The sequence below is a fragment of the Streptomyces sp. NPDC096105 genome (assembly GCF_044763335.1).
Classification (GTDB): domain Bacteria; phylum Actinomycetota; class Actinomycetes; order Streptomycetales; family Streptomycetaceae; genus Streptomyces.
In genome coordinates this window covers 222,639-277,972 of record NZ_JBIWGC010000005.1, presented here as the reverse complement: position 1 = coordinate 277,972, position 55,334 = coordinate 222,639, and the positions used below count along the sequence as shown (strand labels likewise).

Below are 55,334 nucleotides of genomic sequence, written 5' to 3'. Positions count from 1 at the left end.
GTCGCGGGAGGGGCCGGCGCCGGCCGCCTTGGAGGTGAAGACCTCCACCAGGTCGCCGTTGTCGAGGGTCGACTCCAGCGGCACCAGGCGGCCGTTGACCCGGGCGCCTATGGTGCGGTGGCCGACCTCGGTGTGCACCGCGTAGGCGAAGTCCACGGGAGTGGCGCCGGCGGGCAGCGCTATGACGTCGCCCTTGGGCGTGAAGACGAAGACCTCGTTGCGCGAGAGGTCGAAGCGCAGCGACTCCAGGAACTCGCCCGGGTCCTCGGTCTCCTTCTGCCAGTCGAGGAGCTGGCGCAGCCACGCCATGTCGTTGAGGTGGTCGTCCTTGCTCCTGCCGGACGACCTGGGCGCGTCGGTGCGGATCTTGGAGGCGCCGGCGACGGCCTCCTGCTTGTACTTCCAGTGCGCGGCGATGCCGTACTCGGCGCGGCGGTGCATGTCGAACGTGCGGATCTGCAGTTCGACGGGCTTGCCGCCGGGGCCGATGACCGTCGTGTGCAGCGACTGGTACATGTTGAACTTGGGCATCGCGATGTAGTCCTTGAACCGGCCGGGGACCGGGTTCCAGCGCGCGTGCACCGTGCCGAGGGCCGCGTAGCAGTCGCGGACGGTGTCCACGAGGACGCGGATGCCCACCAGGTCGTAGATCTCCGCGAAGTCGCGGCCGCGGACGATCATCTTCTGGTAGACGCTGTAGTAGTGCTTGGGGCGGCCGGTGACGGTCGCCTTGATGCGGGCGGACCTGAGGTCCTGCTGCACCTCGTCGGTGACGATGGCGAGGTACTCGTCGCGCTTGGGGGCGCGCTCGGCGACCAGGCGGACGATCTCGTCGTACATCTTGGGGTAGAGGATCGCGAAGGCGAGGTCCTCCAGCTCCCACTTGATGGTGTTCATGCCCAGGCGGTGGGCGAGCGGCGCGTAGATCTCCAGGGTCTCGCGCGCCTTCTTCTCCTGTTTCTCCCGCTTGAGGTAGCGCATGGTGCGCATGTTGTGCAGGCGGTCGGCGAGCTTGATGACCAGGACGCGCGGGTCCTTGGCCATGGCGACGACCATCTTGCGCACGGTCTCGGCCTGGGCGGCCTCGCCGAACTTGACCTTGTCCAGCTTGGTGACGCCGTCGACGAGCAGCGCGACCACGTCGCCGAAGTCGCGGCGCAGGTCCTCCAGGCCGTACTCGGTGTCCTCGACGGTGTCGTGCAGCAGCCCGGCCATCAGCGTCGCCGGGTCCATGCCGAGCTCGGCGAGGATGGTGGTGACGGCGAGCGGGTGCGTGATGTACGGGTCGCCGCTCTTGCGCTTCTGGCCGCGGTGCCAGCGCTCGGCGACCTGGTAGGCACGCTCGATCTGGCGCAGCGTGGCGTTCTCGATCTTCGGGTCGTTGCTCCGCACGATCCGGAGCAGCGGCTCCAGCACCGGGTTGTACGGGTTGGCCCGCTGGACGCCGAGCCGGGCCAGGCGGGCGCGGACGCGGTTGGAGGAGCCGGAGCGCGGCTGGCCGGCGTTGGGACGGGCCGGGGACGCGGAGCGCTCGGGAGGGGACGGCTTGGGACGCGGCTGCTCGGGCTTGTCCACGGGAGCCGCCTGAGCGCGCTGCACCGGCCCGCGGGGGTCGTTCTTCGCCTGGGGCGTGTTCGGCGCGGGCTTCGCCGCCGGCGCCGAGGCGGGCTCGGGCTTGGCGGCGGTCAGGTGCTGGGCCTCGTCTGGCAAGAGGACTCCTCGTGCGCGATCCGGGTCCCTCGGTCAGGCTCCGGAGGTCCCATGGTAGCGAGCCCGTGCCCGCCGATCGCCTCCGGAACGGTGTGAGGGCCGTCGACAGGAGAAACGCACGAGGCGGACCCGTATTCCTCCGGGTCCGCCTGCGCGGTGTTTCCGGGGCCGCTTCCGGCGCCCCTGTGGGCTCAGACCGTGAGCAGCGCCTCCAGCGGTGCGCCCGCCAGGGCGGGCTCCAGCCGGGCCCGGCCGCCGAGGAAGCCGAGCTCCATCAGCACGGCGAGGCCCGCGACCTCGGCGCCCGCCCTGCGGATGAGCTGGAGGGACGCCTCGGCGGTGCCGCCGGTGGCCAGGACGTCGTCGACGACCAGGACGCGGTCGTCGGCGCCGAGGTCCTCCGCGTGGACCTCGATCTCGGCCGAGCCGTACTCCAGGTCGTACGCCTGGCTGAGGGTGGCCCCGGGGAGCTTGCCCGCCTTGCGGACGGGGACGAAGCCCAGGCCGGCGCGGAGCGCGACCGGGGCGCCGAGGATGAACCCGCGGGCCTCCAGGCCGACGACCTTGGTGGCGCCGGCCCGGCGGGCGACGTCCGCGAGGGCGGCGGTCAGCGCGTCGAACGCCTTGGGGTCGGCCAGGAGCGGCGTGATGTCCTTGAACATCACGCCCGGCTCCGGGTAGTCCGCCACGTCCCGGATGCGGCTCAGCAGCAGGGCGGAGAGGTCGGCGTGCTCGGTCATCTGCGCTTTCCTGAGGGTCGGCCGCGGCCGCGGACGCGGGACGCGGGCTGGGTGCGGGGCCCGACGACCGCCGCCGCGACGTCGGCGGGCTCGTCGTGGCCGTCGTGGGTCACGGGGGTGTCCCGGCCGTCGTCCGGGTCGCCGCCGTGGGCGCGCTTGGCCAGCACGCGCTTCTTCAGGCTCTTCATGGCCGGCTCGCGCTCCTTGAGGTCGGCGACGAGCGGGGTGGCGATGAAGATCGAGGAGTACGCGCCGGCGGCGAGGCCGACGAACAGCGACAGGGAGATGTCGTTCAGCATGCCGGCGCCGAGGACACCGCCGCCGATGAACAGCAGGCCCGCCACCGGCAGCAGCGCCACCACCGTGGTGTTGACCGACCGCACCAGGGTGCTGTTGATCGACCGGTTGGCGATCTCGCTGTACGTCCAGCGGGTCTGCTTGGTGATGTCCTTGGTCTGTTCCTTGAGGCTGTCGAAGACGACCACCGTGTCGTACAGCGAGTAGCCGAGGATGGTGAGCAGACCGATCACCGTGCCGGGGGTGACCTCGAAGCCGACGAGGGCGTAGATCCCCACCGTGATGGTGATGTCGTGGATCAGCGCGACGAACGCGGCGACGGCCATGCGCCACTCGAAGGCGATCGCCAGGTAGATCACGACCAGGATGAGGAAGATGCCCAGGCCCTGCCAGGCCTTGTTGGCGATCTGCTCGCCCCAGCTGGGACCGACCAGTTCGGCGTTGATCTTCTCGGCGTCGACCTCGAGGTCGCCGGCGAGCCGGTCCTTGATGGCGTCCGAGGTCTTGGTGTCGATGCCGGCGACCTGGATGCGCAGGCTGCCGTCACCGAGCTTCTGGACGATGGCGTCGTGGCCGGAGGCGTCCTCCGCGTAGTCCTCGGCGGTCGCCACCGAGACGCTCATGTTCTTCGGGGTGGTGAAGACCGCGCCGCCCTGGAACTCGATGCCCATGTGCAGGCCGCGCACGCCCAGGCCGAGGATGGCCGCGATGGTGATGAGGATCGAGACGCCGTACCAGAGCTTGCGGTTCTTGACGAAGTCGTAGCCGATCTCGCCGTGGTGCAGTCGGGCGCCGAGGGTGCCGAGCTTCGACATCTCTCACGCCTCCTTCGTCAGGGCAGGGGCGGAGGGACGGCGGGTGCGGCGCAGCGGCGGTTTCGCACCCAGCGCCTTCGGGTCGAGACCGGACCACTTGTGGCCGCTCGCGAAGAACGGGCGGCGGGCCATCAGCGTCAGCAGCGGCTTGGTGAAGAGGAACACCACCACGACGTCGAGGAGCGTGGTCAGCCCCAGGGTGAACGCGAAGCCCTGCACCTTGCCGACGGTGACCACGAAGAGCACGGCGGCGGCCAGGAAGGACACGAAGTCGGAGACCAGGATGGTGCGCCGGGCGCGCGGCCAGGCCCGCTCCACGGAGGGGCGCAGCGAGCGGCCCTCGCGGATCTCGTCCCGGACCCGTTCGAAGTAGACGATGAAGGAGTCCGCCGTGATGCCGATGGCCACGATGGCGCCGCAGACGGCCGGCAGGTTCAGCGCGAAGCCGATGGTCGGGCCGAGCAGCGACATGATCACGTAGGTGAGGGCCGCGGAGACCAGCAGGGACGCGACGGCGATGAAGGACAGGCCGCGGTAGTAGATCAGCAGGTACAGCACGACCAGCGCGACGCCGATGGCGCCGGCGATCAGGCCGGCCTCGAGCTGCTCGCCGCCGAGGGCGGCGGTGACGGTGGTGACGCTGTCCTCGCGGAAGGTCAGCGGCAGGGCGCCGTAGGACAGCATGTTGGCCAGTTCCTGCGCCGACTGCTGGGTGAAGTTGCCGGAGATCTCGGCGTTGCCGCCGGTCAGGGCCTGCCGGACGTACGGGTCGGAGACGACCTCGCCGTCCAGGACGATCGCGAACTGGTTCTGCGGGGACGGCTTCTGCGCGAGCTGGCCGGTGATGTCGGCGAACTTCTTGGAGCCCTCGCCCGTGAACTGCATGGTCACGGTCCAGCCGGCGCCGGACTGGGTGTTGAGGACGGCGTCGGCCTCGTCGACGTCGGTGCCGTCGACGGCGGCCGGGCCGAGGATGTACTTCTGCCACTGGCCCTCGGAGTTCTGGCCGCAGGCGACGGTGGAGTCGGTGGCCTTGGCGCCGTCACCGGCGGTGGCGCGGACGCTCTCCTTGGTGCAGTCGAGCTTGGCGTACTCGGCCTGGAGCTTGCTGTCGGCGTCCTCGGAGGCGCCGCCCGTCGCGGACGGGGAGGGACTCGCCTCGTCGGTGGCGGACGGGCTCTCGTCGGCCTTCAGGGCGTCGGTGACCGCGCGGCCCTGGGCGGTGGCGCTCGACGAGGGGGTGGCGGACGCGGCGGAGCCGTCGGTGGCCTCCTCGCTCGCGTCGTCCGTGGCCTTGCCGGAGGAGGGGTCGCCGGAGGGGGCGCCGGTGGCGCTCGGCTCGGGGGCGGCGCCGCCGCCGGCCAGCTCGGTGGCGATCACGGGGCGGAAGTACAGCTTGGCGGTGGTGCCGACCTGCTCCCGGGCCTGCTCGGAGTTGGTGCCCTTGGGGATGTTGACGATGATGTTGCGGTCGCCCTGCGTCTGAACCTCGGCCTCGGAGACGCCCAGACCGTTGACCCGCCGCTCCATGATGGAGACCGCGGTGTCCATGTTGGTCTTGTTGATCGCGGATTCCTGGCCCGCCTCGGGGACCGCCGCCAGCGTGATGCTCGTGCCGCCGGCCAGGTCGATGCCCAGACGCGGAGTGGTGTGACCGGAGGCGAACATCCCTCCGGTGAGCGCCACGATGGCGATCAGGATCAGAGCCAGCGAGCGCCACGGCTTGCTTGTGGCGCTCGCGTTCTGTCCCTTTTTGAGTGCTGCCACCTTTGTACTCCCTCTCGGGCCGCCCGGTCCCGGGAGGGAGGCCGGCGGCCATGACGTGGTGTCGGGATGATCCCGTGCGAGCCGGGCATGGTCCGGGGCGCGCGGGCGGTACCCGCGCGCCCCGGAGCACGGCTACTTCGCGTCGGTGCCGCCGTCGGACTTCTTCGCGCGCGCGTCCGCCGTGGCGTCGGCCGGCTCGTCCTCCGCGTCCTTCTTGCCGAGGTCGACGGGCGTGTCGTCGGAGTCGGCGGCAGCGTCGGAGGAGTCGTCGGTCTCGGTGAGGGAGGAGGCGTCGTCGGGGACGACGTCGGCGTCGGACTGCGGGTCGTGCTCGATGCCGTGGACGATGCGGTTGTACTCGTCGTCGCTCAGGACGGCGCCGATCGAGTTCTTCGCGAACAGCAGCTCCACGCCCGGCCCGGCGTCGAGGAGGACGGTGTCCTCGTTGACCTCCTTGACCGTGGCGTACATGCCCCCGATCGTGCGGACGCCGGAACCGGGCTGCATCTGGTTCCGCATCTCGATGACCTGCTGCTGCTTCTTCTTGGCCGACCGGGTCATCAGGAACATGGCCCCGATGAGCACAATGAACGGGAGGAGGGTCAGGAGACTCACGGGTCGGAACTTCCTTCACACGACCGCGATGGTGAACGGCCTGATGGTTGGGGGTGTGTGCTGCCGCCGACAAGGGCGGCACCGGCGGAGTCTAGGCGAGTCCGCGCCAAGGGAACAACGCTCAGCATGGCACCCGGGTTCCTGCCCGGGCCAACGCGCCCGCCGTCACGCCCCGAACAGGTCCCCTTGTCCGTTTCCGGCGGCCTGCGAGCGCGGCGGCGTGAGGCCGAGATGCGACCATGCCGCGGGCGTCGCCACCCGTCCCCGGGGGGTACGGGCGAGCAGTCCCTCCCGCACCAGGAAGGGCTCGGCCACCTCCTCCACGGTCTCACGCTCCTCCCCCACCGCGACGGCGAGCGTGGACAGGCCGACCGGACCGCCGCCGAACAGCTTGAGGAGCGCCTCCAGCACCGCCCGGTCCAGCCGGTCCAGGCCCCGGGCGTCCACCTCGTACACCGCGAGGGCCGCGGCGGCGACGTCCTGGGTGATCCGGCCGTCGCCCTTGACCTGCGCGTAGTCGCGGACCCGGCGCAGCAGGCGGTTGGCGATGCGGGGCGTGCCGCGGGAGCGTCCGGCGATCTCCGCGGCGCCCTCGGTGTCGATCTCCACGTCGAGCAGGCTCGCCGAGCGGTGGACGACCCGCTCCAGCTCGGCCGGCTCGTAGAACTCCATGTGGGCGGTGAAGCCGAAGCGGTCGCGCAGCGGAGGCGGCAGCAGACCGGCCCGGGTGGTGGCGCCGACCAGGGTGAAGGGCGGCAGCTCCAGCGGGATCGCCGTGGCGCCGGGGCCCTTGCCGACGATCACGTCGACGCGGAAGTCCTCCATCGCCATGTACAGCATCTCCTCGGCGGGCCGGGACATGCGGTGGATCTCGTCGAGGAAGAGGACCTCGCCCTCCTGGAGGGAGGAGAGGATCGCGGCGAGATCGCCGGCGTGCTGGATGGCGGGGCCGGAGGTGATGCGGATGGGGGCGTCCATCTCCGCCGCGATGATCATGGAGAGGGTGGTCTTGCCGAGGCCGGGGGCGCCGGAGAGCAGCACGTGGTCGGCGGTGGCGCCGCGGGCGCGGGCGGCCCGCAGCACCAGGTCGAGCTGCTCGCGGACCTTCTCCTGGCCGATGAACTCGCCCAGGTCCTTGGGGCGCAGCGCGGCCTCGACGGCCTGGTCCTCGCGGTCGGCGACCGATTCCACCAGCCGCTCGGAGGCGGCGGTGTCGTTCGTGTCGTCCCAGTTCATGTGCGTGTGCCTCAGCTCTCCGTACGGACTCGGGCGCGGTCGTGGGCCCTTGGGCGGCGGTCGCGGTCTATCGGGCGCGGTTCAGCGTCTGCAGGGCCGCCTTGAGCAGCTGCCCCACCGGTACGCCGCCCCCGGCGGCCTCCGCCTGGGGGGTCACCGCGGCCACGGCCTCGTCGGCCTCACGGGTCGCGTACCCCAGTCCGATGAGGGCGGCGTGCAGCTGGTCGCGCCAGCCGGCGGTGACGGGCGCGCCGACGGCGGGGGCGCCGGTGGGCTCGCCGAGCCGGTCCTTCAGTTCGAGGAGGAGCTTCTGGGCGCCCTTCTTGCCGATGCCGGGGACGGCGGTCAGCGCCTTCTCGTCGCCGGTGGCCACGGCGCGGCGCAGGGCGTCGGGGCTGTGCACGGCGAGCATGGCCTGGGCCAGCCGGGGGCCGACGCCGCTGGCGGTCTGGAGCAGCTCGAAGACCTGGCGTCCGTCCTCGTCGGCGAAGCCGTACAGGGTCAGGGAGTCCTCGCGGACGACGAGGGAGGTGGCGAGCTTCGCGTGCTGTCCGACGCGCAGCGTGGACAGCGTGTCCGGCGTGCACCGGACGGCCATGCCGACGCCGCCGACCTCGACCACCGCGGTGTCGGGGGTGAGGGCGGCGACCGTGCCGCTGACGAAGGCGATCATGCCGTACGGCCTTTCGATGCGTGGCGGGCCGCGGGGGCCCGGGGGGTGGTCTGCGGGGCGCGCGCCGCGTGGGCGGCGACGGCCTGCTGGAGCCGGTTCTGGGCGGGGGCGCGCCAGATGTGGCAGATGGCGAGCGCGAGGGCGTCGGCGGCGTCGGCCGGTCTGGGCGGCGCGTCGAGCCGCAGCAGGCGGGTCACCATGGCGCCCACCTGGGCCTTGTCGGCGCGGCCGGAGCCGGTGACGGCGGCCTTGACCTCGCTGGGCGTGTGCAGGGCGACGGGGATGCCGCGCCGGGAGGCGCAGAGGATGGCGACGGCGCTGGCCTGGGCGGTGCCCATCACCGTGCGCACGTTGTGCTGGCTGAAGACGCGCTCCACGGCGACGAACTCCGGGCGGTGCTCGTCGAGCCACTGCTCCAGGCCCTCTTCGACGGCGACCAGGCGGTGGCCGAGGTCGGCGTCCGTCGGCGTGCGGACGACTCCCACGCCGAGCATGGTGAGCGGGCGTCCCGCGAGCCCCTCGACGACGCCGACACCGCACCGGGTCAGTCCCGGGTCGACCCCCAGTACGCGCATGCGTCGCCCCCTTGCTCGATCACCTGTTTGTGCAGGCTATCGGGTGCCACCGACAGAGCGGCGGGCCGCCGGGGTGTGTCCCGTCGGCCCGCCGCCCCGCGGACGCGTCACGCGTCGACCTTCTCCATGATCTCGTCGCTGACGTCGAAGTTGGCGAAGACGTTCTGCACGTCGTCGCTGTCCTCCAGCGCGTCGATGAGCTTGAAGATTTTCTTCGCGCCCTCCTCGTCCAGCTGGACCTGCATGGTCGGGACGAAGTTGGCGTCGGCCGACTCGTAGTCGATGCCGGCGTCCTGGAGCGCGGTACGGACCGCGACCAGGTCGGTCGGCTCGCTGATCACCTCGAAGTTCTCACCGAGGTCGTTGACCTCCTCGGCGCCCGCGTCGAGCACGGCGGCGAGGACGTCGTCCTCGGTCAGCTCGCCCTTGGGGACGATCACCACGCCCTTGCGGTGGAACAGGTACGACACCGAGCCCGGGTCGGCCATGGAGCCGCCGTTGCGGGTCATCGCGACCCGGACGTCGGAGGCGGCGCGGTTGCGGTTGTCGGTGAGGCACTCGATGAGCACCGCGACGCCGTTGGGGCCGTAGCCCTCGTACATGATCGTCTCGTAGTCGGCGCCGCCAGCCTCCAGGCCCGCGCCGCGCTTGACCGCGGAGTCGATGTTCTTGTTGGGGACCGACTGCTTCTTCGCCTTCTGGATGGCGTCGTACAGCGTCGGGTTTCCGTCGGGGTCGGCGCCGCCCATCCGGGCCGCGACCTCGATGTTCTTGATGAGCTTCGCGAAGAGCTTGCCGCGCTTGGCGTCGATCACGGCCTTCTTGTGCTTCGTCGTGGCCCATTTAGAGTGGCCGGACATCTGCCTGTCTCCTTCGCGTAACCCATCGCTGCAACGAACGCAGGAATCCTACAAGGATTCGCCCCTCCGGTTCGCCCGCACCATGTCGGTGAAGAGGCGGTGCACCCGGTGGTCCCCGGTCAGTTCCGGGTGGAAAGCGGTCGCGAGCGCCCTGCCCTGGCGGACCGCGACGATGTGGCCGTCGTGCTCGGCGAGCACCTCGGCGGACGCGCCGACGGACTCCACCCAGGGCGCCCGGATGAAGACGCCCTGCACGGGTTCCCCGGCGATTCCCTCGACCTCGACGGCGGCCTCGAACGACTCGTTCTGCCGGCCGAAGGCGTTGCGGCGCACGATCATGTCGATGCCGCCGACGGTCTCCTGCCCGGAACGCGGGTCGAGGATCTTGTCGGCGAGCATGATCATGCCGGCGCAGGTGCCGTAGACGGGCATACCGGCGCGCACGCGGGCGCGCAGGGGCTCCATCAGACCGAAGAGCACGGCCAGTTTGGAGATCGTGGTGGACTCCCCGCCCGGGATCACCAGGCCGTCGACCCCGGCGAGCTCCTCCGGGCGCCGGACCGGCCCGGCCACGGCGTCGACCGCGGCCAGGGCCACCAGATGCTCCCGTACGTCGCCCTGGAGTGCGAGCACTCCGATCACGGGAGCGGTCATCACCAGCCCCGGTTGGCGTAGCGCTCGGTCTCGGGCAGGGTGTCGCAGTTGATGCCGACCATGGCCTCGCCGAGGTTGCGGGAGGCGTCCGCGATGATCTTCGGGTCGTCGTAGAAGGTGGTCGCCTTGACGATGGCCGCGGCGCGCTTGGCGGGGTCGCCGGACTTGAAGATGCCGGAGCCGACGAAGACGCCCTCGGCGCCGAGCTGGCGCATCAGCGCGGCGTCGGCCGGGGTGGCCACACCGCCGGCGGAGAACAGCACCACCGGCAGCTTGCCCAGCCCGGCGACCTCCTTGACCAGCTCGTAGGGGGCGCGCAGCTCCTTGGCGGCGGCGTACAGCTCGTGGTTGTCCAGGCCGCGCAGGCGGGCGATGTCGCCCTTGATCCGGCGCAGGTGGCGGACGGCCTCGACGACGTTGCCGGTGCCGGCCTCGCCCTTGGAGCGGATCATCGCGGCGCCCTCGGCGATGCGGCGCAGGGCCTCGCCCAGGTTGGTGGCGCCGCAGACGAAGGGGGTGGTGAAGGCCCACTTGTCGGAGTGGTTGACCTCGTCGGCCGGGGTGAGGACCTCGGACTCGTCGATGTAGTCGACGCCGAGCGACTGGAGCACCTGGGCCTCGACGAAGTGGCCGATGCGGGACTTGGCCATCACCGGGATGGACACGGCGTCGATGATGCCCTCGATCATGTCCGGGTCGGACATGCGGGCCACGCCGCCGTCCTTGCGGATGTCGGCGGGGACGCGCTCCAGCGCCATGACGGCGACGGCGCCCGCGTCCTCGGCGATCTTCGCCTGCTCCGGCGTGACGACGTCCATGATCACGCCGCCCTTGAGCTGCTCGGCCATGCCGCGCTTCACGCGCGCGGTGCCGGTCTCGGGACCCTGGTTTTCGGAGAGCGTGCTGGACACGAATGACCTCGCTGAGGTGAGGGGGATTCTGCAGCACCGAGGAAACGTGACCGGAGCAGGCCACATCAAGGGCCAATGAGGAGCCGGTGGCTCGTTCTCGGCCGAGGGGCGGGCTCCTGACGGCCGGGAAGCGCCGTCAGGCGGCCCGCTCGATCAGCGCCGCCGGCGGCTCGTCGTCCATCTCGAAGGCCATCGGGAACGGGGCGTGGCCGGCCAGCCGGAACCAGCGCACCTTGCGGTGCAGCCGCAGGGCGCGGGCGGCGCGCACGGCGTCGTTGTGGAAGCGGCGGGCCATCGGCACCCTGCGCACGGCCTCGGCGAGTTCCCGCGCGGCCTCCTCCCCCCCGGGCGCCTCCCGGACCGCGTCCACCTGCTGCGGGTCGGCGAACACCGCCCGCAGCGCCTGGCTGAGCTCGCTCTCGGCGACCTCCCGCTGCTCCTCCACCGCCTGCCGCGCGGCGTGCGCGGCCTCGTACAGCACGATCGAGGCGGCGGGGTCGAGCACTCCGGAGGTGGCCAGCTCCTGCGCCACCGAGGCGCGGCGCAGCAGTTGCGCGTCGAGCGCGGCACGGGCGGCGTCGATCCGGGCGTGCAGCCGGTCCAGCCGCCCGGCCGTCCAGCTCAGGTACAGCCCGACGGCGACGAGGACGACGAGGATCCAGATCAGGGTTGCGGTCACGGGCGGCAAGGCTAGTACCGGCGCGGCGGGGCGCGGTCCCTGGGGCCGCACCCCGGACGCCGGGTCCGGCGCACGCGGGCTCAGGACACGGGACGTGACGCCCCGGAGTCTCAGTCCCGCGCCAGCCCCAGCCGGGCCCTCAGACCCGTCGCCCGGTCGTCCGTGGCGACCGCCGCCGCGCCCGCGGTGACCGTCTCGTAGACGGAGAGGATGTCCGCGCCGACCGTCGACCAGTCGAAGCGGCGCACATGGGCGCTGCCCCGCGCGCGGAGTTCCGCGCGGCGCCCGGGGTCGCCCAGGAGGCGCACCGCCGCGTCGGCGAGCGCGTCCGCGTCCTCGTTGGCGAACAGCTCGCCGGCCGCGCCCCGGTCGAGGACCTGGGCGAAGGCGTCCAGGTCGGAGGCCAGCACCGGCGCGCCCGCCGACATCGCCTCGACCAGGATGATGCCGAAGCTCTCGCCGCCCGTGTTGGGCGCCACGTAGAGGTCCACGCTGCGCAGCAGCCGCGCCTTGTCCTCGTCGCTGATCATGCCGAGGAACTCCACGCGGGGGCGCAGCTCGGCCGGCAGCGACTCGACCGCCTCCTCCTCGTCGCCGCGCCCGGCCACCAGCAGCCGGGTCTGCGGGCGGGCGGCGAGGATCTTCGGCAGCGCCCGCATCAGCACCGGCAGGCCCTTGCGGGGTTCGTCGATGCGGCCGATGAAGCCGATGGTGTCGCCCTGCCATTCCGGCTTGGGCTCGGCCTCGGCGAAGAAGTCGACGTCGACGCCGTTGGGGATGACCACGGCGTCGCCGCCCAGGTGCTCGACGAGGGTGCGGCGGGCGTACTCGCTCACCGCGATCCGCGCGCTGATCTTCTCCAGGGCGGCCTGGAGGATGGCGTACGCGGCGATCATCGCGCGGGAGCGCGGGTTGGACGTGTGGAACGTGGCGACGATCGGACCCTGGGCCGCCCAGCAGGTCAGCAGGCCCAGCGAGGGCGACGTCGGCTCGTGGATGTGCACCACGTCGAAGGAGCCGTCGTGCAGCCAGCGCCGCACCCGCGCGGCGGACAGGAAGCCGAAGTTCAGCCGGGCCACCGAGCCGTTGTACGGCACCGGCACCGCGCGGCCCGCGGAGACGACGTACGGGGGCAGCGGGGTGTCGTCGTCGGCCGGGGCGAGGACGGAGACCTCGTGTCCGAGGCGGAGGAAGTACTCGGCCAGGTCGCGGATGTGGAACTGGACGCCGCCCGGCACGTCCCAGGAGTACGGGCAGACGATGCCGATCCTCACGACGTCCCCTTCCGGTCCCCGCCGGGGGCGTGCGCGGGGTCGAGGTCCTCGGTCCACAAGCGCTGCAGCATGTGCCAGTCCTCCGGGTGCCCGGCGATTCCCGTGGCGAAGGCGTCGGCCAGCGCCTGTGTCATCACGGACGTCTTCTCGGCGCGCGTGCCTGACGCGGGAACCTCGACCGGGGGGTGGACCCGGCCCCGCATCATGGGCGGCGCGTCGTACCAGAGGGTGGCGGGCAGCAGCCGGGCGCCGGTGTGCTGGGCCAGCAGGGCGGGGCCGGCGGGCATGCGGGCGGCGTGGCCGAAGAAGCTCACCTCGACGCCCGAGGCGGACAGGTCGCGGTCGGCGACCAGGCAGACCAGACCGCCGTCGCGCAGCCGCCGGGCCAGGGTGCCGAAGGCGGAGCCGCCGCTGTGCGGCAGGACCTCCATGCCGAGGCCCTCGCGGTAGGCGACGAAGCGGTCGTACAGCGTCTCCGGCTTGAGGCGCTCGGCGACGGTGGTGAACGGTATGCCGAGCCTGGTGGTGAGCCAGGCGCCGGCGAGGTCCCAGTTGGCGAGGTGCGGGAGCGCCAGGACGACGCCCTTGCCGGCCGCCATGCCCTCGTCGAGGTGGTGCAGGTCCTTCACGGTGAGGGAGCCGGCGATGCGCTCGGGGCTCCAGGCGGGCAGCCGGAACGACTCCATCCAGTACCGCAGGTAGGACCGCATGCCCGCGCGGGACAGCTCGGCGAGCCGCTCCGGGCTCGCGTCCGGCACCACGCGCGCGTAGTTGCTCTCCAGCCGCAGCACGCCCTTGCCGCGCTGCTTCCAGGCGGCGTCGGCGATGGTCCGGCCGAGGCGCACGGCGACCGGCTCGGGCAGCCTCTTCACGGTGCTCCAGCCGGCGCCGTACAGGGCGTCGGCGAGCCGCTCGCGGGCGCTCACTGGGCGGCCTCGCTCCCCTGCGCCTGCCGCTCCGCGGCCTCCGCCTCGGCGGACTCGCGGCGCACGGTGACCACGCGCTGGATCAACGTGACGAGGCTGCCGACGGCGACGGCCCACAGGGCGACGGGCAGCAGGTACTGGATGCCGGGCACCCCGAACGCGTGCAGGCCCGCGAGCCCGGCCGCGACCAGCGAGATCACCAGCCGCTCGGCCCGCTCCACCAGCCCGTTGACGGCGACCGGCAGCCCGATCGACTCGCCGCGCGCCTTGGTGTACGACACCACCTGGCCGCTGGCCAGGCAGAAGATCGACACCGCGCACAGCACGTCGTCGTCGCCGGAGCCCGCGTACCACAGGGCGAAGCCGCCGAAGACCGCGCCGTCGGCGACCCGGTCCAGGGTGGAGTCCAGGAAGGCGCCCCAGCGGCTGGAGCGGCCCAGCTGCCGGGCCATGTTGCCGTCGACCAGGTCCGAGAAGACGAACAGCGTGATGACGACCGTGCCCCAGAAGAACTCGCCGCGCGGATAGAAGACCAGCGCACCGGCCACCACGCCCGCGGTGCCGAGGAGCGTGACCGTGTCGGGGCTGACCCCCCGCCGGATGAGAAACGCGGCGAACGGTGTGAGGACACGCGTGAAAAATGCACGCGCGTACTTGTTCAGCATGGCCTTCCCGACGGTCGGTGTGGCCGTGCGGCCCCTGCTGGCCACCGGCGGGCCCATCGTAGCCACGCGCGCGGGGGCGCGGCCGCGGGGCACCCGGGACGCCGTGCGCGGGCGCCGCCGTGCTCCCCGCCGCACCCCCGCGGACCGGGGCCGCGGCGGGGAGCACGTCCTTCGTATGGACGGGCCGTGACAGGAGTGGAAAGCTCGAAGAACCGCGGGCGCCGCCGGAGCCGCACCGCAGGCGATGCCCCCGGACGGGGTCCGGGGAAGGGTTCCACGGGTCCGCGCCCACAGTGACCTCACCGTGCACGGGAGGCAGGATCATGGGCGACAAGGCGCACACACACCCCGGGGCCGCCGGCAGGGCACAGGCGGCCGACCGTCCCACGTCCGTACGGAACGTGGTGCTGGTCGGCCACTCCGGATCGGGCAAGACGACTCTGGTGGAGGCCCTCGCGCTGACCGCGGGGGCGGTGAACCGGGCGGGCCGCGTGGAGGACGGCGGCACCGTCTCCGACTACGACGACATCGAGCACCGGCAACAGCGTTCGGTGCAGCTCTCCCTGGTGCCGGTGGAGTGGAACGGCATCAAGGTCAACCTCCTGGACACCCCCGGCTACGCCGACTTCGTCGGGGAGCTCAGGGCCGGTCTGCGAGCGGCGGACGCGGCCCTCTTCGTCGTCTCGGCCGCGGACGGCGTGGACGGCTCGACCCGCATGGTGTGGGACGAGTGCGCGGCGGTCGGCATGCCCCGCGCCATCGTGATCACGCACCTGGAGGCGGCCCGCGCCGACTTCGAGGAGATGACCCGGGTCTGCGCGGAGACCTTCGGCGGGGACGACCCGGACGCGGTGCTGCCGCTGTACCTGCCGCTGCGCGGTCCCGAGGGGCCGGACGGGCACGCGCCCGTGACCGGCCTGATCGGGCTGCTGACGCGCAAGCTGTTCGACTACTCCAGCGGCGAGCGCGTGGCGAACGAGCCGGTCGGGGACCAGGTGCCGCTGATCGAGGAGGCGCGCGGCCGGCTGATCGAGGGGATCATCTCCGAGAGCGAGGACGAGACCCTCATGGACCGCTACCTCGGCGGTGAGGACGTCGACGTCGAGACGCTGATCGACGACGCGGAGCGGGCGGTGGCGCGGGGCGTCTTCTTCCCCGTCCTGGCCGCCGCGCCCGCCGCCCCCGGCGCCCGCCAGGGACTCGGCACGGTGGAGCTGCTCGACCTGATCACGGGCGGCTTCCCGACCCCGCTGGAGCACGGCACCCCGCAGGTGACCGCGCCGGACGGCAGGCCGCGCGAGCTGAAGCCGTGCGACCCGGACGCCCCGCTGGTCGCGGAGGTCGTGAAGACCTCCTCCGACCCCTACGTGGGGCGGCTCTCGCTGGTGCGGGTCTTCTCCGGGACGCTGCGCGCCGACCAGACCGTGCACGTCTCCGGGCACGGTCTGACCGGCCGGGGCCACGAGGACCACGACGTCGACGAGCGGGTCGGCGCCCTGTCCACGCCGTTCGGCAAGCTGCAGCGGCCGGTGCCGCACGTCATCGCGGGCGATCTGGCGTGCGTGGCGAAGCTCTCCCGCGCGGAGACCGGCGACACCCTGTCCGCGAAGGACGACCCGCTGGTCATGGAGGCGTGGGAGATGCCGGACCCGCTGCTGCCGCTGGCCATCGAGGCGCACGGCAAGGCCGACGAGGACAAGCTGTCGCAGGGGCTGGCGCGGCTGGTGGCCGAGGACCCGACGATGCGGCTGGAGCAGAACCAGGACACCCACCAGGTGGTGCTGTGGTGTCTGGGCGAGGCGCACGCGGACGTGGCGCTGGAGCGGCTGCGCAGCCGGTACGGCGTGCAGGTCGACGTGGTGCCGCACCGGGTGTCGCTGCGGGAGACGTTCGGCGGCCCGGCCTCCGGACGCGGCCGGCACGTCAAACAGTCCGGCGGGCACGGGCAGTTCGCGATCTGCGAGATCGAGGTGGAGCCGCTGCCGAACGGCTCGGGCATCGAGTTCGTGGACAAGGTGGTCGGCGGCGCCGTGCCCCGGCAGTTCATCCCCTCGGTGGAGAAGGGCATAAGGGCTCAGGCCCTGAAGGGAGTCGCCACCGGGCATCCGCTCATCGACGTGCGGGTGACCCTGCTGGACGGCAAGGCGCACTCGGTGGACTCCTCCGACGCCGCGTTCCAGACGGCGGGCGCGCTGGCCCTGCGGGAGGCCGCCGCGGACGCGAAGATCCTCCTGCTGGAGCCGGTGGCCGAGGTGTCCGTGCTGGTCGGTGACGACTACGTGGGCGCCGTGATGAGCGACCTGTCCGGCCGGCGCGGCCGCGTGCTGGGCACCGAGCAGTCGCCCGGCGGGCGCACGCTGATCCGGGCGGAGGTGCCGGAGATCGAGATCGGCCGGTACGCCGTCGACCTGCGGTCGCTGTCGCACGGCACCGCCCGCTTCAGCCGCCGCTACGTCCGGCACGAGCCCATGCCGCCGCAGGTCGCGGAACGGGTCAAGGGGGAGGCGCGCGCGGCCTCGTGACGCGCCGGGGCGCCCGCCGGCCGTTCCGGCGGGCGCCCGCGTGCGCGGTCACGCTCCCGGTTCGCTCCGTATCGCCTCCCCCGTGCCGGAGAACGGCTTGGAACGACCCCCGGCGGACGGCGGCGGCTGCCTATACGCTGAACACCTGATCAACAGGTGTGCGCAGCACGGAAGTCGGGAAGGCCGCAAGACGACAGTCGCGGCGATCGGGGGCGGGAATGACCGTTGAGAGCGGTTTCGCGGATTTCTTCGGTCCGCAGGTACCGCGCACGGGCGACGAGGGCCAGACACCCACCCTCGCGCTGGCCTCGGCGGCCTACCGGGACAACGAGGCCGAGGAGATACTCAAGGCCAACAGCGAGTGGCACAAGTCGGCGGTCGGCAAGCCGCGCGTCAAGCTGTTCCGGCCCAATCTGGGCGAGGCGTTCTCCCGGGCGATCATCGACCGGATGCTGGGCTCCGGCCGCGCCCCGCTCATCCAGTCCTTCGGCACCCAGCCCCAGGTGGTGGTCGAGCACGCGCTGGCGGCGCACCGCATCCGCCGGGAGCGCGACAACTGGCTGACCGCCGTGATGGTCCTGTGCGGGCTGCTGTTCCTGCCCGGCCTGCTCGTGTGGTTGCTGGTGTTCCAGATCCGCACGACGATGGCCAAGCGCGAGGACAAGCGGGCCGGCGCGCTCGCCACCACCCTGCTGGTGGGCGTCGGCGCCCTCGCCGTGCTGTTCCTGCTGCGCATGCCGTTCGACGGCTTCTGGGGCTGGTACGCGCGCGCGTCCGTGGTGGCCCCGGTGCTGGGCTGGTTCTGGGCCAAGCGGATCTGCGAGCGGACCGCCCGTGACCTGCGGGAGCGCTGGGAGAGCCTGCTGTCCGGCGGCAGCGTCGGCGCCAAGGTGCCCGAGGCGGTGCCGAGCAGTCCCGGCGAGACGGCGGCCGAGCAGCTCCGCCAGTCGCTGGCCCGGCTGAGCGCCGAGCAGCAGTCCAACTCCGCCTTCTACGCCGGTCCCAAGGGCATCCTCGGCATGGGCACGCGCTGGGGCAGCTGGCAGCTCGCCGAGGACCTGGTGCCGGCCGACCCCGGCCGGGAGATCCACCCGTTCCGCAGCTGGGACGTCATCAAGGCCATCCACGACCGGCTCCGCATGCTGGAGCGCGGCCCGCTGAACACGGGCGGCTTCCCCAAGCCGTCGATACGCCACTGGATCGTCACGCCCATCGGGGAGAACGCCACGTCGGTGTCCCGGCCCGAGGGCACGGACGTCGAGGCGTACCAGGTGAAGCCGCACGCCGTGCAGGAGATCTGCAACAAGCAGCAGTTCGGCGCGGGCGACCGGCACTACCTGGGCGTGCAGTGGACCCTGTGGGACGGCCAGCTGGTGATCACGATGCTGATCACGGTGACCGTGCTGCACGAGACGCTGCGCATCGAGGTCACCGGGCACGCCCTGGGACCGGTGCACTCGCTGTTCACCACCAAGCCGGCGGCCAAGGAGAAGGAGGTCCAGAAGTCGATCAAGTTCTGGGAGACCCGGAAGGTCAAGCTCCCGCTGGTCGACTCGGACGAGGTGGTACGGCTGGCCGCCCGCGCGCCCCTGACCAACTACCCGCCGCTGCTGTACTGGCTCGGCGGCAAGCTGAGCCTGCCCGAGCCGTTCGGGCTGCGCCATGCCTGGGCGGACAAGCCCTGGCGGCACCGGTTCATGGCGGACGACGCGCTGCGGGCGGCGACGCCGGTGCTGCGCGTGGTGCACTCCGCGGCGCTCAAGGTGCTGGAGGAGAACGGCGTGAACACCGAGAAGTTCGGCTCCCGCTCCTCGTCCCTGTCCACGGCGGTGCAGGACGCGACACCGCGCAAGGCCGACCTGTACGACGCGTAGGCGAGGACGGGCGGGGTGCACGGGACGGACCCCGCCCCGTGGCCGGGCGTCAGGCCGTCGGCCAGGCCTCCGCCAGCATCTTGCGGGTGTCGCCCAGCAACTGCGGCAGCACCTTGGTGTGGCCGATGACCGGCATGAAGTTGGTGTCGCCGCCCCAGCGCGGGACAACGTGCTGGTGCAGGTGGGCGGCGATGCCCGCGCCCGCGACCGTGCCCTGGTTCATGCCGATGTTGAAGCCGTGGGCGCCCGACGCCGTGCGCAGCGCCGTCATCGCCTGCTGGGTGAGCACGGCGAGCTCCGCCGTCTCCTCCACGGTCAGCTCGGTGTAGTCGGCCACGTGCCGGTACGGCACGGTCATCAGATGGCCGCCGGTGTACGGGTACAGGTTGAGCACCGCGTACACCAGCTCGCCGCGGCGCAGGATCAGCCCGTCCTCGTCGGACTCGGCCGGGAGGGAGCAGAAGGGGCAGCCGTCGCCGGGGCCGCTCGGCTTGTTCTCGCCCTGGATGTAGGCCATCCGGTGGGGCGTCCACAGACGCTGGAACGCGTCCTGCGTCCCCACTCCCAACTGCTGCTCCGGCTCACTCGTCATGCGTGCAGCATAGGGCGTGTCCGGCGGCACGCGGAAAAGGCCCCCGGGAGATCCCGGGGGCCCCGGCGCCGTGCGCGGGTCAGACCTGCGCCCGCTCCTCGACGACCTTGGCGATCTTGGCGATGGCCTCGTCGACGGGGATGCCGTTCTCCTGCGAGCCGTCGCGGTAGCGGAAGGAGACCGCTCCGTTCGCCATGTCCTCGTCGCCCGCGATGACCATGAAGGGCACCTTCTGCTTCTGGGCGTTGCGGATCTTCTTCTGCATCCGGTCCGAGGAGGAGTCGACCTCGACGCGCAGGCCCCGCTTGCGGGCCGCGTCCGCGAACTCCTCCAGGTACTCGACGTGCGCGTCGCCGATCGGGATGCCGAGCGCCTGGACGGGGGCGAGCCAGGCCGGGAAGGCGCCCGCGTAGTGCTCGAGGAGCACCGCGAAGAACCGCTCGATGGAGCCGAACAGCGCGCGGTGGATCATGACCGGACGCGTCTTGGAGCCGTCCGCGGCCGTGTACTCCAGGTCGAAGCGCTCCGGCAGGTTGAAGTCGAGCTGGATGGTCGACATCTGCCAGGTGCGGCCGATGGCGTCCTTGGCCTGGACCGAGATCTTCGGGCCGTAGAAGGCGGCGCCGCCCGGGTCCGCCACGAGCTCCAGGTTCTGCTTCTCGGCGACCTGGCGCAGCGTCTCGGTCGCCTCCTCCCAGGCCTCGTCGGAGCCGACGAACTTCTCCGGGTCCTTGGTGGACAGCTCCAGGTAGAAGTCGGTCAGGCCGTAGTCGCGCAGCAGGTTCAGGACGAAGGTGAGGGTCCTGTCGAGCTCCTCGGACATCTGCTCGCGGGTGCAGTAGATGTGCGCGTCGTCCTGGGTGAAGCCGCGGGCCCGGGTCAGGCCGTGCACCACACCCGACTTCTCGTACCGGTACACGGTCCCGAACTCGAAGAGGCGCAGCGGCAGTTCGCGGTAGGAGCGGCCGCGCGCGTCGAAGATCAGGTTGTGCATCGGGCAGTTCATGGGCTTGAGGTAGTAGTCCACGCCCTCGTCGAGCTGCATGGGCGGGTACATGCCGTCGGCGTACCAGTCCAGGTGGCCCGAGGTCTCGAAGAGCTTCCCCTTCGTCGCGTGCGGGGTGTAGACGAACTCGTAGCCCTCCTCCTCGTGGCGGCGCCGCGAGTAGTCCTCCATGACCCGGCGGACGATGCCCCCCTTGGGGTGGAAGACGGCGAGGCCGGAGCCGATCTGCTCCGGGATGGAGAACAGGTCCAGCTCGCTGCCCAGCTTGCGGTGGTCGCGCTTCTCGGCCTCGGCGAGGAACTCCAGGTGCGCCTTCAGCTCCTCCTTGGAGGGCCAGGCGGTGCCGTAGATGCGCTGGAGCATCGGGTTCTTCTCGCTGCCGCGCCAGTAGGCGGCGGCGTTGCGCATCAGCTTGAACGCCGGGATGTTCCGGGTGGTGGGCAGGTGGGGACCGCGGCAGAGGTCCTTCCAGCACAGCTCGCCGGTCCTGGCGTCCAGGTTGTCGTAGATCGTCAGCTCACCGGCGCCGACCTCGACGTCCGCGCCGTCGTCGGACGAGGCGGCGCCCTTGAGGCCGATCAGCTCCAGCTTGTACGGCTCGTCGGCGAGCTCCTCGCGGGCTGCCTCGTCGGTCACCACGCGGCGGGAGAAGCGCTGGCCGCGCTTCTGGATCTCCTGCATCTTCTTCTCGATGGCCTTGAGATCCTCGGGCGTGAAGGGCTTCTCCACGTCGAAGTCGTAGTAGAAGCCGTCCCGCACCGGCGGGCCGATGCCCAGCTTGGCCTCGGGGAACAGCTCCTGCACGGCCTGGGCCATCACGTGCGCGGTGGAGTGGCGCAGGATGTCGAGGCCGTCCTCGGAGGAGATCTCGACGCCCTCGACGGTCTCGCCGTCCCTGACCTCGTACGAGAGGTCCTTGAGCTCTCCGGCCACGCGCGCGGCGATGACGGAACGCTCGCCGGCGAAGAGCTCGGCGGCCGTAGTGCCCGTCGTCACCACGCGTTCTTCCCGCTCGGAATCGCGTTGGATGATCACACGGACGTCTGACACCGGTCTCTCCTGACTGAAGGCTGTGGTCGCGGCGCCGTACCGGAGCGCGCGCATGGGTGCGATCGTACCGACCCGGGACCGGTCGAGGCGAAATCAGCCGTCGCGGGCCGGGCCGCGGGCCTCGCCGAAGCCGCCCGCGCGTCCGCACCGGCGGGCCCGTGAGGAGCGCGTGTCCGGCGGTCCGGTGACCGTCTCCGCCGGGCGTGACGCGGAGACGGCCGGCACGGTGCGCCCGCGAGCACCCGCAGCCGCACCGTGCCGCCGCCCGCGACCGGGACCGTGTGCCGGCGAGCGGCCGGTGTGCGCTCCGGCGGCGGTCCGCCCCGTTCGGGCTGCGCGACGGCCGCGGTCAACCGCCGTCCGGAACAGCCGGATCCCTGCGCGGTTCGCCGAACTGCCCCCGGAGTAGTGCGCGAACAGTCCGGGTATCACCGGTCAGAGCAGTGCGCGGTACGTCGACTGCTGCTGGTGAGCGAGGGGTTGGTGGGTATGACGTGCTGGTACGAGGGGCCGCTGGCCGCCTTCGACACGGAGACCACGGGCGTGGACGTCGAGAACGACCGGATCGTGTCGGCCGCCCTCGTCGTCCAGGACGCGCCGGGCGCCCGGCCGCGGACGACCCGCTGGCTGGTGAACCCGGGCGTGCCGGTGCCGGCCGCCGCGACCGAGGTGCACGGGCTGACGGAGGAGCACCTGCGGCGCAACGGCCGCTGGCCCGCGCCGGTGATGTACGAGGTGGCGCAGGCGCTGGCGGAGCAGGCGGCCGTGGGCCGGCCGGTGGTGGTGATGAACGCACCGTTCGATCTGACGCTGCTGGACCGGGAGTTGCGCCGGCACCGGGCGTCGTCGCTGGCCCGCTGGTTCGAGCGGACGCCGCTGCTGGTGCTGGACCCGCGGGTGCTGGACAAGCATCTGGACCGCTACCGCGAGGGCCGCCGCACGCTGGCCGATCTGTGCGCGCACTACGAGGTGGAGCTGGAGGAGGCGCACGAAGCGGCGGCGGACGCGGCGGCCGCGCTGGAGGTCACCCGGGCGGTGGGCCGCCGGTTCGCGTCCCGGCTGGAGCGGCTGTCCCCCGGTGAGCTGCACACCTTGCAGGCGCTGTGGCACGCGGCGCAGGCGCGGGGCCTGCAGGCGTGGTTCCAGCGCACCGGCACGGATGAGGTCGTCGATCCGGCCTGGCCCCTGCGCCCGGACCTGCCGGCAGCCGCCTGACCTGGGGAATCGAGCTCGCGACGACGCCTTTGCCGCGCACAACACCAAAAAGAGCGACGTGGTCCGTCGTGGACGGACACACGTCGCTCTCCCGAGCGTGGGCGATACTGGGTTCGAACCAGTGACCTCTTCGGTGTGAACGAAGCGCTCTCCCACTGAGCTAATCGCCCGGGAACGCACTGAACCATACAGGCCCGGGGACGCTTCCTTCAAACCGCTCGCAGGTGCGCCGCCAGTCCGCGCCGGCCGGCCCGCAGCATCAGCGCGTGGTTGGCCCGGAAGAGGGGCCGCCCGGGCACGGCCAGCAGGCGCAGCAGCCGCGCCCGGACGTCGACCTCCTGTTCGTAGTGGGCGAGGCAGCCGTGGGCGCCCAGATCGGTGACGGTCCAGCGCGCCCAGCCGTCGATGTCGCCGGACAGCCCGGCCTCCAGCACGCCGCTCTCCCGGTCCCGCCGCCCCTCGCGCAGGGTGAAGGTCAGGTCGTACGGGAGCACGGAGCGGATCGTGACGATGCCGGTGGTGTCGTCGAGGCGGGCGACCTCCCGCACCTGCGGCCACCACCGGGGGTAGTCCTCGATGCGCTCCAGTACGCCGTACACGGTCACGGCGGGCGCGGACAGGGTCCACACACTGCGGAAGCGGTAATGGTTCCGGTCCATGTACGGAGTGTGCCCGCCCGCGCCCGGCTCGTGCGTCACGGCATGCGGTCTCCCAGGAGTGCGAGGTTCTCGATGGCGGCGAGCGCGTAGAGGGCGGTGTCGTTGGTGGAGACCCAGGGGGCCTCGCCGCCGGCGACCAGGGCGGTGGGGCCGCTCACCTTCTCGGTCGTCCAGGGCGCGGACTCCTTGTAGCCGTCGGAGTCGTAGAACTTCTTCCACGCCCGCTGCGCCAGCGCCTCGTCGCCGGTCCGGACGGCGGCGTAGGCGTCGAGCCGGGAGTGGCCCTGGAAGAGGATCAGGCTGCCGAAGTCTCTGCCGTAGCGTGCGGCCTGCTCCGCCTTGGTGGCGTTGAAGTAGCGGCAGTAGTCGTAGTACGCCTGCTCGAACTCGGGCATGTCGACGAGGTCGATCAGTTCGGCGCACAGCTCGTTCAGGCCGAAGACGGCGGACAGGTGGGACACCTCGACCTTCGGCGTGTCCGCGACGGCGAACCGGCCGGTGCCGAGGTCGTACAGGCCGCTGCCCTGGACGAAGCCGTTGGGCTGGGCGGCGATGGTCTCCATGGTGGAGAGCACGCGCGCCCGGGCCTTCTCCCACTTGGGGCCCTTGCGTTCCCACTCGGTGAGCCAGGCGGAGACCAGGCCGCTCCAGTCGGTGCCGAAGCCGATGGACAGGGCGCCCGGGTCGGGGGTGTACGGCTCGGTGCGGATCTTGCGCAGCGGGTCGAGGGCGAGGAAGGTCTCGTCGCTGTCGACATTGGCGTGCATGAGGTCGCCGGTGCGTTCGTCGGCGGTGAGGAAGTAGTGGAAGCGGCGGTAGGTGGTGTTGGCGATGCGCTGCTGCTTGGCGCTGTCGGCGTAGTGCTGGACGCCGTGCCGGGTGCCGAGCCCGGCCCACTCGCCGAGATGGTAGACGTCGACCTCGCCGGTGTGGCGGGTCATCGCCTCGGCGAAGCGGAAGATGTCGGCGCGGCCTGAGCGCAGGTAGGCGTACCAGAGCCACAGGTCGGGCGAGAGCTCGCTGTTGTCCCAGGCGTAGCCGCCGACGTCGTAGCGCCACTGGTGCCGGACGGTGTCGTAGGTGTGCATGATGTCGCCGTAGTCCCAGAAGCCGTACCAGCGGCGCTGCTCCACCTGGTCCTTGTAGTAGGTGAAGAGGAAGTCGAGGTGGTCCTCGATCTTCGCCTTGGCGGGGGTGGAGCGGTCGGGCTCGGCGAACAGGCCCTTGCCGAAGACGCCGGCGGCGATCAGCTGCCGGGGCGGCGCGGCGAGCTGCGGCAGCACCCGTACGGCCCGCGCCCGGGCGGCGAGCTGTTCGGCGCCCGGGGTGGCGGCGTCGGCCCAGAACAGCAGCTCGGAGGTGCGGGCGATGCCGTAGGGGGTGCCGAAGCCGGGCTCGTAGTCCTCGTAGGTGATGTTGAGGCCCTCGAGCTGTTCGGGGAAGGTGTCCTGGCCCATGCCGTCGTGGTAGAAGCGCAGGTCCATGGGCTGGGCCTCGGGCGACCAGAGCCAGAGGGTGACCTCGGCGGTGTCGGTGTGCGCGTTCCGGATGTCGAGCTGGGCGGGGTACTTCTCCCAGAAGTCGCGCAGTCCGAAGGAGAGGCCGCCGCTGACGCCGCCGGCGTACCCGAATCCGGAGGCGCGCCGCCCGCCGCCGGCGCCGATCCAGCCGTGACCCTTCCTGGTGCGCTTGCGGACGGTGAAGCCGTCGGCGGAGAGCTGGGAGAGGGTGTAGTCGCCCCATTCGGGGATGTACTGCAGGCGGCTGGTGACGCGCTGGTCCCAGGTGGTCGGGTCGGGCAGCTTGCGGCCCTCGAACTGGGCCTCCTGCACGGCGGTGCCGGGGTCGCGGCGCAGTCCGGTGATGCCCTTGACCGCCTCCCGCAGCAGTCCGTCGCCCTCGCCGCCGAGCCGGATGTGCCGGTCGTACGCCGCGTCGCGCAGCGGGACGGAGAAGCGGACGCCGATGCCGCGCACGAAGTCGCCCTTGGCGCGGCCGGGTTCCTGCTTCCCGTCGTAGGTGACGGTGTGCACCATGCGGAAGGAGTCGGCTCCCGCGTGGAAGTAGAGGCGCACGGAGAAGGGCAGCAGGGTGTCGCGGCCCTTGCGGTGGGTGCCGTCGACGCGGACGACCGCCCGGACGGGGCCGTCCTGCTCGACGGTGAGGCCGGAGATCGTGCCGTCGAACCGCTCGGTCCTGACGGTGGTGCGGTCGCCGTCCTCGATCTCGGGCTGGCGCAGCACGACGAGGCGCCCGTCGCGGGCGATCTCGGTGGAGCCGCGGGTGACCGACCTGACGAGGGTGTCGCCGGTGGTGCCGATCCGGGCGGTGATGACGCCGGTGGAGACGGTGACGGTGGCGCCGCGCCGGGTCACGGTGACCTTCTTCTCGGGCGCGGCGGGCGTACCGGCCTTCAGGGTGAGCCGACCGGTTCCCGAACTGACGGCGTGGGCGGTCCACTTGAGGGAGCCGTCGGGCCAGTGGGCGAGCGGCCAGGTCTGGACGGGGACGTCGTTGCCGTCGGCGTCCGTCACGGAGAAGGTCTGGCCCTCCGGATGGGCGCCGCGGGGCCAGGGGACGCCGACGGTGGAGCCGGGGGCGGCGCCCAGGCCGCCCTCCTCCAGCCAGTCCAGGGTCACCGGGTCGGCGCCGGCGGGTGCGGCGGGAGGCGCCGCGGCGGCGTTCCGCTCGCCGAGGGCCCAGCCGGCCGGGGCGGCGGCTGTGGCGACGGCGGCCGCCTTGATGAGGGATCTGCGGGGGATGGGGGACATGGCCCTTCCTTTCCATTGCGAGGGCTGCACAGTGATGTCAAGGGCATGACAGACAGAGGTGTGGCGCCGAAGCGCCCGCCCCGGCAGGGGCGCCGCCCGTCAGCGGCGCCGGTGACGTTCCTCCACGGCGACGGCGGCCGCCGCGACGGCCCCCAGCACGGGGACCGCGAGAGGGGTGCTGAACCAGGCGGAGCAGCCCGCGACGGCCAGTCCGCCGATGAGCAGGAAGGATCCGGCGGGGTCCCGTACGGTGTGCCGTCCGGCCCGCGCCATGAGCGGCCGCCAGGAGAGGCCGGGCCGCCACAGCGCCGCCGCGCGCAACAGCGCGGCGGCCGCCCCGATGAGCGCGAGCACCCCGACGGCCCCGACCAGCGGCCCGCCCGGCAGCCCCGCCCGCACGGCGCGCAGGTCGGTCCACACGACGGCGACAGCCGCCCACCCGGCGAGTCCGACGAGCCAGCCGCCGCGCACCGCCACCCGGAAATCGGCCGTGAACTCCCGCCATCCCCCCTGCTCATGGGCGAGGTGGCGGCGCAGGTGCCGGGCCCCCGCCGCCAGCGCGGCGGGGTAGGTGACCAGCGGCAGCGCGGCCAGCGCGATCCACACGCCGGTCAGCAGGCACTCGGCGAAGAGCGCGAACCTCCCCCAGGCCCTCGACCCGGTGTGTGCCAGGGACGTCGTCACCGCACTCAGCCCTTCAGTCCGGAGGTCGCCATGCCGTCGATGAGGTACCGCTGGAAGGCCAGGAAGAAGGCCAGCACCGGCAGCAGCGCCACCAGCGACATGGCGATCATGCCGCCGTAGTTGGCGAGCCCTTCCTGGTCGACGAACATTTTCAGCCCGAGGGAGACGGTGTACTTGCCGGGTTCGTTGAGGTAGATCAGCGGGCCCATGAAGTCGTTCCAGGCGTTGATGAAGGTGAAGATGGCACTGGTGATCAGCGCGGGCCGGCACAGCGGCAGCACGATGGACCAGTAGATGCGCGGATGCCCGCAGCCGTCGAGCCGGGCCGCCTCGTCGAGCTCCCGGGGCAGGTTCCGCATGAACTGCACCATCAGGAAGACGAAGAACGCCTCCGTGGCCAGGTACTTCCCCAGCAGCAGCGGGGTGTACGTGTTGATCATGTCCAGGTTGCGGAACAGCACGTACTGCGGGATCAGCAGCACGTGGTACGGCAGCAGCAGCGTGCCGATCATCAGTGTGAAGAGCAGGTTCCGCCCGGCGAACCGGATCTTGGCGAAGGCGTACGCGGTGAGCGAGCAGGAGACCAGGATGCCGATCACCGAACCGACCGCGAGAAACAGCGAGTTGAGGAAGAAGGTGGAGATGGGGATGTCCGCGATGCCGTCGGCGAGGCTGGTGTAGTTGGACACGATCGGGTCGGCCGGGAACAGGTCCAGGCTGCCGACGATGTCCTCGCTCCGCTTGAACGACCCGCCGACGACCCACACCACCGGGTAGAGGATCACCGCGAGGAGCGCCAGCGCCCCGATGTGCCAGGCGAGCGAGCCGGGCAGCCGGCGCCGCAGGGCGCCCTTCGGCGACGGGGCGCGTGTGGTGTCGGTGGCCTGTGCGGTCATCGGCCGCCCTCCTCGTAGTGCACCCAGCGCTTCTGCGACCAGAACAGCACCGCCGTGACCAGGGCGACCGCGACCAGCAGCATCCACGCCATGGCGGAGGCCAGGCCCATCCGGCTGTTCTCGAAGCCCTGGACGTACAGGTAGCAGGTGTAGACCATGGATCCGTCCGCCGGACCGCAGGCGTTGCCGCCGGCGCCGCCGCCGATGATGTAGGCGGAGCTGAAGATCTGGAACGAGTGGATCGTCTCCAGCAGGACGTTGAAGAACAGCACCGGCGAGATCATCGGCAGGGTGATGCTCCAGAACTGCCGCAGGGTGCCGGCCCCGTCCACGTCGGCCGCCTCGTACAGCTCGCGCGGCACCTGCTTCAGCCCGGCCAGGAAGATGACCATCGGCGCGCCGAACTGCCAGACCGTCAGGGCGACCAGGCTGTAGATGATGAGGTCCGGGTCGCCGGTCCAGCCGCCGGCGTCGATGCCGAACACCTGCTGCGTCCGGTCGACGACGGCGTCGTCCGAGAAGATCGCCTTCCAGACGATGGCGACGGAGACGCTGGCCCCGATCAGCGACGGCGCGTAGAAGGCGGCCCGGTAGAAGGCCTGCCCGCGCCGCTTCTGCGCGAGCAGCAGGGCCACACCGAGGGCGACGAGCAGCTTGACCGGCGTGCCGACGACGACGTACCAGAGGGTGACGCGCACCGAGTGGCGCCAGCGCGGGTCGGCGAACATCTCGGAGAAGTTGTCCAGGCCGATCCAGCGCGGGGCGTCGAACAGGTTGTAGTCGGTGAAGGCGAAGTACAGCGAGGCGGCCATCGGGCCCGCCGTCAGCAGCAGGAACCCGGCGATCCACGGGGACATGAAGAGGTAGCCGGCCAGGTTCTCCCGACGGCCCCGCCGCTTCGGGGCGGCGGGGCGCGGGGGCGTGTCCGGGCCGTGCCGCGGCTCGGGATCCTTCGCCCGGACCTCCGTCGCAGGGGCGTGTGTCACGGCGTTTCCCCTCAGCCGCTGAGGGCGGTCTTCGACTCGTTGAAGAACTGCTCGACGGCGTCGGCCACCGACCGCTTGCCCAGCCCCAGCTCCTCGCCGATGCGCAGGAACGCGGCCTCGCAGATGTCGGCGCCGTTCGGGTGCGGGGTGATGGGCTCCAGCACACCCGCCTCGACGAGGGACTCCTCGTAGGCGGCGATCGCCTTGTTCACCGGGTCGGTGGGCCGGTACGCCTCGTACTGGGCCGTGGTGGCGGGCACACCGCGGTCGTAGCCCATGATCGTGGCGACCTCGGGGTCGTGCACCATGAAGTCGATGAACTTCGCGACCTCCACCGGGTGCTGGGTGCGCCGGGAGGCGCTGAGCATCAGCGAGCCGAGGTACTGGCCGGTCCGCCTGCCGTCGGTGGTGGGGATGGGCGCGAGTCCGTACTCGCTCCTGCCCTCGGAGGTGTAGCGGACGGTGAAGTTGTCCCAGGTGAACTCGCTGCCCGCGAGTTCGGCGGAGAGCGCCGACTTGGGCTTGACCTGCGCGACCTTCTTGGGGTCGGCGAAGAGGCCGGACTTCACGCCCTTCTCCGCCTTCGTCCACCACCGGGTCAGGTCCGCCTCGGTGAAACCGAGGCCGTCCTCGGTGAAGAAGGCTGTGCCGTTCTGACGCAGGTACAGGTCGTAGAGGTACATGACGCCGTACATGCCGCTGTCGCCGGCCCGGCCCGCCCGGTCGCGCACTCGCGCCATCGCCTCGTCGAAGTCGTCCCACGTCCAGCCCATTTCGGGCGTGATCCCGGCGCGGGCGTAGACGGGCTTGTCGATGACGAGGGCCATCGAGTTGGAACCCACGGGCACGCCGAGAAGTCTGCCGTCGATCTCGCCGAACTTCTCCAGGCCCGCCCGGAAACCCTCCATCCGCAGGTTGCCGGCCTTCACCTGCTCATGGAGATCGAGGAGCACATTCTTCGCGTCGTATTTACGGAGGAATCCGATGGCATTCTGGAAGACGTCCGGCGGATTCCCGCCGGAGGCCTGTGTGTTGAACTTCTTCCAGAAATCCGTGTACGGCTGGAAGTCGGTCTTGACCTTGATCTTCGGATACTTCTTCTCGAAGAGATCGATGGTCCTGTTGATGCGCCGCGCCCGGTCCTCGGCACCCCACCAGGCATAACGGATCGTCACCGTTCCGTCTCCGGAACCGCTTCCGCCACCGCAGGCGGTCGCCGCCGCGCCGAGCCCCGTGACGGCGAGCGAGGCTCCCGCCACTTTGAGGACCGTCCGCCTCTCCACACCCTTGCCCTGCTGCATACGAGCCTCCCCGCGACGTTCCCGACCGCTCATGAATCGTTTCAAGTAAGCGCTTGCTGGCACAAGGTACGGAGGCCTCATGGGCGCGTCAATGATTCGGACAGGAATTGATGGCGGGCCCTCGCGGGGGCGTGGCGGCGGGCGCGTCCGGCGAAGATCCGGGCCGGGAGGGAAAGCGGCAGGTCCCCGCGCCCGCGACCGACCGGCCGAACAGCGCGGCGGCGGCCGCGGCGGGCCGCGCGGAAGGTCACGGTTGGGTGAACGCGGGCGAAGCGGAACGGCGTGAGGGCCGCAGCGGGAGCGCCCTGCCGCACACGACGAAGCGGTCCGGCTCACTGTCGGTGAGCCGGACCGCTTGATCCGGTGGGCGATACTGGGTTCGAACCAGTGACCTCTTCGGTGTGAACGAAGCGCTCTCCCACTGAGCTAATCGCCCGGGCGCAGGAAGAACATTACCCCATGTCAGGGGGTGCCCGTGACCACCGGGGACCGGGCGGCCCGACCCCCGGCGCCCGTCACTGGTCCTTGATCTTCCAGGGCATCTGCAGACCGAACTTCCACAGGTAGAAGCCGGCCAGCGCGGCCACGACCACCAGGCCGACCGAGGTCAGAATGATGTTGCGGCGCCGCACCTTGGGGTCCAGCGCCCGCTGGGCGGCCTCCGTGACCTTGCGCTTGGTCCAGCGCAGCACCAGCTGGGCCCAGACGAACTCGGTCGCCCAGATCGCCATGCCACCGAAGATCACGACCCACCCCGGACCGGGCAGCACCAGCATCAGCACGCCGGCCACCACCACGGCCAGACCGACGACGAACACCCCCACCTGCCAGCTCAGGTGCAGCGCGCGCCGCGCCTTCACGAATTCGGGCGCCCTCGACCCGAGCCCCCGCTCGTCCTGACGCTCGCTCTCGTCCACCGTCACCCCGTGGGCCGCGATCACGGCCTCGCCGGACTTGTTACTCCCCGTGTTCATGCAGCCCAACACTACCGGAGCCGAAGACGTCACCGGAACGGGCGCGGGGTCCGAACGATCTCTCGGCCGGAAGAGTTACGTAATCCCACGCAAAACACGCAGAGGGGTTTACAACGGCACCGTAGGTGGCATGTCGATTTCGCCGACGTGCGAATCCCCGAGCGCACACTGAGCGAAAGGCCCTGGCGCTTATGAACACCACGGTCAGCTGCGAGCTGCACCTGCGCCTCGTTGTGTCGAGCGAGTCCTCCCTGCCTGTCCCCGCAGGCCTGCGGTACGACACGGCCGACCCCTACGCCGTGCACGCCACCTTCCACACCGGAGCCGAGGAAACCGTCGAGTGGGTGTTCGCCCGCGACCTCCTCGCCGAGGGACTTCACCGCCCCACGGGCACCGGCGACGTCCGCGTCTGGCCGTCGCGCAGTCACGGCCAGGGCGTCGTGTGCATCGCCCTGAGCTCTCCGGAGGGGGAGGCCCTGCTGGAGGCCCCGGCACGGGCTCTGGAGTCCTTCCTGAAGCGCACCGACGCCGCCGTGCCGCCCGGCACGGAGCACCGGCACTTCGACCTCGATCAGGAGCTCTCGCACATCCTGGCGGAAAGCTAGGCGAGGCCCGCGAAGCCGCCCGGCGCCGTCGACTCGGGGTGACGGCTCGGGCCCGGACAGCCGCATACGGGACGCAGCCGCATACGGCTCACACACCGGCGCCGAGCCGCGGGTCGCCGCGGCTCGGCGCCGGTGTGCTGTGCGGGGCGCCGGGGCGCGGGCACGCCTGGCGTCGGAGGCGGGTGCCTGGTCGGGGCGGACGCGTGGCCACAGGGCTGCCCGGCATCATGTGTGCGCCGGGGCGGGGTGAGCGCGCGCCGAGGCGCATCCGCACCCGATCGAGGGCTGCCACGGGCGCGCCTGGAAGCGGGCCGACCGTCGGACCGGGCTGGGTGCGCGAGCGCGGGGGCCTGCGCACACCCGTGCGGCGCCGGAGGCACGGGGCGGTGCTGCCCGGCGTCGAGCATGCGCCCGCCCGTTCGAGGCCGGGCGCGGACGCGTCCGAGGGGCGTGCGCGCCGGCTCGGGGGCGTGGGCGATGGGAGACGGGTGCGCACGCCGGGTCCGGGCCGGAGGCGTGGGGCGCCGGGGGAACGGGGCGCGCGCAGCCGCCCGGGGGGACGACGCGTGGGTGGGCGCGGTGTCCTGCCAGGGCTGCCCGGGGCCGGGTGTGGGCGCGCCCGGAGGGTGTGGGCCGCGCACTCGGGAGGGCCCGGGAACCCGCGGGCGCCGTTCCGCGTTGGATTCGAAGCCATGTGCGGAGCAGGGAGGTGCGGGGTGCGCCGGAGCCATTACCATCGGCCACCATCGGCGGGCGCCCGCCCGACCCCCAGGCCAGGGAGCGAATCGTGCTGATCACCCATGACACCCGGTGCGCGCTGAGCACCGTGGTGGACCTGGTGAACACCGCACCGGAGGACGACGGGACACCGGACGGACTGCCGGACGTCCCGGCCCTCGACGCGTTCGTGCGGGACCACGAGGTCAGTGAGGTCGGGGTGCTCACCGAGTTCGACCTGGCCGCGGTGCGCAAGATCCGGGCGCGGTTCGCCGCGGTGTTCGCCGCCCCCGACGCCCGCAGCGCCGCCACGATGATCAACGAGCTGATCGCGGCCGCCGGCACCACGCCCCGGCTCACCGACCACGACGGCTACGACTGGCACGTGCACTACTTCGCCCCCGGCGCCTCCGTGGCCGATCATCTGGCCGCCGACTGCGGGATGGCGCTGGCGTTCTTCGTGGTCGCCGGCGAGCAGGAGCGCCTGCGTCGCTGTGAGGCGCCGGACTGCAGACACGCCTTCGTCGACCTGTCCCGCAACCGCTCGCGCCGCTACTGCGACAGCCGCACCTGCGGCAACCGGCTGCACGTGGCCGCCTACCGGGCGCGCCGCAAGGAGGCGGCGGGCTGACCGGTCCCGGCCGCCACGGACCGTCACCGCGGATGCCGGGCCGACGCGGCCCCGACGGGTGACGCCGGGGAACCGCGGGTACGGCTCACAGCCACAGCAGATCGTGCAAGGCGGCCGTGAGAAGCAGACACCCGATCACCGCCAGGAAGATCATCAGCGGTGGCTGGGATAGGGCGAAGAGGCATCCGCGCGGCTCGCCCTGCTGCGGCGCGGCATCGCTCTGTGTCGTGTCCAGCATCTCGCCGCGATGATGACGCATCGGACGGGCACGAGGCGATCAACACTCGGGCAGAGCACGCGCGCATGCGGAAAGCGCGGTCCACCGGTCAGAGCGTGATCATTTCCGAGCGGTCCGGGACCTCCTGTGACGCGTGCGGTCCCGGGCGGTCATATGCCGTGCTTCTTGAGGATGGCCTCGATGTCGCTGAAGTCGTCGTCCCCCTGGGCGGCCGGCGTCTGCTGCCGGGGCGCGGGGCGCTGCCCCCGGGACGACGTCTGTCCGAGGGCGGGCGCGGAGGCGCCCGGTGCCGTGGCGGCGGGGGCGGCCGTCTCCTGTGCCGCCTTGCGCTCCTTGCGGGTGCCGCCCCGCCGGCGCTCCACGGTGCGGGTCGTGGCGAACAGCACCCAGGACAGGCCCAGCAGGCCGAAGCCGACCCATGCCGTCGGGCTGAAGGCGGTGTCCGCGAGCCACTCGACGACGCCGGTCATCACCAGACCGAGCGGCACCAGCGCGTACGCGGCGATGCGGGTCGCGGTGAGGTAGCGCTTGCGGTAGGCCGTGACCACCGCGATACCCAGGCCCGCCGCGGCGACGGCGGAGCAGACGGTCTCGGCAATCATCCGGTCCTCCAGGGCAGCGTGCGTGCGGTCGCGAGCGGCTTCGTCCCTTCCATCCTGCACCCGCCGCACCCCGAGCGGCCATGCCCGGGGCGGACATCAGGGACATCTCCGGGTCACGGCTCCTCCGCAGGTGCCGGTCGGCACACACGTGAGGAATCTCCGGGCCGCGCTGGAGGACCCGGTGCGCGGGACCGGATTGGGTGGTGCCGGGCACCGGCTGGAAGACTGTGGCCCATGAACGACTCCTCCCCCGCCCGCTTCTCCGCCCCCGTCCTCGACGTGTGGTGCGAGCTGCAGTGCGCCGACTGCCGAACCGCCCTGGACGACCTCCGCGCCCTGCGGGCCCGGTACGGCGACCGGCTGGAGATCCGGCTGCGGCACTTCCCGCTGGAGAAGCACAAGCACGCCTTCGCCGCCGCCCAGGCCGCCGAGGAGGCGTGGGAGCAGGGCCGGGGCTGGGAGTACGCGGAGGCCGTGCTCGGCCGGGTCGAGGAGTTGGAGCGCCGGGGCGAGGCCGTCCTGGTCGAGACCGCCCGTGAGCTGGGTCTGGACGCCGACGAGGTCGACACCGCCCTGATCGACGGGCGGCACATCCTGGTGGTCGACGCGGACCAGGCCGAGGGCAAGGCGATCGGGGTGACCGGGACGCCGACGTACGTCATCGGCGGCGAGCGGCTCGACGGCGGCAAGAGCCAGGAGGGGCTGCGCGAGCGGATCGAGGAGATCGCGGACCGGCTGCTGGCCGGACAGGACGTCTGACCCACCGCCCCTGGCCCTGTCCGCCCCGGCGGCTACACCAGCGGCTTGTACAGCGAGTACCGCGTCGCGGTGTAGCCGAGCGAGTCGTGGAGCCGCTCGGCCGGGGTGTTGCCCGCGAACACGTTCAGGCCGATGGTCCGGTTGCCCGCGGCGGTCGCCTGCGCCTCGGCGAGGAGCATGAGGCTGCGCCCGTGGCCCCGGCCGCGGTGGGCGGGCGGCACCTCCACGTCGAACACGTACCCGCGCTCGCCGCGCACCGCGAGCCACAGTGTGCCGACCGCGGTCCCCTCGTGCTCGAGGACGCTGAGGACCATGTCCTCCGTGGCGAGGCCGTCGGGCAGCAGCGCCGCCTCGTCCGCGGCGGCCTTGGCCCGCGCCTCCGCCCCGGGCGCCCCGCGCCGCGCCCACTCCCGCGCGTAGTCCGCCGAGCTCTCGGCCCGCCAGGGACCGAACTCCTCCTCGGTCATGGGCCGGGCGCGGGCGCCGTCCGGCAGGGCGGGCGGGGTGTCGCTCAGGGCCTTCTCCATCGTCCGGCTGCGCACGACGTAGCCGAGCGCCACGGCGAGGGCGAGGGCGGCGCCCGGTCGGGCGGGGACGGTGGCCTCGACCCGGCGGCAGCCCCAGCCGCGGGCCACCTCCTCCGCCGCGAGGGCGGCCACCGTGCCCCGGCCGCGCCGCCGGTCCGGTTCGTCGATGCGCAGATCGACGATCCGCGCCACGGCGTCGCCGAAGACGGGGTCCGTGCCGAGGCGCACCTCCCCCACGGGACGGCTGTTCACACAGACGTGGAAGTGACGCGAACGCGTCCCGTCGGGGTTCCGCTGAAGCGGCTCGGTCGGCCGCAGGGTGGTCGTCATCACGGGTGTTCTACCCCGCGGAACCCCCTGCCTCAGCCGGTTTTCCGGCCCTTCACGGGTCGATGTCCGCCGCGGACCGCTCCTCGAAGACGCGCAGGGCCTTGGCCGTCACCGGGCCGGGGACGTCGGACAGTTCGCGGTCGTCGACGCGGTGCACCGCCTGCACGTCGCGCAGGGTGGAGGTGAGGAAGATCTCGTCGGCCTCCCGCAGGACGTCCAGCGGCAGGTCGGTCTCCTTGGCCCCGGTCCACTCGGCGACCAGCTCGCGGGTGATGCCCGCGAGGCAGCCGGAGGAGAGCGGCGGGGTGTGGAGTTCGCCGTCGAGGACGACGAAGACGTTCGACCCGGTGCCCTCGCAGAGCTGTCCGACGGTGTTGCCGAACAGCGCCTCGGTGGCGCCCTGTTCGTGGGCGCGGGCGAGGGCGACGACGTTCTCGGCGTACGAGGTGGTCTTCAGGCCGGTGAGCGCGCCGCGTTCGTTGCGGGTCCAGGGCACGGTGACGACGGCCGTGGTGTCCGGGCGGCGGGTGGTCCCGCCGAGGGCGACCACGAGGGTCGGGCCCTGGTCGCCGCGGTCGGAGCCGAGCGGGCCGTGTCCGCCGGTGTAGGTGAGGCGCAGCCGGCCGAGCGGCACGGGGTTGGCCTCGAGGACGGCGGCGCAGGCGCGGCGGACCTCGTCCAGGTCGGGGTCGGGCAGTCCGAGGCCCCGGGCCGAGCGGGTCAGCCGGTCGAGATGCCGGGTGAGGGCGAACGGCCGGCCGTCCACGGCCTTCACCGTCTCGAAGATGCCGTCGCCCACGGTCAGTCCGTGGTCGAAGACGGAGACGCGGGCGGACTCGGAGTCCCGCAGCGCGCCGTCGAGCCAGATCTTCACGTCCGGATCCTTTCGCTCACCTGGTACGTCCCCGACGCTACCGCGAGCAGCCGGGAGGCCTTCAGCTCGGTCTCCCGCCACTCCCCCTCGGGGTCGGAACCCCAGGTGATGCCGGCGCCGGTGCCGAACCGCAGTACGGCCCGGCCGTCCGCGTCCCGGTCGATCCAGAAGGTGCGGATGCCGACGGCGAGCACGCCGGTGCCGCGGTCGGCGTCGACCCAGCCGATCCCCCCGCAGTACGGGCCGCGCGGCGCGGTCTCCAGCGCCTCGATGATCCGCAGCGCGCTGGACTTGGGCGCCCCGGTGACGGAGCCGGGCGGGAAGGCGGCGCGCAGCAGTCCGGGCCAGCCCTCGCCCTCGCGCAGCTCGCCGCGGACCGTGGACACGAGGTGGACCAGGCCCGGGTGCTTCTCGACGGCGCAGAGGTCGGGGACCGTGACCGTGCCGGTGGCGCAGACCTGTCCGACGTCGTTGCGGACCAGATCGACGATCATGACGTTCTCGGCGTAGTCCTTCTCCAGCAGGTCCGCCTCGGTGCGGCCGGTGCCCTTGATCGGCCCGGACTCCACGACCCGGCCCTCCCGGCGGAGGAACAGCTCGGGCGAGGCGGTGGCGATCTCCACGCCGTGCCGCGGCAGCCGAATCGTTCCTGCGTACGGCGCCGGGTTGCCGCGGGCCAGCAGGGCGGTGAGGGCGTCCACGTCGGCCTCCGGGGGCGCCGGCGCGGACAGGACGCGGCAGAGGTTCGCCTGGTAGACCTCGCCCGCCGCTATGCGGTCGCGGATCCGGCGCACCGCCGCCGTGTACGCGGCGCGGTCCAGGGAGGAGGTCCAGTCGCCGGCCGCCGGTCCCCGCCAGGCGCCCGGTGCCGGGGGCGGCACGGGCTCGTCCCGGACGTCCCGGAACCGGGCGCAGGTCAGACGCCCCTCGAAGTCGGCGGCGACGGCCCAGAAGCCCGTGGAGTCGAGGGCGGCGGGGTCGTCGGTGACGTCGGCGAGGCCGGTGGCGACGCGGTCACCGAAGCGCGCGAGAGGTGGCAGGTCGAGCACGCCACGAGTCTATGGCGGGGGCGCACGGGTGACGTGACCACGTCTGTGAGCAGGCGCAGCGCAGCACGCTGCGCAAACGGGTTTTTGTACTGGCCCCGGAATCCGCTAGAGTTCAGTTCGTCGCCGGGACGCGCAAGCGGACCGAAACGACAGGCGGACGTAGCTCAGTTGGTAGAGCGCAACCTTGCCAAGGTTGAGGTCGCGAGTTCGAGCCTCGTCGTCCGCTCGAAGGAAGAGGGGGCTTCCCGGTCCCCTACACTCCTGGTGGAGTGGCCGAGAGGCGAGGCAACGGCCTGCAAAGCCGTCTACACGGGTTCAAATCCCGTCTCCACCTCCAAGGACGATTAGCTCAGCGGGAGAGCGCTTCCCTGACACGGAAGAGGTCACTGGTTCAATCCCAGTATCGTCCACTGGATCTTCGGTCTTCGAGAGATCATCGAAGTTCCGGCCCGCGCGATTAGCTCAGCGGGAGAGCGCTTCCCTGACACGGAAGAGGTCACTGGTTCAATCCCAGTATCGCGCACGCAGTGCCCATGATCCGCTCCGCGGAGCGGTCATGGTCCCGAGGACGATTAGCTCAGCGGGAGAGCGCTTCCCTGACACGGAAGAGGTCACTGGTTCAATCCCAGTATCGTCCACACGGCTCGAAGCCCCCGGTCCGGCGACCGGGGGCTTCGTCGTGTGCCCGTCAGCTCGAGAAGAGCATGTGCCCGAAGCTCTTGTGACGGCGGTGGCCGTGGTGACCCCCGTGTGGCGCGCCCCACGCCGGGGCCTGCGGTGCCGCGGGCGGGTAGGCCTGGGGTGCGGCGGGCGGGTAGGCCTGGGGTGCGGCGGGCGGGGGCGGGGCGGGCTGCGACCACTGGGACTCGAGCCGGGTCAGTGCCTCGAGCTCGCCGTAGTCGAGGAAGATCCCCTTGCACCCGCTGCACTGCTCGATCTGGACACCGTTGCGGTTGTACGTGTGCATGGGGGCACGGCACTTCGGACACTGCATCTTCGGTTCAACTCCTCGCCGGTCGTACCTGCGTCGCCTGTCGCCTGGACAGACTCCGTCCGGCTGTGCGCCGGTTGCACCTCACGTCGGGGAATTCCTCTCAGTCCGCCGGGGCGGCGGCCGGTACGGACCGCATGCGCGCGCAGGCGTCGACCAGCCACTCCTCCACCTCGTCCAGGGGCCGGCCCGCCGCGGCCGCCTCGGTGACGGCGCGGGCGGCGGTCTGCGCGGTGAGGGCACGGGCCGGGACGTCCAGCGCCGGCCAGGGATCGCCGTCGGGCGGTACGGCCGGACCGCCGGCGGCGCGGTAGGCGGCCAGGAAGCGGTGCCAGGCGTCGGGGTCGAGCATTCCCACGGCGTACCAGGCGGCGGGGCGTGCCAGGTCCCAGACCGGCGGGCCCGCGCCGACGTCGTCCACGTCGATCAGCAGCCACGGGCCGCCCGGGGCGGGGTCGCGTATCAGCTGGCCGAGGTGGAAGTCGCCGTGGCAGAGGCGTACCGGGCCCGGCGCGGGCGCCTCGCCACGGGCCCAGGGCGGGAGGTCCGCCCAGGCGTCCAGCACGGGGGCGGCGGCAGGGTGGCGCGGGGCGAGGCCCCGGAGGAGCGCGACGGCGCGGGCGGCCTTCTCGGGTCCGCGCGCGGGGGGCACGGTCTCGGGGAGCGAGGCGTTGTGGAGGCGGGCGAGGAGGACGGCCGCCTGCTCCCAGGGGGCGGCGTCCGGGTCGTCCGGGTCCACGGGCGTGCCGTACGGCCAGTACGTGACCGGGCGGCCGTGCAGTTCGGCGGGGGCCGGGGCGAGCGGGGGAAGCAGCACGCCGGGGAGGCGGGCGGCGACGGCGAGGCGGAGTGCCAGTGCGGCGGGGTCGGTGCCGGGGGCGTGCGCCTTGGCCACGGCGCCGGCGTGCCGGACGACGGTGGTGTCCTCGCGGTGGGCGAGGGTGGCGGCGGTGCAGGGGCAGGCGGCATCGCGGGCGTGGGCCGCCTCCGTGGCGCGGGCGGTCAGGGCGGGGAGGAGGTCCTCGGTCACGGGGTGAGGCTACGCGGGCCCCGCGGGCGTGTTCCGGGCGCCGGGGAAAAGCGATGCCGGCGCAGCTCCCCAGCTGCGCCGGCATCTTGCCGTCCGCCGCACCCCCGTCCCCACGGGGTTTCATGGGCGGATGTCCCCGCCCGGACCGCTCTTCCGGGCCTGGGTCGCTCGATCAGCGCCCCAGCATCTCGCCCACGGACGACGCCTGTGTGGTCACCGTCTCCCACCCGTCGAAGACGAGGAGGAGCAGGACCGCCAGGGGGAGGGCCATCAACGTCGCCACCAGCGGGTGCCGGCGGTCCTTGCCGCGATCCCGCGTGCGGAGCAGCGTCCGCGGTGCCGTGTACGCCATGGCCCCTCTCCTGACCGTTTCTGTTGTCTGTGGCAGCGGCGGGCGTCCGGCCTCGGGGGACGAGTGCTGCACCCGCCGCTCGACCTCAAATCTAGGGGCCCCGGGCTTCCCCCACGTCATGCCCTCGTACCGAATGGCGGGCCTCCGCGAGGATGAGCGGGCCGCCGCGCCGTACTCCCCTGGGTGGAGACGGCGTCCTACGCCTCGGGGACATCCCCGAGGGGACGGCCGCCGCGGCCGGCTCCCTCCGAGGCGTCCCGGCGGGGGACGGGCTGCTCCACCAGGGCGAGCACCCGGTTCGCCATGAAACGCGCGGTGCGCACCACAGCGCCGGTTCGGGTGACTTCACTCACTTCCACCACCCCTCGTCGCACCGCCGTCTCCACCCTGCGGCCCGCCCGCGAGGCCACCACCTCGTACGTACGCGTCGTGTCCCCCGCGTCCACGACGATCTCGACCCGGTCACCCTTCACGCGATCAATCCCCCTTCACCGTCGAGTGGTTGGGACCGGCCTGTCGCGCCCTCGCACAAACGCAGCCTGCTCACCCGTCCCCTGACCACTCTTCAAGTCTCCCACCGGCCACTGACAATCCGTCGAGCGGAGAGGGCGCGGCCTCTGCGCACGGACGGCTGTGGAAACGTAAGCTGTGGCACGTCACAGGACCGGGCAGCGGGGATGAACATGGCGATGATGCGCCTGAGGCGCGAGGACCCGCGCGTCGTCGGCTCTTTCAGGCTTCACCGACGGCTCGGCGCGGGCGGGATGGGCGTGGTCTATCTGGGCTCCGACAAGAAGGGGCAGCGGGTCGCGCTGAAGGTCATCCGCCCCGATCTCGCGGAGGACCAGGAGTTCCGCTCACGGTTCGCCCGCGAGGTCTCGGCGGCCCGTCGCATCCGCGGCGGCTGCACGGCCCGGCTGGTCGCCGCCGACCTGGAGGCCGACCGTCCCTGGTTCGCCACCCAGTACGTGCCGGGGCCGTCGCTGCACGACAAGGTCGCCGACGAGGGTCCGCTGAGCGCCGCCGAGGTGGCGGCCGTGGGCGCGGCGCTCTCCGAGGGGCTGGTGGCGGTGCACGAGGCGGGTGTGGTGCACCGGGACCTCAAGCCGTCCAACATCCTGCTGTCCCCCAAGGGGCCGCGGATCATCGACTTCGGCATCGCCTGGGCCACGGGCGCGTCGACGCTCACGCACGTCGGCACGGCGGTCGGCTCGCCCGGCTTCCTCGCCCCCGAGCAGGTGCGCGGCGCGGCCGTCACTCCGGCGACGGACGTGTTCTCGCTGGGCGCCACGCTCGCGTACGCGTCGATGGGCGACTCGCCCTTCGGACACGGCAGTTCCGAGGTGATGCTGTACCGCGTCGTGCACGAGGAGGCCCAGCTGCAGGGTGTCCCGGACGCGCTGGCCCCGCTGGTGCGGGCCTGTCTGGCGAAGGACCCCGAAGAGCGGCCGAGCACGCTGCAGCTGTCGCTGCGGCTCAAGGAGATCGCCGCGCGGGAGGCGCAGGGCCTCGCCGACGTCCGGCCGCCCGCGCCGCGCACCCCCGAGTCCGAGCGGACGGGCGGGCGGCTCGCGGACACCTACCCCGAGCGGGACGCGCGCCGGCAGGGCGGGCGGGCCACTCCCCCGCGCGGCGGCTCCGCGGCACGCGGCTCCGGGTCCCGGGGCGGCGGCCCGTCGTCCTCGCGGGGCGGCAGGCGCGTACCCCCGTCGCGGGGCGGGGGGTCCGGGCGGAGCGGGGCGCCCCGTCAGGGCACGCCGGCCCGCCCGAAGCCGCGTACCGGCACGTCGTCCCGGGGCGCCACCCGGCCCGGCACCGGCACCGGCAGTCGCCGTCCGGCGCCCCGGCCGACCGGGTCCGGCCTGCGCCCGGCCAATCCGCGCCTGCTCAGGCAGCGGTTGTTCGTGTTCGTGGTGGTGACGCTGATGGTGGCGTTCGGCATCGCGCTGGTGCAGGGGTGCCAGGGGTCTGCCTGAGCGGGTGAGCGGGCGACGGGGCGGCCCGCGCGTCACGCGGGGCGGTGGTCGCCGACCCGGCCGGCGGGGGCCGCTGACCCGTTGAGCGGGGCGGGGCCGCTGCCGCCAAGAGGCGGGGCCGCTCCCCCGGCAGACGTGCCCGGCTCCCTGCCCCGCCCACAGGGACGGAGCCGCGGACCCGGCCGAAGAGGCGGCCCCGTCACTCCTGCGGGCGGCCCGCCGTCACCGCGTAGAAGGCGACCGCGGCCGCCGCGCCCACGTTGAGGGAGTCCACGCCGTGGGACATCGGGATGCGTACCCATGCGTCGGCGGCGGACAGGGCGCGGGGGGACAGGCCGGTGCCCTCCGCGCCGAGCATCAGTGCCACCCGCTCCATCCGGTGCGGGGCCGCCTCGTCGAGGGAGCGGGCCCGCTCGTCAGGGGTGAGAGCGAGCACGGTGAAGCCCGCCTCCCGGAGCGACGCCAGGTCCTTCGGCCAGGTTTCCAGGCGGGCGTACGGCACGGAGAAGACGGCGCCCATGGAGACCTTGACGCTGCGGCGGTACAGCGGATCGGCGCAGTCCGGGGAGAGCAGTACCGCGTCCATGCCGAGGGCGGCAGCCGAGCGGAAGATCGCACCGATGTTGGTGTGGTCGTTGACCGACTCCATGACGACGACGCGGCGGGCCGTGCGGAGCACCTCGGCGGCCTCGGGCAGGGGCCGGCGCTGCATGGAGGCGAGCGCGCCGCGGTGCACGTGGTAGCCGGTGACCTGCTCGGCGAGCGCGGGCTCCACGACGTACACCGGGGCGTCGGTGCGGTCGACGACGTCCTTCATGACGTCGACCCACTTCCGCGACAGCAGCATGGAACGCATGGCGTAACCGGCGTCCCCGGCGCGGCGGACGACCTTCTCGCCCTCGGCGATGAACAGGCCCTCGGCGGGTTCGCGGCGGCGGCGCAGTTCGACGTCCGTGAGGTCGGTGTAGTCGTGCAGGCGCGGGTCGGCGGGGTCGTCGACGGTGATGATCTCGCCCATGTCAGGCAGCCGTCCCGTCCGGGCCCACGGCCACGACGTCGCCGATCACGATGACCGCCGGCGGCTTCACGTCCTGGGCGACGACGGTCTCGGCGACCGTGGCGAGGGTGGCGTCGACGCGGCGCTGGGCGGCGGTGGTGCCCTCCTGGACCAGGGCGACCGGGGTGTCCGGTGACCTGCCGTGCGCCACGAGGGTCTCGGCGATCCGCCCTATCTTGTCGACGCCCATGAGGACCACCAGGGTGCCGGTCAGCTTGGCCAGCGAGGGCCAGTCGACCAGGGAGCGCTCGTCGTCGGGCGCGACGTGGCCGCTGACCACGGTGAACTCGTGGGCGACCCCGCGGTGGGTCACGGGGATGCCGGCCGCGCCCGGCACGGAGATGGAGCTGGAGATGCCGGGGACGACGGTGCAGGGGATGCCGGCCTCGGTGAGGGCGTGCAGTTCCTCCATGCCGCGGCCGAAGACGTAGGGGTCGCCGCCCTTCAGGCGGACCACCGACTTGCCCTGCTTGGCGTGCTCGATCAGCGCGTCGTTGATGGCCTCCTGGGCCATGTAACGGCCGTACGGGATCTTCGCCGCGTCGATCACCTCGACGTGCGGGGGGAGCTCGGCGAGCAGGTCGCGCGGGCCGAGCCGGTCGGCGATGACCACGTCGGCCTCGGCGAGCAGGCGGCGGCCGCGCACGGTGATGAGGTCCGGGTCGCCGGGGCCGCCGCCGACAAGGGCGACGCCCGCGGTGCGGGTGCGGTGGTGCGGGGCGACGAGGGTGCCGTCGCGCAGGCCCTCGACGACGGCGTCGCGAACGGCCGCGGTGTGCCGGGGGTCGCGTCCGCGCGCGTCGGTGGTGAGCACGGCGACGGTGACGCCCTCGCTGGAGCCGGTCGCGGGGGTCCACGCCGTCGCGGCGTCGGCGTCGTCGGAGCGGACGCACCAGACGCGGTGGTTCTCCGCCTCGGCGGAGGCGGCCGTGTTGGCGTCGGGGTCGCTGGTGGCGATCAGCGCGTACCAGGCGTCGGCGAGGTCGCCCTCGGCGTAGGGGCGGCGGTGCCAGGTGATCTCACCGGCGTCCGCCATCGCCTCCACGGAGGGGGTCGCCTCCGGCGACACGAGGTGGACGTCGGCGCCCGCCTTGATCAGGGCGGGGAGGCGCCGCTGGGCGACCTGGCCGCCGCCGAGGACGACGACCCGGCGTCCGGTGAGGCGGAGGCCTACGGGGTAGGGCGGGTGTTCGGCCATCAGCTGGGGCTCCTCGGACGAGCGATGGGTCAGCGGGCACGCTGCGGCGTCGGAGCGGGCCTGACGTGGCATTTTATGCCCGTGGGCGGCGGGGGCGGGGCGGGTCCGGGGAGTGGGACGTGTCTCACCGAGGGCTTGCGCCGGCCCCTGCCCCGCAGACCTGCGGGACTGCCGGGGACGGCGTCCCCGCGCGCCCGGCGCCGACGAGGGCGGGCGGGGACGTCCGGCCGTTACTTCTCGGTCACGCCCGCCGAGTCGAACGTGGCGACCTCGTGCATGGCCCGTGCCGTGCTCTGCACGAGCGGCAGCGCGAGCAGCGCGCCCGTGCCCTCGCCGAGGCGCAGGTCGAGGTCGACCAGCGGGCGGAGGCCCAGCTTGTTGAGCGCGGCCACGTGGCCGGGCTCCGCGCTGCGGTGGCCCGCGATGCAGGCCGCGAGGACCTCCGGCGCGATGGCCCGGGCGACCAGCGCGGCGGCCCCGGCGCTGACGCCGTCCAGGATCACCGGCGTCCGCAGCGACGCGCCGCCGAGCAGCAGGCCGACCATGGCCGCGTGTTCGAAACCGCCGACCGCGGCCAGCACGCCGAGGGGGTCGGACGGGTCCGGCTGGTGCAGCTCCAGGGCGCGGCGCACGACGTCGGTCTTGCGGGCGAGCGTCTCGTCGTTGATGCCGGTGCCCCGGCCGGTGACCTCGGCCGGGTCCGCGCCGGTGTAGACGGAGATGAGGGCCGCGGACGCCGTGGTGTTCGCGATGCCCATCTCACCGGTGAGCAGCGCCTTGTTGCCGGCCGCGACCAGGTCGCGGGCCGTCTCGATGCCCACCTCGACGGCCTGCTTGGCCTCCTCGCGGGTCATCGCGGGCCCGGTGGTCATGTCGGACGTGCCGGCGCGGATCTTGCGCGGCAGCAGTCCGGGCGTGGCCGGCAGGTCGGAGGAGACGCCCACGTCGATCACGCAGACCTCGGCGCCGACCTGGGCGGCGAAGGCGTTGCACACCGCTCCCCCGCCGAGGAAGTTGGCGACCATCTGGGCGGTGACCTCCTGCGGCCAGGGCGTGACGCCCTGGGCGTGCACCCCGTGGTCGCCGGCGAAGACCGCGACGGCCGCGGGCTCCGGGATCGGCGGCGGGCACTGCCGGGACAGTCCCGACAGCTGGGCGGAGATGATCTCCAGCATGCCGAGCGCTCCGGCCGGCTTCGTCATGCGCTTCTGGCGCTCCCACGCCTCGCCGAGCGCCTTGGCGTCCAGCGGGCGGATCTGCGCGACGGTCTCGGCAAGCAGGTCGTGGGGGTCCTCTCCGGGCAGGGCGCGACGGCCGTACGTCTCCTCGTGCACCACCCAGGACAGGGGGCGGCGCTTGGACCAGCCGGCCTGCATCAGCTCGGGCTCGTCCGGGAATTCGTCGACGTAGCCGACGCACAGGTAGGCGACGACCTCCAGGTGCTCGGGCAGGTCCAGGGCGCGGACCATCTCGCGCTCGTCGAAGAAGCTGACCCAGCCGACGCCGAGGCCCTCGGCCCGGGCGGCGAGCCAGAGGTTCTCCACGGCGAGCGCGGAGGAGTACGGCGCCATCTGCGGCTGGGTGTGCCGGCCGAGGGTGTGGCGGCCGCCGCGGGTGGGGTCGGCGGTGACGACGATGTTCACCGGGGTGTCGAGGATGGCCTCGATCTTCAGTTCCTTGAACTGCTTGGCCCGGCCCTTGGGGAGCGTCTTGGCGTAGGCCTCGCGCTGGCGCATGGCCAGTTCGTGCATCCGGCGCCGGGTCTCCTCGGAGCGGATGACGACGAAGTCCCAGGGCTGTGAGTGGCCGACGGAGGGCGCGGTGTGGGCGGCCTCCAGGACCCGGAGGAGCACCTCGTGCGGGATGGGGTCGCCGCGGAAGCCGTTGCGGATGTCCCGGCGCTCGCGCATGACCTTGAGCACGGCCTCGCGCTCGGCGTCGGCGTAGCCGGGGGCGGGCGGTCCGGCCGGCTCCGCCTCCGGCGCGGGCCCGGGTTCGACTCCGGCGCCCTGGGTGTCCAGGTCGTCGGCGTTCTGCGCGACCTCGGCCTCGGCGTCGGCGGCGGGCGCGGGCGGGACGACGACGGCGGCCGCCCGGGCGTCGGCGGCGGGCGCGGGGCTCTCCGCGGGCGCGGCTTCCGGTGCGGTGGCCCCGGCGGGCGCGGACCCGGCGGTTCCGTCCTCGGGGAGGGTCACGCCCTGCGGCGGGGTGGGAGCGAGGCGGGGCGCGGTGGGCACGGTGCCGTCCACGGGGACGAACCGGCCCAGCGGCTGGTCCGCCTCGGGCTCGGGCGGCAGGGCGCCGGGGAGCGGGGTCGCGTGCGCGGGCGTCCGTTGGGGGTCCGGCACTGCCTCGGGAGCGGGCGTGGGCTCCGGGGCCGCCTGGGGCTCGGGGGAAGCCGCGGTCCCCGGGGCGGCCGATGCGGGCTCGGGAGCCGCCGGGACCTCCGAAGGGGCCGGTTCGGGGGCCACCTCGGTGGCCGGCTCCGCCGTCGGGGCCTCGGCCTCCGGCGCGGGGGCCCGGTCCGGGGCCGGGGAGGGCTCGGTCGCCGGGGCCTCGGCGGCCGGTACGGCGGTGTCGGGGGCGTCCGCTGCCGGGGCCCCGGGCGTCTCCCCGTCCTGCGTCGCGACGGCGTCCTGCACCGGCGCGGTCCCGGGCGCCTCCGGTGCCGGGACGGCCTCGGGCGCGGCGGCCTCCGCGACGGCCACGGGGGTCCCCTGCGGTGCGACGGGGGCCCCTTGCGATGCGTCGGCGCCGGCCTGGGCGTCGGCGTCCGGCGTACCGGCGTCCTCGTCGGCGCCGGCCTGCGGCTCGGCCGACTGCGGCACCGCGGCCTCGGCGGCAGCCGTCCGGGCGGCGTCGTCCTGTCCGTCCCCCGCGACGGCCTCCGGGGCACGGGTCTGCTCGGGCACGGCCACCGCCGCGCCGGCGTCCTGCGCCTCCTGGGCCACCGGGGCGTCGGCCTCCGAAGCCCGGGACTCCTGGACCACGGCCTCCTGCGGCACCTCCGCGCCACCGTCCGCCGCCTCCGGGGCAGGCGCGTCCCATGCCTCACCGGGGTCGGTCACGACAGCACTCGGCATCTCGGCGGCCTCGCCGTCTTCCGGCGTCACCGGCCCCCGCGCACCGGCCTCCGGGGCCACAGCCCCGTCCGCCTGCCTGGCAGCCTCCGGCGCCTCACCCGGAGCGGCGTCCACCGGCGCGGACACACCCGCGTCGCCGGACACACCCGCGTCGCCGGGCGCGCCCGGCCCCGGCACCACCGGCGTGCCGTGCTCGCCGTACGCGGCCGCAGGCGTCTGCTCGCCCTCGGCGGCGACCGCCGTGCCGACCGCCTGCGTGGTGACCCGGGCGACGGCCGCCTGGGCCGCGTCCACGGGCTGCGCGACCGGAGCCGCCGTGCCCGCCGTGCCCTGGGCCGCCCACGGCGCGGCCTGCGGGGCCGCGGCTTCGCGGGCGCGCGGGGCGTCGAGGTGCTCGGGGCCGGGCGCCGGCGGACCCGGCTGGCGGGCCGGCAGGTCGGCGGGGCCGCGGTCGGCGAGGGAGCGGACCGGGCTCGCGGACAGGTCGGGCAGCGGCGGGCCGAGGTGCAACGGACGGCTCGGCACGGCCGGGGCGGGCGCAGGCGCCTGCTGCGGCGGCTCGGGCGGGCGGACGCCGCCGAGGCCCACGGAGCCGCGGCCGTCCGTGTCGTGCGGGCCCGGCTGGTGGACGGTCTCGACGACCGGGGCGGGCGCGGGCGGAGCGATCTCGTTGCCCCAGGCGCCCTGCGCACCGGGCAGCAGCAGGTCTTCGTCCTCGGCGGGACCGTCGGAGAGGTAGGCGTACGTGTCCGGCGCGGGGACGCCCGGCTGTTCCACCCTGCCTGCGTTCTCCGGCAGTCCCTCGCCCGGGACCTGGCCGGTGTCGGTCATGCGTACCCCTCGCCCATCGGTTAGTGCTCCTACGACCAGCTCACCCGGAACGGCGCACCGACCGCCCCACTCTGAAGAACGAGCGTGCGTCCCCAGCGGCACGAACGGCCCGCCCGAAAAAGGCGACAAAGCCATTCACTGGCATTGTCGCGGGCGCACCGCCGTCGCGTCAGCATGATCGGCGACGGTTCCGCTGTGGACTGCGCCACGTTGCGCGTCCTCCGGTTCCCGCCGTACCACAACCCACCCCAAAACGGGCGCGCTTTTTGGACATTGGCCGACGAAGCGTCGGGTGACCAGTGCGGTACAACGATCGGCCAGCCTACCGCGCGCAGTAAGACAAACCGATCACGGGGACGGCAAGGCGGCTCAGCGGTCGCGCGCGGGCAGCACCCCGCTGAGCAGGAAGGCCACGCTCCGTTCCTTCTCCGTCCAGGCCCGCGTGTCGAGTTCGACGGACTGCAGCAGGGCGCACTCGACCCGGTAGCCGTGCTCCGTCAGGTTCCGGCCGATCAGTTCGGCGGCGTCGCGGGTGGCGGCGTGCGTGACGATCCGCTGCGGGCGGCGGTCGGCCACGGCGGAGACCACGGCCGCTCCCCCGCCGCCGACCCGGACCACGTCCGGCTCGGGGAGGTTCTCCAGGACCTGCGGCGCGGTGCCGTGGACGATCTGCATCTGGACCCCGTGGCGGCGCGCGGCGGCGTCGGTGCGGGCGCACGCGTGCCGGTCGCTGTCGACGGCGATGACGGCGGCCCCGGCCCGCGCGGCGTCGGTGGCGAACGCCCCGGAGCCGCAGCCGATGTCCCAGACGAGGTCGCCCAGGCCCGGTCCCAGGCGGGCGAGTTGGCCGGTGCGCAGGGGTTCGCGCTCGCCCTCGCCGAGGTCGCCGCCGTACTCCTCGGCGGGCAGGGTCCAGCCGCGCGGTCCGGCGGCGGGACCGCGTCCGGCGAGCCAGCCCGCGGAGTCGCCGGCGGCCACCGGGCCGCCGATGACGATGACCACGTTGGGGTCGCGCCAGGTGTGGTCGGCCGCCTTGTCGGAGGTGACGACGGTGACCTGTTCGCGCTCGGTGCCGAGTTCCTCGCAGATGACGAAGGAGCGGTGGACGCCCTCCATCAGCAGGCCCAGTTCGGCGGGTCCGGCGCCGGGCGAGGTGAGAACCGCCACTTTGGTGTGGGCGCGGCACACGTTCACCGCGCGGCGCAGGGTGCGCGGGTGGGCGACCACCACCTCCGCGTCGTCCCAGGGCATGCCGGCCCGGGCGAAGGCGGCGGCGACCGAGGAGACGGCGGGCACGACCTCGACCTCCAGGCCGAACTCCGGCGCGCGCAGGGTGCGTACGACGCCGAAGAAGCCGGGGTCGCCGTCGGCGAGCACGACCGCGGTGCCGCGGTGCGCGGCGATGCGGCGGGCGGCGAGGGAGACGGAACCGAGACGGATGCGCTCGGCCCTGGCGGGCACCTCGGGGAGCGCCAGGTGGTGTGCGGCGCCGGCGACCAGGGTGGCCGCGCCCAGCGCGGAGCGTGCCGCATCGGTCAGCGGCGAGCCGTCCCAGCCGATCACCGTGACCCGGTCGGCCATCGTCGTCAGTCTCCTGGGGTTCGCGCAGGTCGTCCTCGGCTGTTCCGCCCGGAGGCGGTCTGTCGAGATTACCTGGTGCGGTCACGGGCCGCCGCGCCGGTACGGGCCGGCGTACGCCCCGCGGACGTCAGTTCCAGTCGGTGTAGCCGGTGAAGCCGCCGCTGTCGGCGAGTTGTCCGTCCGCGCCCTCGATGTCCTCGGGCAGCAGGCTCCACACGATGTAGTCGGTGCGCACCTCGCTCCAGCCGCCGTCCTCGGTGCGGACGCGGGCTATGCAGGCGTTGCGCAGCACGCCCTCGCTGATGCAGCCGATCTTCTGGGCGACCTGCTGGGCGGCGGTGTTGTCGGCGGCGGTGCGCATTTCGATGCGCTGGAGCTTCTGGTCGCCGAACAGCCACTGCGCGGTGGCGAGCGCGGCCTCGGAGGCGTAGCCCTCGCCGCGCGCCCAGGGGGCGACGATGTACGACAGCTCGGTGGACCGTACGTGCCAGTTGGTGCGGGTGAGCCGGATGAGGCCGACCAGGCGCTGGGTGAGGAACTCGGCGACGGCGAGGTCGAGGCCGTGTCCCGCGGCGCGTTCGGCGGGGGCGTGCTCGGTGATCCAGGTGCGGGCGGTGTCCTCGGTGAACGGCTGCGGGACGCCGGTCCAGGCGCCGACCTGTTCGTCGCTCATCATCGCGGCGAGGGCGGGGACGTCATCCGCGTCGAGGGGACGCAGCACCAACCGCTCCGTGCTGAGGGAGATGTCGGGGAAGGTGCTCGTCATGCGCCGCTCCGTAACTGAGAGACCGTCGGGTGCTGCTGAACTGCCCAGCATGCAGCATGAAAGCACCGGTACGCACCACGGGGTCCTCCCCCGTCGCCGGGCGGCGCGGAGTCGGACCCCGTGGCGGGTGCCGTGGTCGACGTGAGGGTGTCGCGGTGGCTCAGAAGGAGGCGAGCACCGAGCCGGCGTACGTGTCCTCGATGAACTTCTTCACCTCGGGCGAGGTGAGGAGCTTCGCGAGCTTCTTCACGCGCGGGTCGTCCTCCTGGCCCTCCTTGACGGCGAGGAGGTTGCTGTTCGGGTTGCCCTCGGCCTCCTCGAGGACCAGGGCGTCCTCGGAGGGCTTCAGATCGGCCTCGATGGCGTAGTTGCCGTTGACCACCGCGGCGTCGACGTCGTCCAGGGAGCGCGGGGTCTGGGCGGCCTCGAGCTCCTTGAAGGTGAGCTTCCTGGGGTTGTCGGTGATGTCCGCGGGGGTGGCCGAGGTGCCGACGCCGTCCTTGAGGGTGATCAGGCCGTTGGCGGCGAGCAGCTGCAGCGCCCGGCCCTCGTTGACGGTGTCGTTCGGGATCGCGACGGTCGCACCGCTCTTCAGCTCGTCGGCCTTCTTCACCTTGTGCGAGTAGAGGCCGAGCGGCTCCAGGTGCACGTCGACGACCGACACGATGTGGGTGCCGTTCTTCTTGTTGAAGTCGTCGAGGTACGGCTGGGTCTGGAAGTAGTTGGCGCCGACCGAGCCGTCCTCCGTCGCGGTGTTCGGGGTGACGTAGTCGGTGAACTCCTTGACCTCGAGGTCGAGGCCGGCCTTCTCGGCGAGGTTGTCCTTGACGAAGGTCAGGATCTCGGCGTGCGGCACGGGGCTCGCGGCGACGACCAGCGGGCCGGAGGTGTCGGAGGCGGCGTCCTGGTCCGAGCCGCAGGCGGTGAGCCCGAAGGTGAGGGCTCCGGCGGCGAGGACAGCGGTGGTGATCTTGGCGGTGTTACGCACGAAAAGTGCCTTTCCTTGGGTGGTGCGACCCCGTCTTGGCGCACGGGGAGTCCGGGGGGCCGGAGGACCGGCTGGTTCAGGCGGCCTTGCCGACCTCGGCCGTGGCGGGCTCGCCGCCCTTCAGCAGCCGCAGCTTCGGGCCGGGGCCGGAGCGGGCGCCGCGGCGGTGCAGGGCGCGGGCCGCGAAGTCGCCGGCGAACTGGATGAGGGAGATGACCACGGCGAGGATCGCGACGGTGATCCACATCAGACCGGTCTCGAAGCGCTGGTAGCCGTAGCGGACGGCGAGGTCGCCGAGTCCGCCGCCGCCGACCGTGCCGGCCATGGCGGAGTAGCCGATGAGCGCGATGACCGTGGTGGTCGTGGAGGCGATCAGCGAGGGCAGCGCCTCGGGGACGAGAACCTTGCGGACGATGGTCCAGGTGTTGCCGCCCATCGCCTGCACGGCCTCCACGAGCCCGTGGTCCACCTCGCGCACGGCGGTCTCGACGAGCCGGGCGAAGAAGGGGATGCCGCCGATGGCGAGCGGCACGATCGCGGCCTCGCTGCCGATGGTGGTGCCGGTGATCCAGCGGGTGAAGTTCATCAGGGCGACCATGAGGATGATGAACGGCAGCGAGCGGCCGATGTTCACGACCTGCCCGATGACCTTGTTCACCACGGTGTTCTGCAGCAGTCCGCCCTTGTCGGTGAGGACCAGCAGGATGCCGAGCGGGAGGCCGCCGACGACGGCGATCAGGGTGGACCAGCCGACCATGATCAGCGTCTCGGTACAGGCCTGCTCCAGCAGCGGCTGCATCTCGGACCAGGTCACTTGGCGCCCTCCTTCACCAGTGTGGGCTCGTCGTGGCCGACGACGTCGATCTGCAGGCCCTGCTCGCGCAGGAAGCCGATGGGCACGACGTTGTCCTCGTAGCGGCCGGGCAGTTCGATGCGCATGCGGCCGACCTGGAGACCGCCGACGGTGTCGATGGCGGCGCCGAGGATGGATATGTCGATGTTGTAGGTGCGCGAGAGCTGGGAGATGACCGGCTGGGTCGCGCTCTCGCCCTGGAAGGTCACGTCGACGACGGTGCGGTCGGCGCCGCTCGCCTCGCCGCCGACGGGGAACAGCGCGGCGGCGAGTTCCGAGCCGGGGGTGGCCAGCAGGTCGGTGACCGTGCCGGACTCCACGATGCGGCCCCGCTCCATGAGGGCGGCCGAGTCGCAGATCGACTTCACGACGTCCATCTCGTGCGTGATGAGCAGGACGGTGAGGCCGAGCTGGCGGTTGAGGTCGCGCAGCAGCTGGAGGATCGAGCGGGTGGTCTCCGGGTCCAGGGCGCTGGTGGCCTCGTCGGAGAGCAGCACCTTGGGGTCGCCGGCGAGGGCGCGGGCGATGCCGACGCGCTGCTTCTGGCCGCCGGAGAGCTGGGCCGGGTAGGACTTGGCCTTGTCGGCGAGGCCGACCAGGTCGAGCAGCTCCAGCGCCTTGCGGGAACGTTCCTTCCCGGAGCTGCCGAGGATTTCCAGCGGAAGCTCGACGTTGTCCTGCACGGTGCGCGAGGACAGCAGGTTGAAGTGCTGGAAGACCATGCCGATGCGGCTGCGCGCCTGGCGGAGCTCCCGGCCGGCGCGGGGGCCGCGGCCGGCGAGCGCGGTGAGGTCCTGGCCGGCCACGGTCACGGTGCCCGAGGTGGGACGCTCCAGCAGGTTGACGCAGCGGATGAGGGAGGACTTGCCGGCGCCGGACTGGCCGATGACGCCGTAGACCTCGCCTTCGCGGACGTGCAGGTCGACGCCGTCCAGGGCGGTGACCTCGCGGCCGCGCGAGCGGTAGACCTTGGTGAGGCCCGAGGTGGTGATCACGTGGGTTTCCGTCACTGTCGAGTGCGCGGCGCTTCGTGGTCGCCGGGCACGTGGCATGCAGGGCAGGCGGCAGGGCGCACGGACTCGCGGGGCATGCGGAAGCCGTGGAGGAACGTGCGCGGGGCGTGGCTCGGTCGCGCGTGCGGGGCACGCGGGCGGACGCGAGCCGGATCTCGCTTCGGGGCGCGAGGCTCAGACGGTGCGGGGGCCCTCTAGAAGGCGCGCATTCGGAGTAGACACATACAACGAGCACCGGGCGTCATCGTCGCCTCGGTCGCAGGGATGCGGTCGCTCGTCGTGGTCATGCGGTCAGTAAAGCAGACGTTCCCTCCTGAACGGACTCGGCCGTCCGCATAGTGGACAGCCATGGACACCCGAGCCCGCACGTCAGGGCCGTGCGGAGATCTCGATCCCGGCATCCGTGACCAGCGCGGACAGGGCCGACAGGTCGTCCACGACGAGATCGGCGGTCAGCTCGCCGGCCCGGTGGGTTGTGGCCAAGGCCACGGTCCGCATGCCCGCGGCGCGGGCGGCCTGGAGTCCGGCGGGGGCGTCCTCGAAGACGACGCAGTCGGCGGGGTCCACGCCGAGGGTGCGGGCGGCGAGCAGGTAGGGCTCGGGGTCGGGCTTGCCGCGGGTGACGTCGTCGGCGGCGATCAGGGTCTTGGGCAGGATGCCGACGGCCCCGAGCCGGGCCTCGGCGAGCCGCCGGGTGGCGGAGGTGACCACGGCCCAGCGCTCGGCCGGCAGACCGGCGAGGAACTCCCCGGTCCCGGGGAGCAGGCTGACCCCGCCGTCGGCCACGTCCGCCACCTCCAGGTCCTCGATCCGCGCGACGGCCCCCGGCACGGCCTCGGCGGGCAGCAGGTCGGCGGCTATCTCGGCGGCCGGCCGGCCGTGCAGCTCGATCCGCGCGAAGTCCTCGGCCGTCAGCCCGTGCTCCACGGCCCACCGCGTCCAGCAGCGGTTCACGGAGTCCAGGGAGGACACGAGGGTCCCGTCGTTGTCGAAGAGCAGGGCGCGCGCGTGAATGGTCATGCCATCGACCCTACGGGGCCGTGGGCGCGGACCGGGAACGGCGCCCGCGGGGCCGACGTCGGGGCGGCTTTTCCGGCGTAATAGGCTCCCTGCCATGCTGGATGTCCTGACCGTGGTGACCGCTGTCGCCGCGCTGCTGCTCGCAGCCTGGTGCGGCTGGGCCGCCTACCGTGATCAGCCGACGAAGGACTGGCACTTCATCGGCATGGCCGTGGTCACACTGCTGGCGCTGGTGCAGCTGGTGGTCGGGATCGTGCGGCTGGCCGGGGGCGAGAAGCCGGAGCAGGGCACGACGACCTTCGTGGCGTACCTGCTGGGCTCACTCGCCTGTGTCCCGGCGGCGGGCTTCCTGTCGCTGGGCGAGCGCACCCGCTGGGGATCGCTGACCGTCGCCGCGAGCGGCGTGGTGCTGGCCGTGCTCGAGGTGCGGCTGTTCGACATCTGGGGAGGCTGAGGTGACCGCGACGCAGGAGCGGCCGAACCGGACGCGGCTGGCCGGCGGGCCCGGACTGCTGCTGGTCTGGCTGTACGGGGTGATGGTGGTGGGCGCCGTGTCGCGCTCGGTCTACCAGATCGCCACCGAGTTCGACCGGGCGCCGCTCGCCTACACGCTGTCCGCGCTGGCCGGCGTGGTCTACGGCTTCATCACCTACACGCTGGTGCGCGGCGGGGAGAAGGCCCGCAGGGCGGCGCTGGTGTGCTGCGCCGCCGAGCTCGTGGGCGTGCTGACCGTCGGCACCTGGACGCTGGCGGACCCGTCCGCGTTCCCCGACGCGACCGTGTGGTCCGACTACGGGATGGGTTACCTCTTCATCCCGGTGCTGCTGCCGCTGACCGCCGTGTACTGGCTGCGCCGGGCGCGCGCCGAGGAGCCCGCGGCCTGACGGGCGGCCCCCCCTCGGGCGGCCGCCCCTGCCGTCACGGTCAGGCGGTCGTCGCGTACGTCTCCGCCTTCTTCTCCAGCACGACCATCGGTACGCCGTCGGTGCCGCGGGACGTGCCCACGCGCTGGTAGCCGACCTTGCTGTAGAGGCGGAGGTTGCTCTCGCTGCGGTGACCGGCGTGCAGCCGGAAGGTGCGGGCGCCGCGCTCGCCGGCGAGGGCGGACTCGGCCGCCTTGAGCAGCCGGGCGCCGATGCCGTGGCCCTGGAGGCGGGGGTGGACGCAGAGCTTGCCGATCGCGGCGGCGCCGTCCTCGGTGATCCTGCCGTGCACCGACCCGACGATCTCGTCACCGAGGCGGGCCACGAACACGCAGTCCCCCACGACCTCTTCGCGGACCGAGTCCAGGGTCTGGACCAGGGGATCGATGCGGTAGTTGCCGTAGAGGGCCGCT

The 55,334-nt window shown here is 72.8% G+C and carries 52 protein-coding genes and 7 tRNA genes (2 of these 59 cut by a window edge); 14 read left to right on the top strand and 45 right to left on the bottom strand.

What is annotated here, in order from left to right; all coding sequences use genetic code 11:
* The 15 genes from relA to pgsA form a co-directional block, all read right to left on the bottom strand.
* Positions 1–1,710 carry the 5' portion of a GTP pyrophosphokinase gene (gene relA / locus ACIQ8B_RS11340; RefSeq protein WP_403546521.1) on the bottom strand. The gene continues 816 nt to the left of window position 1, outside the view, so the window shows 1,710 of its 2,526 coding nt (coding positions 1–1,710); the start codon lies at positions 1,708–1,710; the stop codon falls past the left edge of the window.
* A gap of 191 nt (positions 1,711–1,901) precedes the next feature.
* The gene (locus tag ACIQ8B_RS11335; RefSeq protein ID WP_290004369.1) at positions 1,902–2,450 is read right to left on the bottom strand and encodes an adenine phosphoribosyltransferase; all 549 of its coding nucleotides are present in this window, start codon (positions 2,448–2,450) and stop codon (positions 1,902–1,904) included.
* The gene (secF, locus tag ACIQ8B_RS11330; protein WP_106415112.1) at positions 2,447–3,562 is read right to left on the bottom strand and encodes a protein translocase subunit SecF; all 1,116 of its coding nucleotides are present in this window, start codon (positions 3,560–3,562) and stop codon (positions 2,447–2,449) included. The genes ACIQ8B_RS11335 and secF overlap by 4 nt, the downstream gene beginning before the upstream one ends.
* A gap of 3 nt (positions 3,563–3,565) precedes the next feature.
* Entirely contained in the window at positions 3,566–5,329 is a 1,764-nt protein-coding gene (secD, locus tag ACIQ8B_RS11325) for a protein translocase subunit SecD (protein ID WP_106415111.1), read from the bottom strand.
* Positions 5,330–5,461: 132 nt separating this feature from the next.
* Positions 5,462–5,944, bottom strand: coding sequence for a preprotein translocase subunit YajC (yajC, locus tag ACIQ8B_RS11320; RefSeq protein WP_106415110.1), 483 nt, complete (start codon positions 5,942–5,944; stop codon positions 5,462–5,464).
* Between the two features lie 165 nt (positions 5,945–6,109).
* Positions 6,110–7,180: a Holliday junction branch migration DNA helicase RuvB gene (ruvB, locus tag ACIQ8B_RS11315; protein ID WP_290004372.1), complete on the bottom strand. Its 1,071-nt coding sequence runs from the start codon at positions 7,178–7,180 to the stop codon at positions 6,110–6,112.
* Between the two features lie 67 nt (positions 7,181–7,247).
* On the bottom strand, positions 7,248–7,853 hold the full coding sequence (gene ruvA / locus ACIQ8B_RS11310) for a Holliday junction branch migration protein RuvA (RefSeq protein ID WP_403546520.1): 606 nt from the start codon (positions 7,851–7,853) through the stop codon (positions 7,248–7,250).
* On the bottom strand, positions 7,850–8,428 hold the full coding sequence (gene ruvC / locus ACIQ8B_RS11305) for a crossover junction endodeoxyribonuclease RuvC (RefSeq protein WP_403546519.1): 579 nt from the start codon (positions 8,426–8,428) through the stop codon (positions 7,850–7,852). The genes ruvA and ruvC overlap by 4 nt, the downstream gene beginning before the upstream one ends.
* 107 nt (positions 8,429–8,535) lie before the next feature.
* Complete coding sequence (locus tag ACIQ8B_RS11300) at positions 8,536–9,288, bottom strand: YebC/PmpR family DNA-binding transcriptional regulator (protein ID WP_106415106.1); 753 nt, start codon at positions 9,286–9,288, stop codon at positions 8,536–8,538.
* 48 nt (positions 9,289–9,336) lie between these two features.
* Entirely contained in the window at positions 9,337–9,942 is a 606-nt protein-coding gene (gene pdxT, locus ACIQ8B_RS11295) for a pyridoxal 5'-phosphate synthase glutaminase subunit PdxT (protein ID WP_403546518.1), read from the bottom strand.
* Positions 9,942–10,853, bottom strand: a complete 912-nt coding sequence (pdxS, locus tag ACIQ8B_RS11290) for a pyridoxal 5'-phosphate synthase lyase subunit PdxS (RefSeq protein ID WP_403546517.1) — start codon at positions 10,851–10,853, stop codon at positions 9,942–9,944. The genes pdxT and pdxS overlap by 1 nt, the downstream gene beginning before the upstream one ends.
* 136 nt (positions 10,854–10,989) lie before the next feature.
* Positions 10,990–11,532 carry a hypothetical protein gene (locus ACIQ8B_RS11285; RefSeq protein ID WP_106416502.1) on the bottom strand — a complete coding sequence of 181 codons (543 nt, stop codon included), beginning with the start codon at positions 11,530–11,532 and terminating at the stop codon, positions 10,990–10,992.
* Positions 11,533–11,642: 110 nt separating this feature from the next.
* Entirely contained in the window at positions 11,643–12,806 is a 1,164-nt protein-coding gene (locus ACIQ8B_RS11280) for a glycosyltransferase family 4 protein (protein WP_403546516.1), read from the bottom strand.
* Positions 12,803–13,732, bottom strand: a complete 930-nt coding sequence (locus ACIQ8B_RS11275) for a phosphatidylinositol mannoside acyltransferase (RefSeq protein WP_290004379.1) — start codon at positions 13,730–13,732, stop codon at positions 12,803–12,805. Before ACIQ8B_RS11275 ends, ACIQ8B_RS11280 begins: the two co-directional genes overlap by 4 nt.
* A complete protein-coding gene (gene pgsA, locus ACIQ8B_RS11270) occupies positions 13,729–14,454 on the bottom strand; it encodes a phosphatidylinositol phosphate synthase (protein ID WP_106415101.1) in 726 nt (241 codons plus the stop codon). The genes ACIQ8B_RS11275 and pgsA overlap by 4 nt, the downstream gene beginning before the upstream one ends.
* Before the next feature lie 266 nt (positions 14,455–14,720).
* On the opposite strand from pgsA, the gene ACIQ8B_RS11265 reads away from it, so the two are divergent.
* Positions 14,721–16,919 (top strand): elongation factor G-like protein EF-G2, encoded by a 2,199-nt coding sequence (locus tag ACIQ8B_RS11265; RefSeq protein WP_403546515.1) that lies wholly within the window; start codon positions 14,721–14,723, stop codon positions 16,917–16,919.
* Positions 16,920–17,137: 218 nt separating this feature from the next.
* Positions 17,138–18,793 (top strand): hypothetical protein, encoded by a 1,656-nt coding sequence (locus tag ACIQ8B_RS11260; RefSeq protein ID WP_403546514.1) that lies wholly within the window; start codon positions 17,138–17,140, stop codon positions 18,791–18,793.
* Positions 18,794–18,842: 49 nt separating this feature from the next.
* Here ACIQ8B_RS11260 and ACIQ8B_RS11255 read toward each other — a convergent pair whose 3' ends face one another.
* Together ACIQ8B_RS11255 and thrS are read right to left on the bottom strand one after the other, a co-directional pair.
* On the bottom strand, positions 18,843–19,385 hold the full coding sequence (locus ACIQ8B_RS11255) for an HIT domain-containing protein (RefSeq protein ID WP_106415098.1): 543 nt from the start codon (positions 19,383–19,385) through the stop codon (positions 18,843–18,845).
* Positions 19,386–19,464: 79 nt separating this feature from the next.
* Positions 19,465–21,441 carry a threonine--tRNA ligase gene (gene thrS, locus ACIQ8B_RS11250; protein ID WP_290004382.1) on the bottom strand — a complete coding sequence of 659 codons (1,977 nt, stop codon included), beginning with the start codon at positions 21,439–21,441 and terminating at the stop codon, positions 19,465–19,467.
* Positions 21,442–21,930: 489 nt separating this feature from the next.
* On the opposite strand from thrS, the gene ACIQ8B_RS11245 reads away from it, so the two are divergent.
* On the top strand, positions 21,931–22,656 hold the full coding sequence (locus tag ACIQ8B_RS11245) for an exonuclease domain-containing protein (protein ID WP_403546513.1): 726 nt from the start codon (positions 21,931–21,933) through the stop codon (positions 22,654–22,656).
* Positions 22,657–22,754: 98 nt separating this feature from the next.
* On the opposite strand, the gene ACIQ8B_RS11240 is transcribed toward ACIQ8B_RS11245, so the two are convergent.
* The 9 genes from ACIQ8B_RS11240 to ACIQ8B_RS11200 all read right to left on the bottom strand — a co-directional run bounded on the left by ACIQ8B_RS11240 (position 22,755) and on the right by ACIQ8B_RS11200 (position 30,927).
* Positions 22,755–22,826, bottom strand: a tRNA-Val gene (locus ACIQ8B_RS11240).
* Positions 22,827–22,865: 39 nt separating this feature from the next.
* Complete coding sequence (locus ACIQ8B_RS11235; protein WP_106416501.1) at positions 22,866–23,315, bottom strand: SRPBCC family protein; 450 nt, start codon at positions 23,313–23,315, stop codon at positions 22,866–22,868.
* Between the two features lie 35 nt (positions 23,316–23,350).
* A complete protein-coding gene (locus ACIQ8B_RS11230) occupies positions 23,351–26,086 on the bottom strand; it encodes a Tat pathway signal sequence domain protein (RefSeq protein WP_403546512.1) in 2,736 nt (911 codons plus the stop codon).
* Positions 26,087–26,185: 99 nt separating this feature from the next.
* Positions 26,186–26,770: a hypothetical protein gene (locus ACIQ8B_RS11225; protein WP_290004384.1), complete on the bottom strand. Its 585-nt coding sequence runs from the start codon at positions 26,768–26,770 to the stop codon at positions 26,186–26,188.
* A 5-nt stretch (positions 26,771–26,775) separates the two neighbouring features.
* On the bottom strand, positions 26,776–27,666 hold the full coding sequence (locus ACIQ8B_RS11220) for a carbohydrate ABC transporter permease (RefSeq protein WP_403546511.1): 891 nt from the start codon (positions 27,664–27,666) through the stop codon (positions 26,776–26,778).
* Positions 27,663–28,652 carry a carbohydrate ABC transporter permease gene (locus ACIQ8B_RS11215; protein WP_290004386.1) on the bottom strand — a complete coding sequence of 330 codons (990 nt, stop codon included), beginning with the start codon at positions 28,650–28,652 and terminating at the stop codon, positions 27,663–27,665. Before ACIQ8B_RS11215 ends, ACIQ8B_RS11220 begins: the two co-directional genes overlap by 4 nt.
* Positions 28,653–28,663: 11 nt before the next feature.
* The gene (locus tag ACIQ8B_RS11210; protein ID WP_403546510.1) at positions 28,664–29,953 is read right to left on the bottom strand and encodes an ABC transporter substrate-binding protein; all 1,290 of its coding nucleotides are present in this window, start codon (positions 29,951–29,953) and stop codon (positions 28,664–28,666) included.
* Between the two features lie 364 nt (positions 29,954–30,317).
* Positions 30,318–30,389, bottom strand: a tRNA-Val gene (locus tag ACIQ8B_RS11205).
* A gap of 79 nt (positions 30,390–30,468) precedes the next feature.
* Positions 30,469–30,927 (bottom strand): TIGR02611 family protein, encoded by a 459-nt coding sequence (locus tag ACIQ8B_RS11200; RefSeq protein WP_106415090.1) that lies wholly within the window; start codon positions 30,925–30,927, stop codon positions 30,469–30,471.
* A gap of 191 nt (positions 30,928–31,118) precedes the next feature.
* Here ACIQ8B_RS11200 and ACIQ8B_RS11195 point away from each other — a divergent pair, with 191 nt between their 5' ends.
* Together ACIQ8B_RS11195 and ACIQ8B_RS11190 are read left to right on the top strand one after the other, a co-directional pair.
* Complete coding sequence (locus ACIQ8B_RS11195) at positions 31,119–31,532, top strand: SsgA family sporulation/cell division regulator (RefSeq protein ID WP_004002642.1); 414 nt, start codon at positions 31,119–31,121, stop codon at positions 31,530–31,532.
* A gap of 787 nt (positions 31,533–32,319) precedes the next feature.
* Positions 32,320–32,880: a CGNR zinc finger domain-containing protein gene (locus ACIQ8B_RS11190; RefSeq protein ID WP_106415089.1), complete on the top strand. Its 561-nt coding sequence runs from the start codon at positions 32,320–32,322 to the stop codon at positions 32,878–32,880.
* Between the two features lie 85 nt (positions 32,881–32,965).
* Here ACIQ8B_RS11190 and ACIQ8B_RS11185 read toward each other — a convergent pair whose 3' ends face one another.
* Positions 32,966–33,118, bottom strand: a complete 153-nt coding sequence (locus ACIQ8B_RS11185) for a hypothetical protein (protein ID WP_190004184.1) — start codon at positions 33,116–33,118, stop codon at positions 32,966–32,968.
* Positions 33,119–33,267: 149 nt separating this feature from the next.
* The gene (locus tag ACIQ8B_RS11180) at positions 33,268–33,720 is read right to left on the bottom strand and encodes a hypothetical protein (RefSeq protein WP_290004390.1); all 453 of its coding nucleotides are present in this window, start codon (positions 33,718–33,720) and stop codon (positions 33,268–33,270) included.
* Between the two features lie 234 nt (positions 33,721–33,954).
* On the opposite strand from ACIQ8B_RS11180, the gene ACIQ8B_RS11175 reads away from it, so the two are divergent.
* Complete coding sequence (locus tag ACIQ8B_RS11175) at positions 33,955–34,479, top strand: DsbA family protein (protein ID WP_106415087.1); 525 nt, start codon at positions 33,955–33,957, stop codon at positions 34,477–34,479.
* Between the two features lie 32 nt (positions 34,480–34,511).
* On the opposite strand, the gene ACIQ8B_RS11170 is transcribed toward ACIQ8B_RS11175, so the two are convergent.
* From ACIQ8B_RS11170 to ACIQ8B_RS11160, 3 genes are read right to left on the bottom strand one after another with little or no spacing between them, the layout of a single operon-like run.
* Positions 34,512–35,336 (bottom strand): GNAT family N-acetyltransferase, encoded by an 825-nt coding sequence (locus ACIQ8B_RS11170; RefSeq protein WP_403546509.1) that lies wholly within the window; start codon positions 35,334–35,336, stop codon positions 34,512–34,514.
* A 52-nt stretch (positions 35,337–35,388) separates the two neighbouring features.
* Entirely contained in the window at positions 35,389–36,210 is an 822-nt protein-coding gene (locus tag ACIQ8B_RS11165) for an aminotransferase class IV (protein WP_290004393.1), read from the bottom strand.
* A complete protein-coding gene (locus ACIQ8B_RS11160) occupies positions 36,207–37,259 on the bottom strand; it encodes a chorismate-binding protein (protein WP_403546508.1) in 1,053 nt (350 codons plus the stop codon). Before ACIQ8B_RS11160 ends, ACIQ8B_RS11165 begins: the two co-directional genes overlap by 4 nt.
* 153 nt (positions 37,260–37,412) lie before the next feature.
* Here ACIQ8B_RS11160 and ACIQ8B_RS11155 point away from each other — a divergent pair.
* The 5 genes from ACIQ8B_RS11155 (at position 37,413) to ACIQ8B_RS11135 (ending at position 37,897) form a co-directional block, all read left to right on the top strand.
* Positions 37,413–37,485 (top strand) — tRNA-Gly (locus ACIQ8B_RS11155).
* Between the two features lie 37 nt (positions 37,486–37,522).
* Positions 37,523–37,596, top strand: a tRNA-Cys gene (locus ACIQ8B_RS11150).
* 1 nt (position 37,597) lies between these two features.
* Positions 37,598–37,669 (top strand) — tRNA-Val (locus tag ACIQ8B_RS11145).
* A 41-nt stretch (positions 37,670–37,710) separates the two neighbouring features.
* Positions 37,711–37,782: transfer RNA gene (locus tag ACIQ8B_RS11140), tRNA-Val, on the top strand.
* 43 nt (positions 37,783–37,825) lie between these two features.
* Positions 37,826–37,897 (top strand) — tRNA-Val (locus tag ACIQ8B_RS11135).
* 50 nt (positions 37,898–37,947) lie between these two features.
* On the opposite strand, the gene ACIQ8B_RS11130 is transcribed toward ACIQ8B_RS11135, so the two are convergent.
* From ACIQ8B_RS11130 to ACIQ8B_RS11115, 4 genes are all read right to left on the bottom strand, one after another.
* Positions 37,948–38,253, bottom strand: coding sequence for a zf-TFIIB domain-containing protein (locus ACIQ8B_RS11130; protein ID WP_290004395.1), 306 nt, complete (start codon positions 38,251–38,253; stop codon positions 37,948–37,950).
* 100 nt (positions 38,254–38,353) lie between these two features.
* Positions 38,354–39,280, bottom strand: coding sequence for a phosphotransferase enzyme family protein (locus ACIQ8B_RS11125; protein ID WP_403546507.1), 927 nt, complete (start codon positions 39,278–39,280; stop codon positions 38,354–38,356).
* Between the two features lie 172 nt (positions 39,281–39,452).
* Entirely contained in the window at positions 39,453–39,632 is a 180-nt protein-coding gene (locus tag ACIQ8B_RS11120; protein ID WP_106415082.1) for a hypothetical protein, read from the bottom strand.
* Positions 39,633–39,829: 197 nt separating this feature from the next.
* A complete protein-coding gene (locus ACIQ8B_RS11115) occupies positions 39,830–40,105 on the bottom strand; it encodes a hypothetical protein (protein WP_290004397.1) in 276 nt (91 codons plus the stop codon).
* 204 nt (positions 40,106–40,309) lie between these two features.
* Here ACIQ8B_RS11115 and ACIQ8B_RS11110 point away from each other — a divergent pair, with 204 nt between their 5' ends.
* Entirely contained in the window at positions 40,310–41,608 is a 1,299-nt protein-coding gene (locus ACIQ8B_RS11110) for a serine/threonine-protein kinase (RefSeq protein WP_106415080.1), read from the top strand.
* 199 nt (positions 41,609–41,807) lie between these two features.
* Here the strand turns inward: ACIQ8B_RS11110 and ACIQ8B_RS11105 are convergent, their stop codons facing one another.
* From ACIQ8B_RS11105 to ACIQ8B_RS11065, 9 genes are all read right to left on the bottom strand, one after another.
* Positions 41,808–42,626 (bottom strand): RNA methyltransferase, encoded by an 819-nt coding sequence (locus ACIQ8B_RS11105; RefSeq protein WP_290004398.1) that lies wholly within the window; start codon positions 42,624–42,626, stop codon positions 41,808–41,810.
* Between the two features lies 1 nt (position 42,627).
* Complete coding sequence (gene cobA / locus ACIQ8B_RS11100; RefSeq protein ID WP_106415078.1) at positions 42,628–43,863, bottom strand: uroporphyrinogen-III C-methyltransferase; 1,236 nt, start codon at positions 43,861–43,863, stop codon at positions 42,628–42,630.
* A 230-nt stretch (positions 43,864–44,093) separates the two neighbouring features.
* Entirely contained in the window at positions 44,094–47,777 is a 3,684-nt protein-coding gene (gene cobT, locus ACIQ8B_RS11095; RefSeq protein WP_403546506.1) for a nicotinate-nucleotide--dimethylbenzimidazole phosphoribosyltransferase, read from the bottom strand.
* Between the two features lie 369 nt (positions 47,778–48,146).
* Positions 48,147–49,358 (bottom strand): precorrin-6y C5,15-methyltransferase (decarboxylating) subunit CbiE, encoded by a 1,212-nt coding sequence (gene cbiE, locus ACIQ8B_RS11090; protein WP_106415076.1) that lies wholly within the window; start codon positions 49,356–49,358, stop codon positions 48,147–48,149.
* A gap of 127 nt (positions 49,359–49,485) precedes the next feature.
* A complete protein-coding gene (locus ACIQ8B_RS11085) occupies positions 49,486–50,124 on the bottom strand; it encodes a GNAT family N-acetyltransferase (RefSeq protein WP_403546505.1) in 639 nt (212 codons plus the stop codon).
* 160 nt (positions 50,125–50,284) lie between these two features.
* A complete protein-coding gene (locus ACIQ8B_RS11080; RefSeq protein WP_403546504.1) occupies positions 50,285–51,112 on the bottom strand; it encodes a MetQ/NlpA family ABC transporter substrate-binding protein in 828 nt (275 codons plus the stop codon).
* A 76-nt stretch (positions 51,113–51,188) separates the two neighbouring features.
* Positions 51,189–51,926 (bottom strand): methionine ABC transporter permease, encoded by a 738-nt coding sequence (locus ACIQ8B_RS11075; protein ID WP_290004402.1) that lies wholly within the window; start codon positions 51,924–51,926, stop codon positions 51,189–51,191.
* Positions 51,923–53,017, bottom strand: coding sequence for a methionine ABC transporter ATP-binding protein (locus tag ACIQ8B_RS11070; RefSeq protein WP_403546503.1), 1,095 nt, complete (start codon positions 53,015–53,017; stop codon positions 51,923–51,925). The genes ACIQ8B_RS11075 and ACIQ8B_RS11070 overlap by 4 nt, the downstream gene beginning before the upstream one ends.
* 330 nt (positions 53,018–53,347) lie before the next feature.
* A complete protein-coding gene (locus ACIQ8B_RS11065) occupies positions 53,348–53,998 on the bottom strand; it encodes an HAD family hydrolase (protein WP_290004404.1) in 651 nt (216 codons plus the stop codon).
* Between the two features lie 94 nt (positions 53,999–54,092).
* Here ACIQ8B_RS11065 and ACIQ8B_RS11060 point away from each other — a divergent pair, with 94 nt between their 5' ends.
* On the top strand, positions 54,093–54,452 hold the full coding sequence (locus ACIQ8B_RS11060; protein WP_290004405.1) for a hypothetical protein: 360 nt from the start codon (positions 54,093–54,095) through the stop codon (positions 54,450–54,452).
* Position 54,453: 1 nt separating this feature from the next.
* Positions 54,454–54,882 (top strand): hypothetical protein, encoded by a 429-nt coding sequence (locus ACIQ8B_RS11055; RefSeq protein ID WP_290004406.1) that lies wholly within the window; start codon positions 54,454–54,456, stop codon positions 54,880–54,882.
* 40 nt (positions 54,883–54,922) lie between these two features.
* Here ACIQ8B_RS11055 and ACIQ8B_RS11050 read toward each other — a convergent pair whose 3' ends face one another.
* Positions 54,923–55,334: the 3' portion of a GNAT family N-acetyltransferase gene (locus tag ACIQ8B_RS11050; RefSeq protein ID WP_403546576.1), read on the bottom strand. 86 nt of this gene lie beyond the right edge of the window; 412 of the gene's 498 nt are visible here — the last part of the coding sequence; its start codon lies off the right edge, out of view; it ends in the stop codon at positions 54,923–54,925.

Bases quoted from the DNA above. Each gene is read 5' to 3' on its own strand.
- ruvC (WP_403546519.1), bottom strand. From the start codon at position 8,428: ATGCGCGTACTGGGGGTCGACCCGGGACTGACCCGGTGCGGTGTCGGC.
- ACIQ8B_RS11170 (WP_403546509.1), bottom strand. From the start codon at position 35,336: ATGACGACCACCCTGCGGCCGACCGAGCCGCTTCAGCGGAACCCCGAC.
- ACIQ8B_RS11060 (WP_290004405.1), top strand. From the start codon at position 54,093: ATGCTGGATGTCCTGACCGTGGTGACCGCTGTCGCCGCGCTGCTGCTC.
- ACIQ8B_RS11070 (WP_403546503.1), bottom strand. From the start codon at position 53,017: ATGCCACGTGCCCGGCGACCACGAAGCGCCGCGCACTCGACAGTGACG.
- ACIQ8B_RS11175 (WP_106415087.1), top strand. From the start codon at position 33,955: ATGAACGACTCCTCCCCCGCCCGCTTCTCCGCCCCCGTCCTCGACGTG.
- ACIQ8B_RS11120 (WP_106415082.1), bottom strand. From the start codon at position 39,632: ATGGCGTACACGGCACCGCGGACGCTGCTCCGCACGCGGGATCGCGGC.
- ruvA (WP_403546520.1), bottom strand. From the start codon at position 7,853: ATGATCGCCTTCGTCAGCGGCACGGTCGCCGCCCTCACCCCCGACACC.
- ACIQ8B_RS11265 (WP_403546515.1), top strand. From the start codon at position 14,721: ATGGGCGACAAGGCGCACACACACCCCGGGGCCGCCGGCAGGGCACAG.
- ruvB (WP_290004372.1), bottom strand. From the start codon at position 7,180: ATGAACTGGGACGACACGAACGACACCGCCGCCTCCGAGCGGCTGGTG.
- ACIQ8B_RS11300 (WP_106415106.1), bottom strand. From the start codon at position 9,288: ATGTCCGGCCACTCTAAATGGGCCACGACGAAGCACAAGAAGGCCGTG.
- ACIQ8B_RS11105 (WP_290004398.1), bottom strand. From the start codon at position 42,626: ATGGGCGAGATCATCACCGTCGACGACCCCGCCGACCCGCGCCTGCAC.
- ACIQ8B_RS11110 (WP_106415080.1), top strand. From the start codon at position 40,310: ATGAACATGGCGATGATGCGCCTGAGGCGCGAGGACCCGCGCGTCGTC.
- ACIQ8B_RS11260 (WP_403546514.1), top strand. From the start codon at position 17,138: ATGACCGTTGAGAGCGGTTTCGCGGATTTCTTCGGTCCGCAGGTACCG.
- cobA (WP_106415078.1), bottom strand. From the start codon at position 43,863: ATGGCCGAACACCCGCCCTACCCCGTAGGCCTCCGCCTCACCGGACGC.
- pgsA (WP_106415101.1), bottom strand. From the start codon at position 14,454: ATGGGCCCGCCGGTGGCCAGCAGGGGCCGCACGGCCACACCGACCGTC.
- ACIQ8B_RS11220 (WP_403546511.1), bottom strand. From the start codon at position 27,666: ATGACCGCACAGGCCACCGACACCACACGCGCCCCGTCGCCGAAGGGC.
- secF (WP_106415112.1), bottom strand. From the start codon at position 3,562: ATGTCGAAGCTCGGCACCCTCGGCGCCCGACTGCACCACGGCGAGATC.
- ACIQ8B_RS11085 (WP_403546505.1), bottom strand. From the start codon at position 50,124: ATGACGAGCACCTTCCCCGACATCTCCCTCAGCACGGAGCGGTTGGTG.
- cobT (WP_403546506.1), bottom strand. From the start codon at position 47,777: ATGACCGACACCGGCCAGGTCCCGGGCGAGGGACTGCCGGAGAACGCA.
- ACIQ8B_RS11245 (WP_403546513.1), top strand. From the start codon at position 21,931: ATGACGTGCTGGTACGAGGGGCCGCTGGCCGCCTTCGACACGGAGACC.
- ACIQ8B_RS11335 (WP_290004369.1), bottom strand. From the start codon at position 2,450: ATGACCGAGCACGCCGACCTCTCCGCCCTGCTGCTGAGCCGCATCCGG.
- cbiE (WP_106415076.1), bottom strand. From the start codon at position 49,358: ATGGCCGACCGGGTCACGGTGATCGGCTGGGACGGCTCGCCGCTGACC.
- ACIQ8B_RS11065 (WP_290004404.1), bottom strand. From the start codon at position 53,998: ATGACCATTCACGCGCGCGCCCTGCTCTTCGACAACGACGGGACCCTC.
- ACIQ8B_RS11195 (WP_004002642.1), top strand. From the start codon at position 31,119: ATGAACACCACGGTCAGCTGCGAGCTGCACCTGCGCCTCGTTGTGTCG.
- ACIQ8B_RS11235 (WP_106416501.1), bottom strand. From the start codon at position 23,315: ATGGACCGGAACCATTACCGCTTCCGCAGTGTGTGGACCCTGTCCGCG.
- ACIQ8B_RS11210 (WP_403546510.1), bottom strand. From the start codon at position 29,953: ATGCAGCAGGGCAAGGGTGTGGAGAGGCGGACGGTCCTCAAAGTGGCG.
- pdxT (WP_403546518.1), bottom strand. From the start codon at position 9,942: ATGACCGCTCCCGTGATCGGAGTGCTCGCACTCCAGGGCGACGTACGG.
- ACIQ8B_RS11130 (WP_290004395.1), bottom strand. From the start codon at position 38,253: ATGCAGTGTCCGAAGTGCCGTGCCCCCATGCACACGTACAACCGCAAC.
- ACIQ8B_RS11255 (WP_106415098.1), bottom strand. From the start codon at position 19,385: ATGACGAGTGAGCCGGAGCAGCAGTTGGGAGTGGGGACGCAGGACGCG.
- ACIQ8B_RS11185 (WP_190004184.1), bottom strand. From the start codon at position 33,118: ATGCTGGACACGACACAGAGCGATGCCGCGCCGCAGCAGGGCGAGCCG.
- ACIQ8B_RS11200 (WP_106415090.1), bottom strand. From the start codon at position 30,927: ATGAACACGGGGAGTAACAAGTCCGGCGAGGCCGTGATCGCGGCCCAC.
- ACIQ8B_RS11230 (WP_403546512.1), bottom strand. From the start codon at position 26,086: ATGTCCCCCATCCCCCGCAGATCCCTCATCAAGGCGGCCGCCGTCGCC.
- ACIQ8B_RS11180 (WP_290004390.1), bottom strand. From the start codon at position 33,720: ATGATTGCCGAGACCGTCTGCTCCGCCGTCGCCGCGGCGGGCCTGGGT.